The organism is Kiritimatiellia bacterium, assembly GCA_026417735.1.
GTDB lineage: Bacteria > Verrucomicrobiota > Kiritimatiellia > PWTM01 > PWTM01 > CAACVY01.
This window is the reverse complement of the sequence record JAOACR010000023.1, coordinates 1-57,671: the sequence shown is the minus strand read 5'-3', so window position 1 is coordinate 57,671 and position 57,671 is coordinate 1. Positions and strand designations below refer to the sequence as shown.

46 protein-coding genes (1 of these 46 running past the window's edge) are annotated in these 57,671 nt (G+C 63.7%); 35 read left to right on the top strand and 11 right to left on the bottom strand.

Annotation, left to right across the window (positions count from 1 at the left end):
- On the top strand, positions 1-158 hold the end of the coding sequence (locus tag N2652_11850; protein MCX7819879.1) for a YbhB/YbcL family Raf kinase inhibitor-like protein. 454 nt of this gene lie to the left of the window's left edge; only the last 158 of its 612 coding nucleotides appear in the window; its start codon lies off the left edge, out of view; it ends in the stop codon at positions 156-158.
- Between the two features lie 102 nt (positions 159-260).
- Here the strand turns inward: N2652_11850 and N2652_11845 are convergent, their stop codons facing one another.
- Complete coding sequence (locus N2652_11845; GenBank protein MCX7819878.1) at positions 261-1,136, bottom strand: hypothetical protein; 876 nt, start codon at positions 1,134-1,136, stop codon at positions 261-263.
- Between the two features lie 135 nt (positions 1,137-1,271).
- On the opposite strand from N2652_11845, the gene N2652_11840 reads away from it, so the two are divergent.
- The 27 genes from N2652_11840 (at position 1,272) to N2652_11710 (ending at position 36,477) form a co-directional block, all read left to right on the top strand.
- Entirely contained in the window at positions 1,272-2,396 is a 1,125-nt protein-coding gene (locus N2652_11840) for a LamG domain-containing protein (GenBank protein ID MCX7819877.1), read from the top strand.
- Positions 2,397-2,499: 103 nt separating this feature from the next.
- Positions 2,500-3,858, top strand: a complete 1,359-nt coding sequence (locus tag N2652_11835) for a Gfo/Idh/MocA family oxidoreductase (protein ID MCX7819876.1) — start codon at positions 2,500-2,502, stop codon at positions 3,856-3,858.
- Positions 3,836-5,293, top strand: a complete 1,458-nt coding sequence (locus N2652_11830) for a sulfatase-like hydrolase/transferase (protein ID MCX7819875.1) — start codon at positions 3,836-3,838, stop codon at positions 5,291-5,293. The genes N2652_11835 and N2652_11830 overlap by 23 nt, the downstream gene beginning before the upstream one ends.
- Positions 5,284-5,904: an NUDIX domain-containing protein gene (locus N2652_11825; GenBank protein MCX7819874.1), complete on the top strand. Its 621-nt coding sequence runs from the start codon at positions 5,284-5,286 to the stop codon at positions 5,902-5,904. The genes N2652_11830 and N2652_11825 overlap by 10 nt, the downstream gene beginning before the upstream one ends.
- Before the next feature lie 193 nt (positions 5,905-6,097).
- Positions 6,098-9,838 (top strand): glycosyl hydrolase, encoded by a 3,741-nt coding sequence (locus tag N2652_11820; GenBank protein ID MCX7819873.1) that lies wholly within the window; start codon positions 6,098-6,100, stop codon positions 9,836-9,838.
- Positions 9,839-9,888: 50 nt separating this feature from the next.
- A complete protein-coding gene (locus tag N2652_11815) occupies positions 9,889-11,199 on the top strand; it encodes a TIGR02710 family CRISPR-associated CARF protein (protein MCX7819872.1) in 1,311 nt (436 codons plus the stop codon).
- A gap of 169 nt (positions 11,200-11,368) precedes the next feature.
- Entirely contained in the window at positions 11,369-14,341 is a 2,973-nt protein-coding gene (cas10, locus tag N2652_11810; GenBank protein ID MCX7819871.1) for a type III-B CRISPR-associated protein Cas10/Cmr2, read from the top strand.
- Complete coding sequence (locus tag N2652_11805; GenBank protein ID MCX7819870.1) at positions 14,338-15,747, top strand: type III-B CRISPR module-associated protein Cmr3; 1,410 nt, start codon at positions 14,338-14,340, stop codon at positions 15,745-15,747. The genes cas10 and N2652_11805 overlap by 4 nt, the downstream gene beginning before the upstream one ends.
- 77 nt (positions 15,748-15,824) lie before the next feature.
- On the top strand, positions 15,825-16,718 hold the full coding sequence (gene cmr4 / locus N2652_11800) for a type III-B CRISPR module RAMP protein Cmr4 (GenBank protein ID MCX7819869.1): 894 nt from the start codon (positions 15,825-15,827) through the stop codon (positions 16,716-16,718).
- A 13-nt stretch (positions 16,719-16,731) separates the two neighbouring features.
- The gene (locus tag N2652_11795) at positions 16,732-17,142 is read left to right on the top strand and encodes a type III-B CRISPR module-associated protein Cmr5 (GenBank protein ID MCX7819868.1); all 411 of its coding nucleotides are present in this window, start codon (positions 16,732-16,734) and stop codon (positions 17,140-17,142) included.
- Complete coding sequence (cmr6, locus tag N2652_11790) at positions 17,135-18,421, top strand: type III-B CRISPR module RAMP protein Cmr6 (protein MCX7819867.1); 1,287 nt, start codon at positions 17,135-17,137, stop codon at positions 18,419-18,421. The genes N2652_11795 and cmr6 overlap by 8 nt, the downstream gene beginning before the upstream one ends.
- 239 nt (positions 18,422-18,660) lie before the next feature.
- Positions 18,661-19,278 carry a hypothetical protein gene (locus N2652_11785; GenBank protein MCX7819866.1) on the top strand — a complete coding sequence of 206 codons (618 nt, stop codon included), beginning with the start codon at positions 18,661-18,663 and terminating at the stop codon, positions 19,276-19,278.
- Positions 19,279-20,264: 986 nt separating this feature from the next.
- Positions 20,265-20,477: a hypothetical protein gene (locus N2652_11780; GenBank protein MCX7819865.1), complete on the top strand. Its 213-nt coding sequence runs from the start codon at positions 20,265-20,267 to the stop codon at positions 20,475-20,477.
- 11 nt (positions 20,478-20,488) lie between these two features.
- Positions 20,489-20,923: a DUF1887 family CARF protein gene (locus N2652_11775; GenBank protein MCX7819864.1), complete on the top strand. Its 435-nt coding sequence runs from the start codon at positions 20,489-20,491 to the stop codon at positions 20,921-20,923.
- Between the two features lie 119 nt (positions 20,924-21,042).
- On the top strand, positions 21,043-21,672 hold the full coding sequence (locus N2652_11770; GenBank protein ID MCX7819863.1) for a DUF1887 family protein: 630 nt from the start codon (positions 21,043-21,045) through the stop codon (positions 21,670-21,672).
- A gap of 379 nt (positions 21,673-22,051) precedes the next feature.
- Entirely contained in the window at positions 22,052-22,723 is a 672-nt protein-coding gene (locus N2652_11765) for a hypothetical protein (GenBank protein MCX7819862.1), read from the top strand.
- 288 nt (positions 22,724-23,011) lie between these two features.
- Complete coding sequence (locus N2652_11760; protein ID MCX7819861.1) at positions 23,012-23,392, top strand: hypothetical protein; 381 nt, start codon at positions 23,012-23,014, stop codon at positions 23,390-23,392.
- Between the two features lie 117 nt (positions 23,393-23,509).
- On the top strand, positions 23,510-23,746 hold the full coding sequence (locus tag N2652_11755) for a hypothetical protein (GenBank protein MCX7819860.1): 237 nt from the start codon (positions 23,510-23,512) through the stop codon (positions 23,744-23,746).
- A gap of 877 nt (positions 23,747-24,623) precedes the next feature.
- A complete protein-coding gene (locus tag N2652_11750) occupies positions 24,624-26,015 on the top strand; it encodes a DUF1887 family CARF protein (protein ID MCX7819859.1) in 1,392 nt (463 codons plus the stop codon).
- A 21-nt stretch (positions 26,016-26,036) separates the two neighbouring features.
- Complete coding sequence (locus N2652_11745; protein ID MCX7819858.1) at positions 26,037-27,194, top strand: hypothetical protein; 1,158 nt, start codon at positions 26,037-26,039, stop codon at positions 27,192-27,194.
- Between the two features lie 130 nt (positions 27,195-27,324).
- Positions 27,325-28,362, top strand: coding sequence for a CRISPR-associated ring nuclease Csm6 (csm6, locus tag N2652_11740; GenBank protein ID MCX7819857.1), 1,038 nt, complete (start codon positions 27,325-27,327; stop codon positions 28,360-28,362).
- A gap of 103 nt (positions 28,363-28,465) precedes the next feature.
- Positions 28,466-29,191, top strand: coding sequence for a hypothetical protein (locus N2652_11735; GenBank protein ID MCX7819856.1), 726 nt, complete (start codon positions 28,466-28,468; stop codon positions 29,189-29,191).
- Between the two features lie 259 nt (positions 29,192-29,450).
- Positions 29,451-29,900 carry a hypothetical protein gene (locus tag N2652_11730; protein MCX7819855.1) on the top strand — a complete coding sequence of 150 codons (450 nt, stop codon included), beginning with the start codon at positions 29,451-29,453 and terminating at the stop codon, positions 29,898-29,900.
- Positions 29,897-30,304, top strand: a complete 408-nt coding sequence (locus N2652_11725) for a hypothetical protein (GenBank protein MCX7819854.1) — start codon at positions 29,897-29,899, stop codon at positions 30,302-30,304. The genes N2652_11730 and N2652_11725 overlap by 4 nt, the downstream gene beginning before the upstream one ends.
- A complete protein-coding gene (locus N2652_11720; protein ID MCX7819853.1) occupies positions 30,301-33,963 on the top strand; it encodes a RecQ family ATP-dependent DNA helicase in 3,663 nt (1,220 codons plus the stop codon). Before N2652_11725 ends, N2652_11720 begins: the two co-directional genes overlap by 4 nt.
- A 14-nt stretch (positions 33,964-33,977) precedes the next feature.
- Positions 33,978-34,496, top strand: coding sequence for a hypothetical protein (locus N2652_11715; GenBank protein ID MCX7819852.1), 519 nt, complete (start codon positions 33,978-33,980; stop codon positions 34,494-34,496).
- Positions 34,497-35,007: 511 nt separating this feature from the next.
- Positions 35,008-36,477 (top strand): serine protease, encoded by a 1,470-nt coding sequence (locus N2652_11710; protein ID MCX7819851.1) that lies wholly within the window; start codon positions 35,008-35,010, stop codon positions 36,475-36,477.
- Between the two features lie 413 nt (positions 36,478-36,890).
- Here N2652_11710 and N2652_11705 read toward each other — a convergent pair whose 3' ends face one another.
- The 4 genes from N2652_11705 to N2652_11690 all read right to left on the bottom strand — a co-directional run bounded on the left by N2652_11705 (position 36,891) and on the right by N2652_11690 (position 43,192).
- Positions 36,891-38,927, bottom strand: coding sequence for a hypothetical protein (locus tag N2652_11705; protein ID MCX7819850.1), 2,037 nt, complete (start codon positions 38,925-38,927; stop codon positions 36,891-36,893).
- A 4-nt stretch (positions 38,928-38,931) separates the two neighbouring features.
- Positions 38,932-41,157: a beta-galactosidase trimerization domain-containing protein gene (locus N2652_11700; GenBank protein ID MCX7819849.1), complete on the bottom strand. Its 2,226-nt coding sequence runs from the start codon at positions 41,155-41,157 to the stop codon at positions 38,932-38,934.
- A 648-nt stretch (positions 41,158-41,805) separates the two neighbouring features.
- Positions 41,806-42,849, bottom strand: a complete 1,044-nt coding sequence (locus N2652_11695) for a hypothetical protein (GenBank protein MCX7819848.1) — start codon at positions 42,847-42,849, stop codon at positions 41,806-41,808.
- A gap of 4 nt (positions 42,850-42,853) precedes the next feature.
- Complete coding sequence (locus tag N2652_11690) at positions 42,854-43,192, bottom strand: L-rhamnose mutarotase (GenBank protein MCX7819847.1); 339 nt, start codon at positions 43,190-43,192, stop codon at positions 42,854-42,856.
- Between the two features lie 359 nt (positions 43,193-43,551).
- Between N2652_11690 and N2652_11685 the strand changes: the two genes are divergently transcribed.
- The 7 genes from N2652_11685 (at position 43,552) to N2652_11655 (ending at position 52,186) form a co-directional block, all read left to right on the top strand.
- Positions 43,552-45,483: an alpha-L-fucosidase gene (locus N2652_11685; protein ID MCX7819846.1), complete on the top strand. Its 1,932-nt coding sequence runs from the start codon at positions 43,552-43,554 to the stop codon at positions 45,481-45,483.
- 266 nt (positions 45,484-45,749) lie between these two features.
- Complete coding sequence (locus N2652_11680) at positions 45,750-46,964, top strand: PQQ-like beta-propeller repeat protein (GenBank protein ID MCX7819845.1); 1,215 nt, start codon at positions 45,750-45,752, stop codon at positions 46,962-46,964.
- Between the two features lie 16 nt (positions 46,965-46,980).
- Positions 46,981-47,763, top strand: a complete 783-nt coding sequence (locus N2652_11675; GenBank protein ID MCX7819844.1) for a ferredoxin family protein — start codon at positions 46,981-46,983, stop codon at positions 47,761-47,763.
- On the top strand, positions 47,760-48,956 hold the full coding sequence (locus N2652_11670; protein ID MCX7819843.1) for a radical SAM protein: 1,197 nt from the start codon (positions 47,760-47,762) through the stop codon (positions 48,954-48,956). Before N2652_11675 ends, N2652_11670 begins: the two co-directional genes overlap by 4 nt.
- Positions 48,949-50,577 carry a polyprenyl synthetase family protein gene (locus N2652_11665; GenBank protein ID MCX7819842.1) on the top strand — a complete coding sequence of 543 codons (1,629 nt, stop codon included), beginning with the start codon at positions 48,949-48,951 and terminating at the stop codon, positions 50,575-50,577. Before N2652_11670 ends, N2652_11665 begins: the two co-directional genes overlap by 8 nt.
- A complete protein-coding gene (locus N2652_11660) occupies positions 50,574-51,434 on the top strand; it encodes a hypothetical protein (GenBank protein MCX7819841.1) in 861 nt (286 codons plus the stop codon). Before N2652_11665 ends, N2652_11660 begins: the two co-directional genes overlap by 4 nt.
- Positions 51,431-52,186: a hypothetical protein gene (locus N2652_11655; GenBank protein ID MCX7819840.1), complete on the top strand. Its 756-nt coding sequence runs from the start codon at positions 51,431-51,433 to the stop codon at positions 52,184-52,186. The genes N2652_11660 and N2652_11655 overlap by 4 nt, the downstream gene beginning before the upstream one ends.
- Positions 52,187-52,199: 13 nt before the next feature.
- Here the strand turns inward: N2652_11655 and N2652_11650 are convergent, their stop codons facing one another.
- The 6 genes from N2652_11650 to N2652_11625 form a co-directional block, all read right to left on the bottom strand.
- The gene (locus N2652_11650) at positions 52,200-53,684 is read right to left on the bottom strand and encodes a cellulase family glycosylhydrolase (GenBank protein ID MCX7819839.1); all 1,485 of its coding nucleotides are present in this window, start codon (positions 53,682-53,684) and stop codon (positions 52,200-52,202) included.
- Positions 53,685-53,767: 83 nt separating this feature from the next.
- A complete protein-coding gene (locus N2652_11645; protein MCX7819838.1) occupies positions 53,768-54,241 on the bottom strand; it encodes a hypothetical protein in 474 nt (157 codons plus the stop codon).
- Positions 54,238-55,059: an ABC transporter ATP-binding protein gene (locus tag N2652_11640; protein MCX7819837.1), complete on the bottom strand. Its 822-nt coding sequence runs from the start codon at positions 55,057-55,059 to the stop codon at positions 54,238-54,240. Before N2652_11640 ends, N2652_11645 begins: the two co-directional genes overlap by 4 nt.
- A gap of 4 nt (positions 55,060-55,063) precedes the next feature.
- Positions 55,064-56,074 carry an iron ABC transporter permease gene (locus N2652_11635; protein ID MCX7819836.1) on the bottom strand — a complete coding sequence of 337 codons (1,011 nt, stop codon included), beginning with the start codon at positions 56,072-56,074 and terminating at the stop codon, positions 55,064-55,066.
- Positions 56,071-56,970 carry an ABC transporter substrate-binding protein gene (locus N2652_11630; GenBank protein MCX7819835.1) on the bottom strand — a complete coding sequence of 300 codons (900 nt, stop codon included), beginning with the start codon at positions 56,968-56,970 and terminating at the stop codon, positions 56,071-56,073. Before N2652_11630 ends, N2652_11635 begins: the two co-directional genes overlap by 4 nt.
- A 55-nt stretch (positions 56,971-57,025) precedes the next feature.
- Positions 57,026-57,671, bottom strand: a 646-nt coding sequence (locus N2652_11625) for a TonB-dependent receptor (protein ID MCX7819834.1), incomplete at its 5' end; no start/stop codon positions are given.

Below are 57,671 nucleotides of genomic sequence, written 5' to 3'. Positions count from 1 at the left end.
CTCGCGGCAGCGGGGTGCATCACTACCACTTTCGCCTGTATGCGCTGGACACGATGCTGGAGTTGCCGCCGCGCGCAAACCGCCAGCAGCTGGAGGCGGCAATGAAAGGGCACGTCCTGGCCACCGCGGAGCTGGTGGGCACGTACCTTCGCCAGTAGGCCGACCAGCTGTTGCTGCGTGCGCGTTGCCCCGATGGCCGATCCGCGCGGGAGGGGCATCACCGCGAATTGTCAATCACGTCCCGTTGAGTCCGCGCTCGGTCAGCGGCGTCGGAGCGCCGGCAATCCCCCCGGTTCAGCACCGGGCGGACGAGGAGTGCGCGCAGAACGGACGCGAAAACTGGTCAGAGCGAGCGAGCAGGCCTCGGTCGGTGCCCAGCTTTCGTCTGCGCCGCCGTGGAAGGTTTCAAACAGAATGCTGTCCACGCCGATGGCGGGGTCCTTTGTGAACAGTAGGTCACCGCGATCCACGAGCAGACGCAGCTGGCCGGCGGTGTCCGTCGCCCACACTCTCACGCGGCCGTTGGTCTGGCCCGGTGAGTTCATCTCCACCGATAGCCGGACGTCCACCGGCAGGCCACAGGGGAATCGAAAGTCGTCCGGAAACGGCAATGAATCCCCGTACTCGCCGGCCTTTGCGGCGTGATAGACGTAGGCTTCTCCTCGGCCCTCTCGCCGCCACATCAGCCGGACCGACCAGCCCTCGTAGCCCGTGCATTCACGGCCGCCGGTCACGTTGCGAGGTCCGCCGCACAGGCCGGGGAGTTTTCCGCCCTTCACGAACTGGAAGCGCGGTTCGAAGAACAGGCGATACTCCAGTTCTGCAGCCGGCCACGCGTGGGTGGTGAACGGCCAGCGCCAGCCGGCTCCCCCGTCCGCGGGGCCGATCCGGCCGGGCGCGAACGTCACCTTCCACCATCGCACCCCGGCCATTGACACCACGGAGACCCGTCCCGCTGCAACGCCATCCTCGTATTCGCAGCCCGGCCAGTCGCGGCGCCAGTCCTCCACCGTGTAGCGGGGGCCCTCCGTGCGGGGGAACAACGGTCCGAACTCTTCCGCAGCGACGGTGACCAATGTCGCCAACCACAATGTGACGATGCTCTTCGTCCGGGGATCCAAGCGTGTCCTGATCATCGGATGATGTCTCTCCTGCGGACCGCACCGGTGCGGCGGCGCCGCGACCCTGGAATCCTGCCGGGATCACCGCGGTACGTCGAGCCGGCGCGGTTGCCGGGGTTGAAAACCGGCGGGTCCGGGCAATGTTTGTGCATGGGCTCGGCGATCATGGTGCGGCGCCTCAAGCACCTTGTGGTGGCCATCGTCGTGGGGGCCGCGCTCTCTGCCGACGCGCAGGGCTCTCGTTTTGCGATCCGTTTTCACGGCCTCGGCACCGGGCAGGCCGACCGGGTGAAGATCTCTCTTGCGGCGGTTCCCGCGGTGAACGTCGGCGGCGATTTCACGATTGAGTTCTGGATGCGGGCGGCCTGGTCCAACAACGCCGGGACGGTGCAGAGCGGCGCGAACGGAGACGGTTGGATCACCGGCAACATCATCGTGGACCGGGACGTGTACGGCGGAGGGGATTACGGCGATTTTGGCGCGGCGATCGGGCGGGTGGGCGCCACCTGTGTGCTCGCGTTCGGCGCGCACAACGGCAGCTGGGGGCATACGATCGTCGGCACGCGGAACGTCGGCGATGGCGCGTGGCATCACGTCGCCCTGGTCCGGCAGTCGAACGGCGCGATGCGCATTCACGTAGATGGCGCGCTGGACGCGTCGGGTGCCGGCCCGCCAGGGAATCTGGCCTACCGGGTCGGTCGTTCCACCGCCTGGCCGGACTCGGACCCTTTTCTGGTGTTGGGTGCGGAGAAACATGATGCCGGGCCGGCGTATCCGTCCTTTCGCGGAGACCTCGACGAGTTTCGCATCTGGTCGCGCGCGCTGACCGGCGGGGAGATCAGCAACGTGATGGTGCGGGTGCTACCGCCGGCAGAAAGGGGAGGCCTGGCGGCCTGGTTCCGGTTCGAGGAGGGGACCGGCAGTGCGGTGACCGATTCGGTCGCCGGCGCGGTGGGACAGCTGCGCTGGGGTGTGCCGGGGAACGGCGCGTGGCTGTCGTGGGCATCGGGTTCAAACGCGGCGCCAGTGCGGGCGCCGGTACCGGTGTTGGTGCTCGCGCCCACCTCCGGCCCCGCGTGGCGGCTGTCGTGGTTTGTGCCGCGAAATGTGCGCGCAACTCTCGAGTCGGCCGGACTGGTCGGGCCCGGCGCGGTCTGGACGCCGTGGGGGAGTGCAACGAACCTGCTGGCCGCGGACACGAACGTCACCATCGTCGTCCCCGCCGGCGCCTGGACCACGCGCTTCTTCCGCGTGCGCGCGGAAACGTACCGCTGAGCCGGCGCGAGCGGCCGGCCGCCATCGTTGCTCCGGTCGAAGTGTGGAGGTATAAGGCCGAGCGGGTCTGTCCTCGTGCGGGTGGCCAGAGGAAGCGCCAGCGATGAGCATGATCACACGTCGGCAGTTCTTGGAGGAAGCTGCGATGGGGGCGGGCGCGATCGCCGGTTCGGTGCGTCTCGTGAAGGCGCAGAGTGTGCCACCCCCTAGCGAACGACCTAACGTTGCTCTGATCGGCTGCGGTGGGCGGGGGCGGTTCATCGTCCGCGTGATGGTCGCCGAGTGCGGTGCGCACTGTGGAGTGCTCTGCGATTTGAGCGACGAGCGGCTCGCCGAGGCGGCGCGGTTTCTCGCGGAGGCCAACGCGCAGCCCGACGTGCCGCGGCTCGAGAAGGACTTCCGGCGCGTTCTCGACGACCCGAGCATTGACGCCGTCATCGTCGCCACGCCCGATCGCTGGCACGCGCCGATGACGATCCTGGCATGTCAAGCCGGGAAGGACGTGTACGTTGAAAAACCCCACTCGCACAACATCTGGGAAAGCGGGCGCATGGTCGAGGCGGCGCAAAAATACCGCCGGATCGTGCAGGTGGGCACCCAGAACCGCTCGAAGGACTACAACCTGCGAGCGCGCGAGTTCGTCCGCAGCGGCCAGCTCGGGCGCATCGGACTGGTCAAGGTGTACAATCTGAAGTCGGGCGGACCGTTTCGGCTCGGGGAGGCCGGCACGCCGCCCCCCGGCTTCGATTGGGACAAGTGGCTTGGGCCCGCGCCGTTTCGTCCCTACCACCAGAAGATCCCGTTTGGTGGCGGCTGGCACGCGTTCTGGGATTTCTGTGGTGGTGATGTCTGCGACGATGGCATCCACCAAATTGATCTGGCGCTGATGCTGCTGGGCGATCCCGGTCTGCCGAAGAGCGTGCGGACGCTGGGTGGACGGATCGTACACCGTGGCGACGACGCCGAGGTGCCGGACGTGCTGGTCACGAACTGGGAGTTCGACGACTTCGTGATGACGTTTGAGCTGACCGGCTATCCGAAATATATGGAGAAGAGCACGGACGCGCTCCGGCGCAAGGGGATCGTTTCCGACTGGAAGCAGAACGCGACGAGGATCGAGATTTACGGCAGTGAGCTGCTGATGATCGTCGGCCGGCATGGAGGGGGGTTCGTCGTAGAAAAGGCGCATTCACAGGTCGTCGAAAAGGTGCTCGGCGAGGCTGGGGATTTCGAGCACTACCGGAACTTTCTCGAGTGCCTCAAACGTCGCGAGCGGCCCACCGCGGACATCGCGATCGCGCACGCGAGCAACGTGATGGCGCACATGGCAAACATCGCTCATCGCATCGGCAATGTCGCGCTCCGCTATGACCGTGAGACCGGCCGGTTCGACGACGAGCGTGCGAACGCGCTGATCCGCCCGCCGTACCGTCGAGGCTATGAGATTCCTGATCCGATATAGCGCTGGTGCACAGCGACGCGGTCGGACCCTCCGGCTGTGGCTGTGCGCGCTATGGACGAGCGCGGCGGTTGCGGTCGAAGCGCCGAGGCCGGCCCGCCCGAACATTGCGTTTTTGATCGCGGATGATCTCGGATGGGGAGACCTCGGCGTCTATGGAGCGCGGGACATTGCGACGCCGAACCTGGACCGGCTGGCGGCGGAAGGCATCCGGTTTGAGGCGGCATACGTGACCGCGCCGTACTGTGCGCCCTCCCGCGCCGCTCTGCTCACTGGCCGGTACCCGACCCGCTATGGATTCGAGTTCAATCCGACCGGCACGCAGAATTGCGATCCGGCGATCGGTCTGCCGCGATCTGAGCCCACACTGGCAGAGGCGCTGCGCGCTGTTGGCTATGCGACCGCTGCGATCGGTAAATGGCACCTGGGAGGCACACCCCCGTATCACCCGCTGCGCCGCGGTTTCGACGAGTTTTTCGGGTTTCTGCACGAGGGGCATTTTTACGTACCGGCTCCATGGGCCGGACACGTCAGCTGGCTGCGGCGACGCGCGCTGCCGGACGGCAGCCAAGGCCGATGGATCTCGGCAGACGAGACCCTGATCTGGACCACCCACATGGCGCAGGACGAGCCACCCTACGATGCGGACAATCCGATTCTTCGCGGCGGTCAGCCGGTGGAGGAGAGGGAAAATCTGACCGACGCGTTTGCGCGGGAAGCGATCAGCTTTATCCGCCGCCGTCGGGAGGCACCGTGGTTTCTGTACCTTGCGTTCAATGCGGTTCACAGCCCGATGCAAGCGCCGTGCGAGTGGGTGGGGCGCTTCGCGCACATCGGCGATCCACACCGTCGGCTCTACGCGGCGATGGTGGCTCATCTGGACGCGGCGATCGGAAGGGTGTTGGACGAGATCGCCGCTTGCGGAGTGGCCTCCAACACGCTGGTGGTGTTTCTGAGCGACAACGGCGGAGCGACACGCGAGCTGGCGGCGAACAACGGACCATGGCGGGGGGAGAAAGGACAGCTGTACGAGGGTGGCATCCGGGTGCCAATGATCTGGCGATGGCCCGCCCGGTGGGCCGGCGGCCGGGTCGAGCGCCGGATGATCAGTGCGATGGATGCGACCGCGACGGCGCTGGCAGTCGCTGGCGCGCGATTCACGGGTCCGCTCGATGGCCTCGACGTGTGCGCTGGGTTGGACGGGAACCCGGCGCCGTTCCGGACGAATCTGTACTGGCGCATGGGTGAGCTCGCTGGCTGGCGCGAGGGTGACTGGAAGGCGCTCCGTGAACGGGATGGCCGCTGGCGGCTGTATCATCTCCGTGACGATCCGACCGAATCCAGGGATCTGTGCGCGGAGCATCCTGAGGTGTTGGAGCGACTGGTGGCCGCATGGAGCCGGTGCGACCGCGGGATGGTGGCGCCTGCATGGAAATGAAGTCCGCCACTGGAGCCCAGGCCGGCGGCATCGCGCCGGAGGAGTGGTTCGACGTCGTGGACGAGGCGGGCCGGCCGGTCGGCCGCGCTCCCCGGCGTGAATGTCACGGAAATCCCGCGCTGATTCACCCGGCGGTACACGTGTTCGTATTTGATTCCCGAGGGCGGTTGTTTCTGCAGCGGCGCTCGCTAACGAAAGACATCCAGCCCGGACGTTGGGACACATCGGTGGGTGGCCACCTACGTCCGGGTGAGGCGCCCGAGGCGGGCGCGAAGCGGGAGATGATGGAGGAGCTGGGCGTCGAGGCACCGCTGAGATTTTCCCATGCGTATGTGTGGCGTTCGCCGGTGGAGACGGAGTACGTGCGTAGCTATGTGGCCCAGCATGAGGGGCCCTTTCGTCTGGATCCCGCGGAGCTTGCGGAGGGGCGGTTCTGGACTGCAGACGAGATCGCTCGTGCGCGCGGCCGCGGTGTGTTTACGCCCAACTTCGAGCACGAACTCGAGTGGCTGGCGCGGGACCCGGCGGGCGCGCTAGCGGCGCTGGGCGTGGCATCTGGTTTCGCGCGGGCCAGGGGCTCTCGCGCGGGGGGCGATCCGCCGCTGGTCTAATGGCCCGGCGCGCGTTCGGTACTGCGGGCGACAACGGCCGTGTCCAACCTTTGGAGCAAAGCCCCCAGTTCCTTTCCCATCCTTGGACGAACTGGCTGCACAAAAGGTGGCGGGTGCTCCGCAGTGCAATGATTGTCGGCGGCACGACGACTGTTTAGGATCGGCTTCGCAAACGTGGCAAGGAGGTATCGCGATGCGAGTGCCTTGGGTGGGCTTGGCGGTCGGGTGGGCGGCGGGAGTGCTGACGGGGGGAACGATCCGCGCAGATAACGATTTGCAAGCGGGTTTTGCGCAGCCGCCAGCGTCGGCGCGGCCTCACACGTGGTGGCACTGGATGAATGGCCACATCAGCCGGGAGGGCATCACCGCGGACCTCCAGGCGATGGCAGCAGTGGGCGTCGGCGGCGCTCAGATCTTCAATGTGGACTGCGGGATTCCGCCGGGGCCGGTGAAGTTTATGTCGCCCGAATGGCTGGGACTCTTTCGCCACGCGCTTGAGGAGGCGGAGCGGCTCGGCCTCGAGATTTGTGTGCACAACTGCGCCGGCTGGTCGAGCAGCGGCGGGCCGTGGGTGAAACCCGAACACGCCATGCAGGTGCTGACCTGGTCGGAAACGCGCGTGCGAGGTGGGGACACATTCCGAGGTCGGCTGCCCCGTCCGCGCGCGACGTGGGACACCTATCGTGACATCGCGGTCCTCGCGTTTCCCCTTCCTGCCGCAGAACGCGACCGATTTGAAGAGGCCGGTGCAACGGTGGTCGCTGTGGCGCCCAACGTTCAGGGGGCAAGGGTGCTGGACGGCGATCCCGACACGGCGGTGCAACTTCCGCGGCCGGCAAAGGAGGGTGCCACCGAGTTGACGATCGCACTGCAACGCCCGTTCGTCGTGCGGACGGTGGAACTGGCGATGAACACCGGTCGTCGCGCGGAACGGGTGGAGCTGCTCGCCGGGGATGCCACGAACGCGTTGCGGCGCGTGAGTGAGTTCACTGTGCCGCCCCAACTGCGGCGACCGACACCGCATGCAGTGGGGATCCCCACGGTCACCGCGCGAGTGTTCCGGCTGTTGTTCCGGACGCCGCCGGCCGAGCGGACACCGGCGACGATCGATCTAGGTGAGGTGCGCCTGTCCGGCGGCAGGATGATTGAAAACTGGGTTCAGAAGGCGGGATTCCTACGAGGAGGCGCGGCGGTGCCCGCCGAAGGGCCGAAGGAAGAGGGCGTCACGATTTCTCGTGCTCGAATCGTGGACCTCAGTGACCGGATGAAGCCGGACGGATTTCTCGAATGGACCGCCCCCGCGGACGATCCAGAGTGGATTCTCGCGCGCTACGGGTTTACGCCAACCGGCAAGAACAACCACCCCGCGCCGGCGGAGGGGACTGGACCTGAGGTGGACAAGATGAGCCGTCAGGCCGCTGACGCATTCTGGGAGGGAGGCCTACGCCCCCTTGTGGAAGCGGCCGGTGGTCTGGTGGGCCGGTCGTGGAGGCATCTGTTGATCGACAGCTATGAGGTCGGGTCACAGAACTGGACCCCGCGGTTTCGCGAGGAATTTCGCGCTCGGCGCGGTTACGACCTGCTGCCGTTTCTGCCTGCGATGACCGGCCGCATCGTGGACGACTTGGCCACCTCGGAGCGGTTTCTCTGGGATCTGCGGCGCACGATTGCCGATCTGTTTCATGAGAACTATTTCGGATACTTCGCCGAACTTTGCCGGCGGCACAACCTGCAGCTGTCGATCGAGCCGTATGGCAACGGGATCTTCGATGAAGTGGCCGCCGGCTCGCACGCAGAGATTCCGATGGGCGAGTTCTGGGTGCACGGTGGCGCGTCCTCTTCCGCGAAACTGGCGGCATCGATCGCGCACGTGTACGGCCGGCGCTACGTCGGCGCGGAATCGTTCACCGCGCGCTGGGAAGATGGCCGGTGGCTCAACCATCCGGCCCAGCTGAAGGCACTGGGCGATCTGATCTGGTGCCAGGGTGTCAACCGGTTCATTTTCCACCGCTACGCACACCAACCGTGGCTGGACGTGGCGCCGGGAATGACGATGGGACCCTGGGGGTTTCACTTCGAGCGGACGGTGACGTGGTGGGAACCAGGGGCGGAGTGGCTTCGGTATTTGGCACGCGGCCAGTGGATGTTGCAGGAGGGTCTGCATGTGGCGGACGTGCTGGCGTGGAGCGGCGAGTCGGCGCCGGCCGCGGCCTCGGCCCCTGCCGATCTGCCTCCGGGATATGACTGGGATGCGGCAGACACGGCGACGGTTATACAGAGGCTTCAAGTCGAGGGGGGAGACTTGGTGGCGCCGCATGGTAGCCGTTGGCGCGTACTCGTGCTACCGCGCCAGCCGGTGATGACGCTGGCGACCGCCCGGCGCTTGACGGAGCTTGTGGCGGCGGGTGCGCGAATCTGCGGGCCGGCGCCAGAGCGTTCGCCTTCGCTCGCGGAGGGGGCGGAGGCCGACGCCGAGCTTCGCAAGCTGGTGCGGGCGCACTGGAGTGGCGAGCCGCCGGATCAATCGCAGCGAAAAATCTGGGCTCGGCCGCTCTCCGAGGTGCTCGCGGCCTATCAGATTGAGCCGGACGTCCTGTTTCCCTCCGAGGTCCCCGGCGCACGGCCGCGTGTCGCCTGGATTCACCGGCGCAACCGCAGTGGGGAGTGGTACCTGGTCTCCAACCAGTCCGGCCGGCATATGATTCTGCCCGTTTCGTTTCGGGTGAGTGGACGGCAGCCCGAGCTGTGGGACGCGGAACGTGGCCGTATCGCGCTGGCGCCGCTGTGGCGGATGGAGAATGGCCGGACGGTGGTCACGTTGGACCTCGGCGTCGACGATTCGGTGTTTGTCGTGTTTCGCTCGCCCGCGACGTCGCCGCCCTTGCGCGAGGTGCGAATCAACGGGCGAGGGTGGGTGGAAGCCGCCGAACGTGAGGTGGGACCGCTGCGGGTGCTGAGAGCGTTGTACACCGATCCGGACGACCACCGTCGTAGTCGCGATCTCGCGGGGCGGCTCAACGAACGGATCCAGCGGAACCGCCTCGTGGTGCGCGTGGACAACACCCTCGGCGGTGACCCCGCTCCGTTCACTCCAAAGGTGCTGATCGTCGACTTTGTGAGCGGCGATCGGACCGGGTCGGTCACGGTCGCCGAGAACTCCTGGCTGGAACTGCCGCCGCCCCAACAGACGGTGGTGCCGGCCTCGCTACCCCCACCGGTTCTGGAAGCGACCGCGCAGGGCGTGCAGCTGAGCAGTTGGGAAACAGCACGAGTGGAATGGGTGGCGGGGAACGGGCGCTCAGGAAGTGCGAGGCTCGTGCCTCCGCCCCCCGTACCTGTCGACGGCCCGTGGACGGTCAAATTCCCGCCTCATCGCGGGGCGCCGGCGCAAATCGAGCTGAAGGAGCTGATTTCGTGGACGGATCATCCCGAGCCCGGCGTCCGGTTCTTTTCTGGATCCGCGATGTATGCGACGGTGTTTCATTGGAGGGACGAAATTCCGCGCGGCGGGCGGCGGGCCCTCCTAGACTTGGGCGATGTGCGGGTGATTGCGGAGCCGGTTCTGAATGGGCGGCCACTCGGCGTTCTCTGGCGCGCGCCGTTCCGCGCGGATATCACCGAGGCGCTCCGTAAGGGTGAAAACCAGCTCGAGGTGCGTGTGACCAACCTCTGGCCAAACCGCCTGATTGGCGACGAGCATCTGCCGGAGGATTGCGACTGGCCCGTGCACGGACCGCTGAAGCAACTGCCGGAATGGTTCGTGAAGAGACTTCCGCGGCCGAGCGGCCGAATCGCATTCACGACGTGGAGACACTGGACCCGGAACGATCCGCTGATACCGTCCGGTCTTCTGGGGCCGGTTCGGATTTGGCGTGGTCTTGTGTGCGAGCTGGCACCGCCGGCGGACACCGCTGCGCACGGATCCGCAGATTGACGAACGATGAAGAGTCCGTAGAATCCCCTCCCGGATGCCGGAGGTGACGGGTGACGGAGAGCGGGGCGCAGACGACGGCGGAACAGATGTCGCTGGTCGTTGTCACCGTCGGGGGATCCCCGGATCCGATTCTCCACGTGCTTCGCGCGTACCGGCCCGAGCACGTGCTGTTTGTGTGCTCTGAGGAGAGCCGTTCCGAAGCCGACAAGATCCTTTCGATTCTCCGTTCCGAGGGTATTCGCCCGCACCCCTCGTACCTCACGCTGGATCGGCCGGAAGATCTTGGCCCCTGCTACGCGGCGATCCGACGTCATCTGGACGAGCGTGTACGGCTCTTGAACGTCTCACCGGACAAGGTGCTGGTGGATTACACGGGCGGCACAAAGACGATGAGCGCCGCGCTGGTGCTCGCCGCGGTCGAGCGCTTTCATCATTTCAACTACGTGGGCGGTTCTCGGCGCAACCGCGATGGGCTAGGGGTGGTGATCAGTGGGAAGGAACGGGACGTTCGGCAACCGAATCCGTGGGAACAACTGGCCGTACGAGACGTCGAACGGGCCCGGGATCTTTGGGATCACCTTGCGTTTGAGGAGGCGGCGAGGGTGCTGCGGGAGGCTGCGGCCCGATTGAGAGGGCCGCGACGCCGATTTGAGGCGTTGGCAGATCTCGCCTCCGCGATGGGAGCGCGGCATCGTCTTGATTTTCGTGCCGCGAAAAACCATCTCGATCGGCTGCAAAGAGACCTGCCGAATTTGTGTGATGGCGAAGAGTCACGCCCTGAGATCGATGTGCTGCTCCGGTTTGTGAAGTCAGCCCATTGTTACATCGAAAAGTTACGGCAGGCGTCGGGTGAGGAATTGCTGCGTGAGATTCTGGATAATGCGATTCGAACCGCGCGCGAGCGCCGCTGGGAGGATGCCGCGGCGCGGTTGTACCGCGCAATGGAGATGCGCGCACACCTGTGGTTGGAGCAGAGCAGTGGGGGTGTGATTCGACGGGGACAAGTGGAAGAGAAGCATCTGCCGGAACAACTTCGGGGACGGCCCTATGTGAGAGTTGAAGGGGGCAAGGCCCGCTTTTCGCTGGAGAGTGCGATCCGGGCAGCGGCGGATCTAGGGTGTAAGGCGGCGCAACGTTTGGCGGAGGACATCGCAAAGGGAGCGGACAGCTGCTTGCGCCGGGCGACCGAGAAACGAAACTCCAGTATTCTTGCCCATGGGGTGACGGCGATCGGTGAGGAGGGATTCGAGCAGATGAAGAAGCTGGCGAAAGAGCTGTTCGAATTTGATCTGGACGTGGAGGCACATCCAATTCCGCCCTTTGACGTTCGTTGGCTGATGCCAGGAGAAGCGGCGCGATGAGGGGCAGCAAACCGAGCGACGTCTCTGCGACGTCTCTGATCTTGTGAGGTAAGCCCGAGAGGTCTACTCTGGACGCGATGCGTTTGGGAGGACAAGGTTTGGGCATCAGCTTTGGGCGCAGCGTAACGCCGCCGCATGCGTGGCGCTGGGATTTCACGAGGAGGTGCGGATGAGCGATCTATGGCGTCGTAAACTGGCCGCGTACCTGCATGATCCGCCGGAGAAGGCCTACGATTATGGGCCGGGGCATGTGGAGCGCGCACGGATCTATGCGGAGAGCCTAGATGTCGCGCAAGTTTGGAGGCGTCTGATCCACAGCCCGGACTGGAATGCCGCGGCAGCGGACCGGTTTGTCTTTCCCGACGGCACAAAGCTCGGCAAGAACCTGGGCGCCGAATCTGTGGAGTACAGACATCCGGCTGGCGGAGCAAAACTTCCCACTGCCGAACTGAGGTTTCCGGACGCCGCCGAGGCCCAACGTGCGATCTCCGACATCCGTCCCGAGTGGAAAGCCGACGATCCGTGGACGACGTTCTTGCGCGTGTGGCGTCAGTGGCTGCCATATGCGGCAGAGCATGCGGCTGGGCAGTTGTGGGGCGCTTGTCTCTTGCCGTATCTGCCCGCGGACACCCGGATTCCGGATTCCACGATTTGGCATCACAATGCGATCGTCAGTGCGCTGGAAGCCACGCGCGAAGGCGATGAGCCGGATGCGCTCCTCAGGCCGGCGTTTTTCCTCTTTCAAGTGAGTCCTGTTCAGGAATTTATTGCGCAGGCGCGGTCCACGCGCGATCTGTGGAGCGGCTCCTATCTGCTCTCGTGGCTGATGATGCAAGCGATCAAAGCGGTCGCCGACCAGTTTGGCCCCGACTCGGTCATCTTCCCGAGCTTGGCCCGCCAGCCGCTGTACGATTTTCTGGAGCCGCGCACGGGCTGGAAGCCGCACGAAAACGATGTTCTGGTGCCCGGCGTTCCCAATCGCTTTCTCGCGCTCGTGCGAGCCGATTTCGACGGCAATAAGGTCGAGAAAGCGTTCCAAGATGAATGGGAGCGAATTGCCGACGCATGCTTGAAGTGGCTGCGAGACCGCGGAGCGCCCTTCGATGAGGAGCACAAGCAGCGATACGACGACCAGGTACGGCGGCATTGGCACATCGCCTGGCAGCTCTGGCCGTGGCAGAGCGTGCCGGCTGCGCTGACCCAGCTGAAAGAAATTCCGCGGGGCAACTGCAGCCCTCTGCACTTGGCGGAGAGAGTTGCAAAGGCGATTCCCGCGCAACATCGCGATGAGCGCTGTTACCGCGACCCCAACGGCGAGCTCTCACCCGGCTGGGCATGGAGCGCGCACTACCAGCTTTGCCAGCACGCGCTCGATGGCCGCCGGAACGTGCGCGAGTTTGATGGGCTGCCGACGGAACCCCAGCGCAAGCGCGCGTTGTGCGACGCCTATGGCGGCCGTGAGGAAGCAGTCCTCGAAGAAGACGCGATCAAAGAGTTTCGGAACGCGGAGCTTCAGCCCCTGTTTCGGCATGCAGAGCCTCTGGGGGCGGCCAACCTCATCAAGCGCGTGTGGCACGCCGCCTATCTGGCGAGGCTTGCTGAGGTGGACGGTTCGCGCCGCAACCTGAGCCGCGCGAAGGAATCCTTTGACTCCGTGCCCGCCATCGCAGCGGCGGATTTCGTTGCGCAGCTGTTTTCTCAAGTTGCTTCCGAAGGGCCTCTGCGGGAAAAGTGGCTCGAGTTTCTTCGTGCGGCGTCAGAGGCGAGGGGTGATTATCCGGACGCCATCGCCAAGTTTGAAAATGTGACTGAGGAAGCATGGCTTGCACGGACCGATTACAGCATTTTCCACCTCGAGCAGTGGGATGAGGCGATTGCGAAGGTTGGGTCCGAGAAGCCCGAGGCGGTGAAGCGGTTGCGCGCTGCACAGAAGTGCCTGAGGGAGCTGCAGAAGGCAGCGAGCGCGAGCCCGTTCAAGTACTACGCGGTGCTCGCGCTGGATGGGGACGAAATGGGCAAATGGCTCAGCGGTGACAAGACACTGCCAGTGCGAGAGCTCCTCGCCGAACGCGCCCGCCAGTACTTTGAGGAGAATTTGGTTGATCAGGAGTTGGTCGCAAAGTGGCTGAAGTCGCCCCGCCCGGTGAGTCCCTCGTGGCATCTTCAGTTCAGCGAATCGCTGGCGAATTTTGGTCTTTATGCGGTACGCCGGATCGTAGAAGAGGTGCACTACGGGCAGCTCATCTACAGTGGCGGCGATGACGTGCTGGCGATGTTGCCGGCCGGTGAAGCGCTCTCGTGCGCATGCGATTTGCGTGCGGCCTGGCAGGGGCGCTGGGAGGACATGTCGGAGAGGTGCAGAGAGCTGTTCCGCAAAGCGCCGGAAGGATTCATCTGGCTCATGAAACCCAAAGGCGGCAGGGAATGTTCGAACGAGCCGGGATGGCCTCTTCTGGTGCCAGGACCGCGGGCGACGGTGTCGGTGGGTATCGCGATCGGGCACTACAGTGAGCCGCTCCAAGAGATGGTTCGTGCCGCGCAGGCGGCGGGGCATCGTGCGAAGGGGCCACCCGAGAAGGGGGGGTGGGGCCGGGACGCAGTCTCCGTAACGCTGTTCAAGCGCAGCGGGGAGACCCTTTATTGGGGAACCAAATTCAGCGCAAGTTACACGGCTGGTGAGGCGCAACGGGATGGGGGGAGAAGCGCGGCATGGCCGTTGCTGGAGTATCTCTGGCGGCACTACCGCACGCCGTGGGGCGAGCCGAAGCGGCGGATGCCGATCGGCAACCGGTTCCCCTATCGTCTGGCCGAGCTGCTGAGCCGGTATGGCGATGTCAATCTTGACGCCGACAAAATGCTGGAGATCGCGAAGAAAGAAGTGGCGCATGTGATCGAACGGCAGACGCTCTCTGACGAAACGGCGTCGCAGAACAAGTTCTGCCGCCGTGAACTCCAGCAGCTCTGCGAGAGCTATCTCAAAGAGCTGGCGAACTTCGCCAGCGTGAGGACCGGGGCGGACGAGGAAGCGCAGCAGGGCGTCGCCAACAGCGGGGGTGGGCGCCGGTCCAGACCGCTAAAAGAATTCGTGGGGCTGTTCCTCGTCGAGGCGTTTATTGGCCGACAGGCAGAGGAGCGAACATGAACGTGCTGCTATTTCAGCCGACGGATGTGCTGTTTTTCAGGGATGGCCGCCCCTTTGAGACCAGCGGCGGACATGGCGCTCGGTGGCCCCAGCCATCGGTTGTGTTCGATGCGATCCACGCGGCGCTGTGGCGCGCGTTCCCGACAGTTCAGTCCTGGGAACACCGTCACGACTATGGGCGGAGCAGCAACCGCCCCCGCGCAGGGGACACGCAACGGTTTGGTTCCCTTGTGACCGCGGGGCCCTTCCCCGTTCGATTGTGGGATGGTGCCGAGCAGTGGTTGTTCCCGGCGCCGGCGGATGTGCTTGCTCACGGGAACAAGTTGTACGCGCTGCAGGTGCGCACAAACACCGGCCTGCCCGAGGGTGTGAAGTCGAACCTACCGAAACCGCTGAGGTACCCCGTTGTCAGTCCGGTGCCCCCGCTGAAGCATGCCGAGACGCCAGCCTGGTGGAGCGCAAAGGCATGGAGCAGTTATCTGGAAGGCAGGCTAAGTGGCGGGGGGACGTTGAAGGAGTGTGAGACGGCGACTCCGGACGATTTGTACGCTTCGGAATCGATGACCGGAATCGGCATCTCTGCGGTGACCGGAGCCCAGGACCGAGAGCACATCTACGCGGCAGAGTATTTGCGATTGAGACCTGGTGTGAGCATGGGAGCGCTGGCCTCGATGCCAATGAAGCAAAACGGCAATCCGCAGGACCGGCGTGAATGTCTCGGCCATCTTTTTGAAAAGACAAAAGAACTGATTCTGGGGGGCCAGCAACGCGTGGTGTGCGTGTCCAGTAAAGAGAGTCGAGAACTACCGCTCCCCCGGATGCAGACCAACGAGTTTAATCAGCATGGGGGCAAATTCCTTGTGAAATGGGTATTGCTGTCGCCCTCGATCTGGCCACGGCTGAAGACTCCGGAGGGGGAGCATCGTGGGGGATGGCTGCCCAACTGGGTGGACGAGAAGAGTGGAGCCGTTCTCCTCAAGTACCGAACCGGAAAGCGGCGCCGGGAGTGGGATCCGCAAAAGAGGCGGTTCGTTCGGCGGGCGGAGAACGAGAGTGACATCAACGCATACCTGGTGGCGGCGGTTGTCCCGAAGGCCATCGCAATATCGGGCTGGACGGAGCGGATCCACCTGGTGCCACATGAGTCCGACTGGACCAAGGACGGGAAAGCGGCACATGGAGCTCGTCCGCTGTCGTTGGCGGTGCCGGCCGGCGCGGTTTACTACTTCGAGGCGGACTCAGCCGACGACGCGAAAAAGTTGGCCGCAGTTTTAAACTGGCATGGAACAGGAAACGGAGATCAGGTGGTCAACCGTCGCAGCACGCTGTTGGGCGAGAAGGGATTCGGTTTAGGCGTCTGCGGGACATGGCGACCAGTGACGTCTGAGGACGTCTCCGCATGTTGAAGTGGGGTGGAACCCGGCTAGAGTGGGGGCGTCAAGGCAGTTGAGGGTAGCCAGCAATCAGGAAGGAGAAGCGAGCGATGGAAAAGAGGATTCTCTACATTTTCACGCGCACGCCGCTGCATGTGGGTGCAGGCAGCTCGGTCGGCGCAATTGACCTGCCGATTATCCGCGAGCGCCCGACGCGCTTCCCGATCATTCCGGCGACGAGCCTGAAGGGGACGTTTGCAGACGAGTGGAACTGCTCCAACAACGGCAAACTCGAACGATCGGAGGACGGAAAATGGCTGTTCGGTGAGACGGACGCGAACAACGCCTGTGCGGGAGCGATCCTGTTCGGTGAGGCACGTTTACTGGCGTTTCCGGTGCGCTCGGCGAAAGGCAGTTTCGCGTGGATCACCTGCCCGCTCATTCTGCAACGAGCCAAGCGTGATGGTGCACTGCCAGCGGACCTTCAAATTCCGTCCTTCCGGCCGGGCCCGCAGGGTCAGACGGAAGATGCGGACTCCAAAGCCTTCTTCCCCGCAAAGGGGGCACTCGCGATCAATAATCAGCTCGTGCTGGAGGAGTACGTTTTCCAACATGCGGGCGAGCTGCCTGTCGGCATGGGCGAGGCTTTTCAGAAAATCCTGGACAACGATGCGGTGTGGTCCGAGGTCGCCAAGCGACTCGTCGTGGTTTCGGACGGGATAATGAGCTACTTCGCGGAGCATGCCTGCGAGATTGCACAGCACGTCCGGATTGACGATGAGACCGGCACGGCCTCACAGGGCGGGCTGTTCAATCAGGAAAATGTGCCGAGCGAAACGATGTTCTACGCGGTGCTTCACTTCGTGGATGGACGTGGCAGGTACAGCGGCAGCAAAACAGCCAGTGACGCCGTAACTGAGTTTGGCAAAAAGATCGGCAAGGCGTTCCAGTTCGGAGCCGACGCGTCCACCGGCCTCGGCTGGTGCACAGTGAAACTTGTCTAAGGAGGTCATGACGATGAACAATCGCGAACAGATAAGAGCGCAGCACGCGATCGAATTTTGGGACCGCTTTGGAAAACAGCCGTCCTCCGCACGAGGTGTAAACTCCGGTGATGTGGTGAGCAAGCTGCCGTCGTTGATTCAGTCGAACGGGCTTCTTGCCACCGCGGCATTCGCGCATTCCAAAGGCGGTGGACACGAAGAGCTTCTCCTCGCGGTCTTTCGGCATCTCTCTGCGAAAGACGTCGGAATTCTGCCTCCGCCTACTCCGGCGCAGGGCGATAAACCGGGCCTGGATGATTACATTCGCCTTGTGAGCAGCAAGGGAAGTTCTGAGCGATTGCGCGTCGCAACGGACGAGGCGCTCCTTTACCTCGGCTACTTGAAGCGATTTGCCCCAAAATCGGGGGCTCACTCCGATGAATAGACCCGGACCAGAAGAAAGAAAAATGCCTTTTCTCTCGACAGATGAGATCAAGAAGCTTTTGGCCGATGGTCAAGAGTGCGAAAGCCGGTCGCTTATGTTCGACCGGTTCTGTGATCCGCGAGCAAAGGAAGACGATCGCAAAGCGGCCCTCCTATTTGCGATGGGCAAAAAACCGTGTAAGCAGAAAGCAAAGAGTTGGGCTGAGTTTCTCAGTCAGGCCAATGCCTTCAAGCTCGAAGTCAAATTGCAGTCGAGGATGATGGTCAACATGGCAGGCGGCGTGATGGAAAATGCCGGCCTGTGTATTGACCGGTTTGGTGTTCCGTACATCCCTGGCAGCGCGGTAAAGGGCTGCGCGAGGCGAGCTGCGCTGGCGGCATTGCGCGAGTGGTGCGAGACCGGTCAGAAGCCGGCCGGGGACCACCCACTTGCCCGATGCTGCGAGGATTTCGAAACGCAGCAGCGCATGCTGGAGAATGTCGCTCTCGTGTTCGGATGGACGGAGCTGGAGTGGAGCGAGGAGAAAAAGGATGGCGAGTACAAATCCGATTACGTGTGGGCGACCGACGTCGGCGGCCGACGGGATGAGATTCTGAACGCGGTAGTTTTCGCTTTACTTCGCCGGCAGGGAGAGACAAACGACAGCGGCTCATGGCAGCAAGCTCGCACGAGATTGCGCAACTACGCGGGCAGCGTGAGTTTTCTGCCGGCCTATCCAATTCGTTCTCCTACAACGGACCTCGAGCTAGACGTCGTGACCTGCCACCATCGCAACTATTACAAGCGGGAAAAGGATGTCGCCACCGATGACGAGGAGCCCAATCCGGTGGTCTTCCCCGCGGTGGCACCCGGCCACGAGTTTGTATTTGCGCTGGTTACCTCGCGCGGCAGCGATGCATTTTTGCTCGATTGTGCCCGGCGGTGGCTCCAAAGCGGGCTTGAAACGTTCGGCATCGGCGCAAAGACGGCCGCAGGCTACGGCTGGTTCCAAGTGCAGACGGCTGACCACCAGCAGACCACAGAGAGAAGCGGCGATGCAACCAGTGACTACAACGAGCAGACATTCGGCAACCGTGTTTTGCGCCGCCTCCAAAAGTTGGGTGAGCTGGCACAACTTCAGGGGGAGATCGAGACTTTAAGAAAACCTGAGAATCAGAAGTGGCTGGACCAATTGCAGCGCTATCTATGCTCTGCGGATGGGCGCAACGCTCGTCAGTGGCTTCGCAACAAGCAGTGGTTTCCTCAGGAGTGGCTGCCGCCGCAGCCTCCGGCCCGATGAACCGACAAACCTTGCAGGTTCAGTTTTTATCACCGTGTTTTTGTGCCGGTGCAGACTCGTCCCGCGCTGAGCTTCGAGCCTCCGCCATCCGCGGCCAGCTTCGCTGGTGGTATCGCGCCCTTGGGGGAGGCAAAAAGCGCGAAGAAGAAGTATTCGGCAGGGTTCATGGGAGTTCGCCCTTGGCCAGCCGGGTAATCGTGCGAATTGCGGCGCCACCGAGAGATGGTGAGTCGGATTGGATGAAGCGGCTGCGTCAAGGCGCCGCGCCCGCGGTTTATCTGTTGGGATTTTTCTGTGATCGCACGAACCGACTTACGCGGAATGGTGCGATCGCGCCGGGAGCCGAGGCGGTCGTCGAACTCATCTATCGTAAGCCTGTCGACGACCTGACCAAGCTAGCGGTTCGGGCGTTCTTTTCGATTGGCGCGCTTGGATTCCGCGCCACCCGCACTGCTGGGGCGATCACAAGCCGGCAGTATTCCTTGGATGAGCAACGCTGGGAGGACTTGAAAAGAAAGCTTGAGACGGCGGGCTTTAAGGTCGAGCTCTTGCGAGATCGTTTTGGGACATGGTATGAGCTGGTGGAGCGTGCCGACAAGCTGCTGAAAGAAAAGTTGCGGGGGCGCGATGGTCTGCGGATCAATGCGGGGAGGGGGGGATCGCGTGCGAACGTATTGGGCTCAGCGAGTCCCCGACAAGCCAGCGCAGTGCACCTGCGACCGGTTCGAATTGGTGGAGATCTTCGCCTAGCTCTGCTTGAAGCGCCGCATCAGCGGATTCTTGGTAGGGAGACCCTTCGAGCAGAGAGCAGTCGAGGTTCCGTTGTGGAGCAGGCCCGCCGCGCAAATCTCCTATGAAGACCGAGACGTATCAGCTGGAGTTGATCACGCCGTGTTTCTGCGGGGGCGCGGATCCCAAGAAGCGAGCTGAGCTTCGTGTGCCATCGATCCGGGGCCAGCTTCGTTGGTGGCTCCGCACATTGGGTGGGTTTCAGGCTCTCCATCAAAAGGGCATGAGCGTTCGAGAACAAGAGGAATACGTCTTTGGGAACGCCGCCGGCGACCGTGGTCGCGCGTCCCGACTGAGTCTTCGGCTGAATTGGATAGTGGACAGCACCCGGCAGGTAAATGCTGAAGACCTGAATGCGGGCGTGGGGAGTCCCCTCGGATACGCATTGTTTCCGTTGAGACCGACACAGGACGATGACGCGAGGCGCGGCATGATCGAGGCCAACCGAGCATTTTCCCTGCAGTTGATTTGGCGGGGGGGAAGCGAGAATTGGCCAGCAATCCGCGCGTTGGCCGCTGTTTGGGCCAATCTCGGGGGACTGGGGTTCCGTCAGCGGCGGGGTTGGGGTGCGGTTCGGCTTCTCCAACCGCAGGTTGTCCTTTCGGAGGAGCTTGCTCATTTTGCGAATCCGGGGAGCATCGTCATACGAGAGATAGCTGGTCAGTACGCGGACTGGCAGCAGGCGGCTGAAAAGCTCCTGAACTGGTATCGGAGCTGGCGTCATCACGGGCAAATGAACCGGCGATGGAACAGGCAAGCTCAGAGATGGGTGCCTGTGCCAGACGAGCAAAAGCAGGAAAACCGTGGAAAATGCGGATTCAGATGGGCGCGGCGTGACCATAATGAGGGGCTCGATGTCCAAGGGACGGGGGCACCCAATCCCGACCGAGAAGCGCCCTATGGGCAGCGGGGAGAAACGTTCAGGCCTGCACTCGGGTTGCCGATCGTACAATACTTCTCGAGTCTGGGAGGAGAGGATGGACCTTTACGGGGAAAGGCCGCAACTGTTTTTTGGGGGCCGGAGCCCGGAGGGCAGGGGCGCTTTGCGTCGCCAGTGCTGCTTCGGCCCTACCAAGATACGGGGGGGCGCTGGCACGCTCTGGTCATCTTTGTAGAAGCGCACAAGTGGCCGGTGGAGCGGCCGGTGTATCTGAGCCACCAGAGGCGAGTGAACAACCAGGTGCAGCTGCACAGCGAAACGCGGCGCGTGCGGCTCGACCTGTATGAAAAGATGAAACAGGATCCAAAACTTAGCGACTTTCGGTAAACAAGTTCTGTATGGCAACCAGGACACAAATTTGCCTGATGAGTGGTGAGGTGATGCCGAACGTGATCGGCATTTTGTTGGACAAACCCGACCGTGCGGTGTCGATTGTTACCGACCAGTCGCGTGCGCAGGTTGAACCGTTGCGGCGGGCGCTCTCAGCGGCAACTTGCCGTTCAGTCATTGAGCCGGCGCGGGAAGTGGAACCCTTCGATGGGCGGCACTGTGCCTCGCTGATCCGAAGCATTACAGCCGAGGCCGGCGGCGAAGTGTGCGTGAACTGGACCGGTGGCACGAAAATGATGAGCTGCGCGGCCCGGCGGGTTGCAGAGGAGCAAGGATGGCGAAGCTTGTACGTGAACACTCAAGGGCTGGAAGTCATCGTGGAGGGAGCGGGCGAACCGTTGACGGGCCGACATCCGATTTTCCCCGCGGGCCCTTGGCGTTGATGCACTGACTCATTTGCTGGCTGCCGGCCACTTGGTGGAAGGAGTGGAGCGCTCGAGTGAGTTTGTTCAGCGTCACACCCCCGCTCCGGAGCTGGTCCGCGCTGCCGAAGCAATCATGAATGGGGGGGCGTGAGCTTGACGATCTTTCGCGGCTGGCCACCGCAACATCGATTCCGTATCGTCTCGACAATGTGTCCGAGTCGACGCTACAGATTCTTCAGGATGCTCGCCTGATTCGCCCCGTCGGCAGTGCGGGTTATGTGGTCGAGCCCTCAGAATGGTTTACGCGCCTCTTTTACCTGCGCTCGCCTCAGGAGTCGAACGCCGAGTTTTTCCGGTCCGGCTATATCGAGGTGTTTGTTTGGTCGCAGCTGAGGCGCGGCGGCTTCGACCAGGTAGCGTGGCACGTGCAGCTGAATCCGGGTCAGCGGGGAGAGCTGATGGAGCTCGATGTGGTGGTGGAGCGCGATGCCCGGCTGATGGTGGTCGAGTGCAAGAGTGGAATCAGGAACGACGAGCGCGTCGCCGACTTGGCGGAAGAGCAGTCTGCCGTCGTGCGCAAGGTAGGCCGGGCCGTTGGCGGGTGGGTTCTTTACATCCATCAGTGGCGTCATACCGCTGGGGAGAACATCAGCAGCCAGGAAGCACGTGCCCGTTCGCTTGGGGGAGCGCTTGTGTGGCGAGAGGATCTGTATCGGCTGCACGAGATGGTTACCCAACAAATTCGGGCGGTACGGCCGCTGATCTAGCCCCAAAAACATGCACAGGACCGCTCCCCCTCGCGATCTGAGGCCGGCGGGGGGAGGGACCGATGTCGCAAGATGCGGACCTTCGAATTAACTGCGGCATGTCCGCGGCCGTCGTGCCCGAGGCCTTTTGGCTGCCCGGTGTCGCTTTTCGCTCGATCCATGTGCTCACAAGCGGGAGGGGACGGGTGGACCTGATCTGGGATTTTTTCGGCGAGAAGCGCCTCATGTCCACCTCACGATCAGTAGAACCAAAGATTTTTCCGAGCTGAAGACGGGAGAGGACCATTTCATCTTCGAAGAGGTGCTGTATCGATGGGTACTTCGTACTGGTTTGCCTGCCGATCAGCGTTATGTCTGCCTCACTGGCCGGTATAAGACAATGTCCGCGGCGATGCATAAGGCGGCGGCCGTGCTCGGAGCGGCCGAGGTTTTTCATGTGTTGGTGGAGCCCTCGAAAAACGGCGTAAAAGGTTCTCCCGACGAGCCGAAGACGATCGAGGAGATTTACCGGGCGCGAGAGGAAGGTCGGTTGCAATCGATTCGGCTTGGTCGGGAGAGCGGCTGGCCCCAATTTCGACGCACCAGCTCAGCGGAGTTTCCGTTGTTCGATGAGACTTCTGAGGAGGGTGTGGTGGTGTTGACGGCGCCCGATGATTCGTTTCGCTGCCGTTCGCGAGCGATTGTCAAGCGCAGTCACAACGTGGCCGGGGCTTGGTCACGACTCAGCGATCTTCCGTTTCACGTACTGGTGACGTGGCCGGAGGCGCAGCTGGACTGGCTGAACAAGACTGTCGACCCTTCGAGGAAGGAGAGTTGGATTCGCCAGCTTCCAAAGGTGGAGCTGCACAGTCACCTGAGAGGATTTGCAACGGAGGGGGCGCTGCTGGAGACAGTTCGCCGGGCGGCGCAGCACCCCGGCCGCCTTCCTCCGGTGAAACCCATAATGAAACCCAAGGGATGCCGGTGCCGAGAGAGAGCGTCTCATTGGACCAGTACCTTTCGCTCGGAGAACACACAGGCACATCACTCCTTTATGATCTCGGCTGCCTGAAGGCTCACTGCAGACTGTTGTATCGCCACTTGATGGGAGGAGAGAGCAGTGTATGTGGAGATATGCTGTTCTCGTGCCAATTACGCTGGGGAGGGGCGGTCGGCATGGGCGGTACTTGTGGACATCCGCGATACGTTCCAAGAGGAGATGGAGCGCGCTTGTCAGGCCGACCCTCTGCGGTTCTGCCATGCGAATCTGCTGATTATCGCGACCCGCCGCAAGGAGGTGACTTCCGTGCGGCGATGGCGCGCCATATGGCCCTGGCCGTAACAGCGGCCGAACAGTGGGGTGCCGCTGACGCCTGTCGTGTGGTTGGCGTTGACCTTGCAGGTTATGAAAAATCCAAGCGCTCGGGCTCATTACTTTCGGGAAGAGTTTGTAGCAACACATCGTTGTGGTGTGGCGGTCACCACGCATGCGGGAGAAAAAGACGAATCGGAGGCGATTTGGCGTGCAGTGTTTGAGTTGAACGCGCGTCTGCTGGGGCACGCCCTACATCTCCATGAGTTTCCTGCTCTCATGCGCTCGGTTGCAGATCGTGAGATCGGCGTTGAGATGTGTCCCTACGGAAACCTGCAAATCCGTCAATATGCGGTGCCCGGTTTTCGCGAAGGGACTGTTCGCTATCCGCTAAAGGAGTATCTCGAAAACGGGATTGCGGAGCTGTGAACACCGACAACATTGGCATTTCCGGCGCGGGTTTAAGCGACAACCTTCTCATCGCAGCACGGCTGTTGCTCTCTCCGGCGGATTGACCTTTTGTGGCTGGCGAGAAACGCTCTTCAGATGGCGTTTGTTTCGTTCGACGAACGTAGTTCCTTGTTGCAGCGATGTGAGCAGATTCTGGGATCCAATGACAGGGAGCAGGTTCTCGCGTGTCGGGCTGCTGAGCTCGCTGCGGCTTGGCGCGAGCTCGAAGTGCTGGCGGTGCTCAACGAGGCAGGCTTTGCGCGCCAGATGACCGCCGTCACGCCGTTCTGGCTACTGCGAGAGCGGGCGGAAACGGATGAAGAATACCTTTAATGGATTCCACATGTGATAATCTAGAAAGACTCTGGGGAATTAGCGATCTATTGCCGCTCGGGTTCAGAAGCGCGCCTGAGAAATCTCTATTCCATGGGTGTTGGTGGCCACATCAACCCTGGCGACATGGTCTGCGGGGGCGATCGGCGTCTGGATTGGGTACGCACGCTGCGTCGGGCATTGACTCGAGAACTGCGCGAGGAGCTTTCTCTCGATGGCCACACGGCCCCTCAATTTCTGGGCGTAATTCACGAGCGACGGTCTGAGGTGGGGCGAGTCCACGTCGGCCCGGCCTGTTGTTGTCGTGTGCGGGGCCGCCCGCGCCTGACCGAGGCGGAACTTTGCGACCTCCGCTGAATCTCCGCGGGGTCCTCGGTGAGTAATGTGGGCGAGAAGCTTGAGCTGTGGTCGAGGCTTGCGCTACAAGTGGCCTGCCCGATACAATTTGAAGGCGACACAGGGCGGGTGCAGAAACATGGATACACCGACCGCATCAGCGGCTCTGCCCCACATTAGCAGTTTCCCTAATCGAGAAGCGAAGGTACTGGTGGCCGAGGTCGACCAACATCCGCAAACTGTAGTTCAGGCTGCGTTGGCCGAATCTCCGAGGTATGTGGTGCTGTTGGGCCGGCCTTCGGCTGAGCTACTTCTTCGAGCGGTCCGTGAGGTCTTAAAGGGGTTAGGGTGTGAAGACGTTGCAATTCATGTATATACCCACTTGGACAAATGCGGCGAGTGGACCTGCCGACGTATTGCGGATTGGCAGGTGATCCAAGAGGTGGTTTTGCTCTGCGAAGGTCCGGCCGCGCATGAATGTCTGTATCACTTGGTCGCAGCGACTGCACCTCCGTGGGGGTACTACGCCCGAGCGGCTTGGATGAGTCGTTCGGGTGGCACGCTGACCACATGCGAGTTTGACCGCGGTGCGCCGGCCCACATTTACGTTCGTGAGGTTGAGCGAGCACTACCGCTTCACATCTGGCTACGGCTGCGCGGCGGAGTTTTGCGGGAGGGGTATCTCTCGGAGGACAATCCAGCAGGGCAGCAGGTGCTGGCGCGGCTAGACCTGGCAAAAGAGTTGGCCGCATACAGCGCCAACGGCCACAACGTCGCTGCCTGTGGTGCTGGCTTTTGGAAAAAGGTGGCACGGACGCTTGGCCTGGAGAGAAAAAGTGGTAATCCTGATGCGGCAGAGGCGATCAAAAGCTACCTTAATGGCATGTGGTTCGAAGAATACTGTTGGAGCGTAATGACAAACAGCAGTTTGTTTGATGAGGTATTCGCGCAGGTGGAGGTGAAATTCCAGCTCAACGGATCCGGAGATTCCTCACTGTCGTATCAGCGTGAATACGATATTTTAGCTCGACGGGGCAATCAAATGTTCGTGGTTGAGTGTAAGTCGGGAAAGCCGGAATTTCCGCGAGCGATGATTGCCCTCCGGTGCTACACGCAGTTTTTGTTTGGGCCATTGGGTCAGCCGATTTTGGTCACTGCAGCAATGCAGTCGCCGGCCGCGCAGGCGATGGCCTCTCACTTAGGGGTGCGGATGGTCAGTGGTCCGGAGATTCTGATGCTTGAGGAACGTTTGCGGGAATGGGTGAGCGAAGAGCCACACATTATGGGCCGCGCGCTGCCCGCTGACGTGCCGCTACGCGACGGCCGCATGGAACGGCTTGTGCGCAAGGTTGGGCCCGTTCCGAAACGAGACAGCGGCACTCAGAATTCTGAGATCGAAGCTTTTGCGCGGTGGTGTCGCGAGAAGGGGCTTGCGGCCCCCACGTATGAAGTGAATAAGACAGGACCCGAGCATGAGCCGCAATTCATTGCTCGGGTTACTGTCTCAGGACGGCAGTGGGGCGAGGGAAGAGGAAAGCGAAAGGCGGACGCGAAAAGAGCGGCGGCGGAAGACGCTCTGAGGCGAACGAGGAGTTGCAGTAGATCGGCGACACCAAGCTCGGGCCCCTCACTTGATGGCCAAGGAAAGACGAAACACGGAGCAGAGTGTTTTTCCTCTTTCTCGGAGGGCGCTCTACAGCAAAGGGATGCCATCGGCAGACTCGATGCCGCATGTAAAGCACTCCAACTGGGTGAGCCGTCTTACATGGTGGAGCAGGAGGGGCCGGCGCATGAGCCGCTGTTTACCGCAAAGGTGACCATTGGTGGAAAAGTGAGGGGTGAAGGGAAGGGAAAGAGAAAGCAGCCTGCGAAACGGGCAGCCGCGGAGGATGCTTTGCAGCGGCTTGATGAGGGTGTTTCCAAGACGGTTTAGTGCTTCGACAGGGTGGCAAATATGGGACTACGAACGCAGGAGCAAACCCTAGTCACTCTGGCCAGCCGGCAGGTATGGCCGCAGATCCTGGCCGTATTGAATCGGCGGCCGTCGCGGCTGCTAATCCTCCACAGCGATCACGTGGTGGAGTCCCAACGGCCGGCGGAACAGCTGGCCGCATTTTTCCAGGCTGTCGGAGCTCTTCAATCGGATCAGATCGAGCGGGCTTGCGTGCCTCACAATGACGTCGCCGCATTGCAGGAACGGCTCGAACAGATCATCGGTGACTGCGGCGAGGTCGAGGTTCACATTACCGGTGGCAATAAGCTGATGGCGGTTGCACTCTTAGACTGGGCGACGCGGCGTGGGGTGCCGGCGCTGTACATCGAGCAGAACCACGAGCTGTACCGTATCGAGCTGCGGGGCGGCCGGATGGTGTCCCGCGCCGAGCGGTTGGACCCCACACTGGCTGACGGCTACGACCCACTGGAGCTGGTTCGTTGTCAGCTCGTCGAAAGCGAGCTGGCCGCCGAAGGTGAACTGCTGGAGCTCTCCAAACGATGCCGATCGCTGCCGCTCGGGGAACGAAGGAAGTTATATTCGCAGGCGATCGGAACCGGATCCACTGCCAGGGGTGAGGAGGATCTGAGCCAGTGGCTCTCGATCCGAGGACGACGGCCTGGTCACCGACAACAGGGTGAACATTTGGAGTACGCCGTTGCCTTTGTAGTCCTGAGTCTCGGGGTGTTGAAGGCCAGGAAGGGCATTCAGATTCGACCGGTGGGCAAGATTGGCGAGCGTGATCCCTCGAGCGTGGCGGAGTTTGACACCGTGTTTGTTCATCGAGGGCGGCTGTGGCTGGTGGATTGCAAGGATCGCGAGCCATCGAATGTTTTGCTTGAGAATCTCCGTCGTCATGGGGGGCCCCGAGAAGGGTACGAGGAGGCGTGGCGAAGAGACCTTGGCCGCCTTGCAGGGGAGCTGGAGAGCAGTCAGCAAAAGGTGCTGAAGGAGGACCTTCTACATGCCGCGGAGATCGGAGGGAAGATGGGGCGGGTGGTGTGTGTGCGGCGGGCGCAGCCAACGGAGGATCTTGGGCAGTTTGCCCAGAGCCATGGCGTGACTCTCGTCCGCAAAGCAGAACTGTGGGAGCAGCTTGAAAAGTTGTTGAAGTTGTAAAGGCGCGAGGCCACGCCCGCGCGACGTCCCGCAACGTCTTGTTTCATTGCTGCATCGGCGATGTACGCTTAGACTGCGCGCATTGGCGGGTGAAACTATCTTCGCGGAGAAAGATATGATGAGGCGATCCATGGCAACGACACGGGCGGACGAGCGGGAGACCGTGCTGGTGGCGGTCACGGGCATGTCGCCGGCGATTCTCACCGAGACGGTGTGGGCGCTGGCGCACGAGCGGCCTGCGACGCGAGTACGCCGGGTGATCGCGTTCTGCACCACGCAGAGCGCGGCGTCCATCCGGCGCGAACTGCTCGAATCTGGCGTGTGGGAGCGGCTGCGGCGAACACTGAAGGCCGGCGACGACGAGTTCGTGTTCGGTGACACGGGCGATCACCTGCGAGTGTTCACCCGTCGGGGACACGAACTGGAGGATCTACGAACGCCCGAGGACAACACCGCTGCGGCGGACTTCATTCTCGAGCATCTCCGCGCGTTCGTGGAGAACCCGGACGTGCATGTCGTCGCTTCGATCGCAGGCGGCCGCAAGACGATGGGTGCGCTGATTTACGCGGCGATGACGCTGATTGGACGTGAGACGGACCGCGTCACTCATGTATTGGTGTCGGAGAATTTGGAACGCCGGAGAGAACCGCGATTCTACTTCCCCGCATCGTCACAAGAGGCACGCCAAATCGTGCTGGCCGATATTCCGTTTGTGCCGTTGCGAAACCGCTTTCAGGATCTCGGCAGCATGCCCGGCAGTTTCTCGATGCTTGTGCGCCGGTACGCGCAAACGCTGGTGCAAGATCGCCGTGAGCCGGTCAAGCTTCTGATGGACGACATGGGGCGCCGTTTCCGGGTGGACGTCTCCCCGTGGATCACCCTGCGGCCCCGTGCCTATGCGGTTCTCCGCTTTTGCGTGGATCTCGCCGAGAGGGGGGTTCGGCCTCGGGCGATCAATGTCCCTGAGGAAGAATTTCGAAGCTTCCTAGACCGCCACGGCTGGAGCGCAGCGTTTCCCAACCTGGACATGAGTCAAGACATCCGACGCGAGCTCCATCATATCCGGCGCGTCCTCGCTCAGCACTCGATCAACTGGGGGCCGGGACAGCGTACCGAGGCGCTGGTGTTGCCGCCGTTCAAGCTGGTCATCGCGCGGGGGAACCACTGACATGCTCCAAGCGGTTACGCTCTCCGATCGCTGTGTGACGCTGGCTGGGCGAATCTCTGCGAGTGCTCTTCGTTCATGTGGGAGCTCGAGTGCAGGGGAGGCGATGGCTATCGATTTTCCTGCCTTTACCGGAGAGCCTCTCCAGTTGAAACTTTTCAGCGATTCGGACTCGGCCCTCCTTGCCGCGTCGCTGGGATTCGTTCCAGGGTCAGACAACTTCTTTGTGCTCGAACTTAGTGCTTCGTTCAACCGTCTATATTTTGACCGTTGGTACGTGAATGCGATGGCGAGCGCGTTCCTCCAAAATATGCAAGCTGTGCTGCTCGGCGGGGAATCCGAAAGCGGACCATGCAACGGCAGTGAAATGAGAGCAGGAGAGGAGTGCGATGTGAATGACTCGCTCGCTGCTGGGGCTGCCAATATAGCGAAGCGGCTCCCAGCTCTAGATGTGATTGCGCTCTCTGGCGAGAGTTTGGTCGTCGCCGGCTATGCTCGCGTCGGGAAAGTGCAACCGACTGGCTATACGTGTCCAAGGTGGGCAGCGCCACTGGAGTTTCCAGTGCTCGTCGGCGACCAAGTGCGGCTCTTCGTTGAATGCAACCCGGAGCCGGTGGATGAGGCGATCCGATTCTGCGCCGCCAAGGGGGTTGTGTTAGGTGGCAAGAATTTGATCGCGCTGGAGATGTGTGCTCAGTCCAACCGCCTCCGATGCTCACGGTGGTTTGCGGGAGAAATGGCAAAAGCTTTTGTGGACAACTTGAAGGCTGTTCTCGACAATCGCAACAAGGAGGAGGCTGAGTCGGGAAAGGCAAGCAGAGGCGAATGGTGAGGAGGTTGACAAGGGAGGAAAACAGGCGGCGACTGCCCAGCCCGATCGAAGGGGGGACCATGAGAGCGGACTCCGCACACATCACGGCCATCCTGGATCGTACGGGTTCAATTTGGGGCATCGGGGAGGAAACGATCCAAGGGTTCAATGCGTTTCTGAATCGTCAGAAGGCCGAGACTGGCACCGGGAAACTTACCCTGTTCCGGTTCGATAGCCAAGACCCTATGAGGTGATTCGCTGTTTCTGGCCCATCACCGAGATGCCGGAGCTGACAAATGCCACCGACGTTCCACGCGTGAACACACCGCTGCTGGATGCGATTGGCCGAGACATTCAAGATTTTCGGCAGAATCTGCTCGGTCTACCGGAGTCGGATCGGCCAGCCAAGGTGATCTTTGTTGTCGTGACTCACGGAAAAGAAAACGCCAGCCGCGAGTTTCGCGAGGAACAGATCCTCGCAATGATTCAGGCGCGGTCGGCGAAAGACGGCTGGCAGCTGGTGTTTCTGAGCGCGGACCTTGAGGCGATCGAGGACGCCGGGGCCGTTGGATTCCAAGCGGGCAAGCTCTTCTTGTTTAAGAAAGACGCACAGGGGAGCATGAAGACGTGGAACTGGTTTTCGGAAAATACATCCGCCTACCGGTCTGGGCGCAAGACAAAGTTCGATGTTAATGCCCTGCCTTCTTTCGGAGGAGCAGCTGGCCAATGAGCCTGGGCCCGTATCCCTGTGTTCTTCTGTTCGCGGGCTCCGGCCGACTGATCCTGGCCGGGCGTTTCAGAGTTAGCGAGGTGTTTTTGCCCCTCAGTGTTCCGGCCGGGCGATATCGGCCTTGGGTTCTGGAGGTCTCCGGGCCGCTTGCAGTGGGAGATTACCCGTTGGAGCTCGTAGTGAGCTGGTCCGCCACCTCGGCGAATGAGGCCGCACGCGAGGCGGAGCAGAGAGGGCTGAAGCCAGGCGACCTCAACAGTCTGATGCTCGTCATCGAGCCTGTGGTGGCACGGCGGGGTGGTCAGATGCTTCCTCGTCTTCGGTGCAAAGAGTGGCTCACGGGGCTGGTGGTCGAGCGGCTGTTGAGGCACGAACTTCCGGCGGGGACAGAAGCTGGTAAATGAAGAGCGTGCTCCGATACACCGCATCGGCGCGCCTGTCCGCGTGGTCGGCAGTCTTGGAGCATGACACCGAGTTCGCGGAGCTGTTGGACGCGTTTCTGCGAGAGCACGGTCACGCGACGTTGGAGGCGGATGCGCCGTCAGGGAGTCGGCAAGATGCTGATGTGACTGCATTGGCGGCGGTGTTGGACAAGGTAGTGATCCGTGGGCATCCGACGCTGGTGGACTTTGAGTTTGAGAGCGGGCTACTTGTCAGTCTCGCAAAGAGTAAGCTTTTAACGGTCGCGGACCCTGAAACTCCCCTGACAATTGAGCGGCGGATCACTGGCAAGGCCTTCGCCGCACACTGGGGCCATCTTATTCATGCTGCCGCAGAGCTTAGCCAGCTGCCTCTCGCGGCTCCGGAGGCTGGACCGCATGCGGTGGTGTTGGAGGGAGGGGACGGGGACGGTGCTTGCGAAGAGACACTGTCCCATTTGGTTAAACTTCTGCGGCATCACGTTGGGGCGGGCCCCGAGCACCTCTGGACCAATGTTCAAGTTGGCGATCTGGTGGGTGAGCGGCGTCAGAGCCCGCAGACTGCGGTCGCGCGGCAACAACAGGTACAGCTTGCAGTGCATCGTGGCAAGGTGAAGTGGGCGATCCGTTTGGGGCGCGCATCACCGGAGGACGGTGCGGCTGACGCCGTGCTGAAGGGGGAGGGATGGAACGTGTTCCAGCTCCCCCGGGAGTCGATCCGCGCAGGTTTGGCAGAGTGGTTGGCGGAACGACGGCGCGAATGGACTGCGCAACCGCAGCTGCAATGGCCGACCATCAGCGAAGCCGCTGCTGGTTCGGGGATGCATGTGGCCGCCTATCTTTCGGTTGTGATTCCCCAGGCGGTGCATCGTTGTTTGCGGGGCTGGATCGCCATGTTGCTGGAGGGGCTGATCGTTCCCGGCCGGCCGCAGCGGGTGCTGCTCATTGAGGAGGATGTTCCTGCTGCGGTTGAGGCGTTGCGACAGTTGTGGGTGATGTGGTCGCATCTGCACGAACTGGCACCGTCTACGCCGCCACCGCCGAGCCTGGAGGTGGATCTGATCGGTTCGATGTTCAGTCTGAGTTTGCCCGATGCGATCAAGCTGCGCCAAGTTCCCGCGCCGACGGGAACCTATGACCTCGTGCTTTCACACAGTTTCCGGCTGGCGACCGGTTGGGCAAGCGAGACCGAGCGTGCTGCGCAACTGTCCCCAACCGGCCAGAGAGCGCGTCTGCGGCGGGCAGTCGGGTCCCGCGAGGCGCGTGCCTTGCGGGTTGCCGATCCCTTGCGATATGAGCTCGAGGATGTTGAGTCGGCAGCGACGTCCGACAATCCCTCGCTCGATGAGGTAACCACGAAGAAAACCTCGGCACTCCGGTATTTCCTGCGTCAGCTATTTCGAAAACGAGATTTTTGGGACGGCCAGCTGCGTGTGATATCCCGCCTGTTGCAGCGGAAACACACGGTTGTACTGCTCCCCACCGGCGGTGGAAAATCGTTGACCTATCAGTTCAGTGGACTGCTGCTCCCTGGAATGACGCTGGTGGTGGACCCGTTGGTCGCGTTGATCAACGACCAGCTGGAGAATCTGCAAAGCTTTGCAATCGACATGATTGGTTCGATCTCGAGTCAAACCGATCAAGTCGAGCGGGAGCGGAGCCTGAGCGATCTCGCAGAGGGACGTCTGATGTTTCTCTTTGTTGCGCCGGAGCGGCTGCAGATGCGGGACTTCCGAGCTCAGCTCCAGAGGGCGGTAACGAGGTGTCCGGTCTCGCTGGTGACTATTGACGAGGCGCATTGCGTTTCGGAGTGGGGCCACGACTTCCGGCCTTCCTATCTGCACATGCCGCTCAACGTGCAGCGGTTTTGCGCCGGACCAGACAATCGGCCGCCGACGCTCGTGGGGCTGACCGGCACGGCGTCCTTTGCGGTCTTGACCGACGTGCAGGCGGAACTGGGGATCACCGACGAGCGGGCGGTGGTGGTGCCCCGGTCGTTCGATCGGAAAGAGCTGGTGTTCGAGGTGAAGAAGGTTCGCCGGCGGGACAAATTGCAGGCACTTCTCCAGGTCCGGAGGGCTTTGCCCCAGACACTCGGAGAAAGCCCAGAGACCTTTTTTGAGCTTCGTGGGAGGCAGACCAACAGCGGCATCGTGTTTTGTCCGCACGTCAACGGCCCTTTGGGCGTCAAGGAGGTGGCTCAACGGCTCGGGCATACAGCGATTTTTGCGGGCGAGATGCCCCGCGGCTTTGTCGGGGACATCGCAACCTGGAACCGGCACAAACTCGCGGTGCAGCACGCGTTCAAGCACAACCGGATTCAGGAGCTGGTGGCGACGAAGTCGTTCGGTATGGGTATTGACAAGCCAAACATCCGCTACACGATCCACTATGCAATGCCGCAGTCGGTGGAGGGGTTCTATCAGGAAGCAGGCCGCGCCGGGCGCAACGGACAACATGGATATGCGCGGTGCATCGTTCTGTACAGCGACGACAACTGGGAAACCGGTGTGCAGATTCTAAGCGAGCGCGATCACACGAAGGCCAATTTTCGGCTGGAAACAGTCGATTGGGACTACCGCGGCGACCTCATGGTCCAGCTCTGGCTGCTCCTTAATTCCTACAAAGGACGTGAACAAGAAACAGCGAATGCCGTTCAGATGTGGAGATTCCTTCATGCTTCCGTCGCGGGCCTACCCGTGGGGGCGATCAACTTGGCTCGCGTTCCGTTTGGGGCGATGGGAAGCCGGGACGCGACCGAGAAGGCGATTTTCCGATTGGTGCTGCTTGGCGCGGTGGAGGATTACACGGTGGACTGGCCGCAGCAGATCTTCGAAGTCAGTGTCCGACATGCTGGCGTGGAAACTGTGCGCCAGCATCTGGCGCAGTACATTGGCAAATACAAGTTTCCGCAGCACGTGGAGACGTTGCTGGCGAACGTTCCAAGTGGGCCGCTATCCGCGGCGATTGAAACCGCCGCGCGGGTGCTGGTGGATTTCATTTATGATGAGATTGTCGAGAGACGGAAGCAGGCCCTGCGCACGATGGGCGAGCTGTGCCGCAATTTTCGTAGTGACGCCGAATTCCGAGAGGCGATCCTCGCATACTTGCAAGAGTCGGAGTTCACCGAGCCGCTCAAGAAATGGTTGCGACGCCCCTTCGCGGAGATTGGTTTGCGGGAGGTGACGGAGATGTTGCAGAGCGCGCAGACTCTTGATCAGATCAAGCGGATGCTTGGAACGGTGCGGCGGTTGCTAGACGAGGAGCCGGACAATCTTGCATTGCGATTGATCTCGGTTTGTGCGCGCGCCATCTGCCCAACGGAGACTGACGAGGGGATCCTCGAAGAAGCAATGCTGCTATTCGGCCACATGCAGCAGGAGGGACAGATCTCCCGGAGAGCTGCGGCGAAGGCGTGGATGTTTGTGTTCAATCATCTTGTTGAGCACCGGCCACAGGCCGCAACTGCGACGGCGGAGCGGCTGCTCCGAACAACCGGCGATCGCTGGCTTGCCGGCCTCTTGCTCGCAACACCCGTCGGTGCACAGGGGCCGGTCCGTAAGTTTGCGCTTGGTCTGCTCGCCGCGGCGATTTTGAAGCCAGTACTGGCATGCGGATTCTGGCGAACGGCGGGGACAAATTAGACGGAGAACACAATATGACCGACTACTTTGAACAAGCCGAACAAACCATCGCGCAGGTGATTGAAGAGCTGAACCGCCTGAAGTCCGCCGCGGCGCTGCTAGAGGGCAGCCGACAGACGGCGGAGAAGGTCGTAGATACGGGCGCAAAAATCGTCGCGGGGACCCACCAACTGCTCCAGCACCTTCATGCGGCCGTCCAAGGATTGAACGAGTTAGCTTCGAAGATTGCTGAAGAGCGAGCGGTTCTGACCAGTAATATTCAGAAGACGTTGAAGACCCATGCGGCGGCGATGAGCGAGACGCGGAATGTCATCGAGCCGTTGGCGGTGTTGACGAATCTTCCCGGTGAGGTTCAGGCACTTCAACAGCAGATCGACAGCGGTATTCAAGGTCTGAGCAGCAGCATCGAAAATCTGCGACAACATGGCACGGCGCTTGCTCATAAGCTTGGACAGCGCGTCAAGATTGCGATCATTGTGAGCGGAGCGGCCACGCTGCTAGCTTTGCTCAGTTGGATCGCTGCGTTGAAGTGACGGGGGCGGGCGAGCCGATGTCCGGAAGGAAGGGGGAACAGGAATCAGTAAAAAAGCAGGATGACGAAGCGAACAAAGCCGTGACGGAGGCCAACGCTCGAGAGCCGGGAAACCGCATCGGAGCTCGCGGGGGAACATGGCTCGCCGCGCCAGCCGGCGCGGTGACTGCGCGGCTGCATTCAAAGCGGTGAATGCCCGCGAAGCGGGGCTGGTGGCGCAAAGAGACGAGCTTGAAACGCACCTTGCGGAAGCCCCGCGATGGAAGCCGAGTTTGAGGCGTATCTGGCTGAGAAGGCGGCGGAGAAGGCAGAGATAAAAGCTCAGGATGAGGCGTACATCGCGGAGGGAGCGGCGGCGGAAGCCTAAGTCGAGGCTGCGATTCAGAGGGTAGGAAAAGACGGCACCGCATTCCGACGAGAGACTCCGGGGCGCGACGCGTGACACCGGTGTTGCCCGTGAACACAAAGGAGGAAGTGCAAACATCTTGAAGACTCTTCCGTAGGCGCAACGAGTGAATGTGGCCGCCGATCGTTCAACTCTTTGTGCAGCCGGTAAGTTGGCCGCCGTGCCATTCAGCTCGGAGGGAAAAAGAATGAAGGATGAATACCTGTTCTCGCGAGTGTTCGCGGTACCTCTTGTTTGTTCTTGGCTGATCGGGCGCGCGCACTCGGCCGACGAAGCTGTACGAGTGGATTCGTGTGTGCAGGATCAAGCAGCGTTGGCGGACGACGCTTGTGCGATCGTCGCGGTCCGTGATGCCGAAGGGCGTGAGATCAAACAGGGCAGTGGGTTCTTTGTGAACTCTAACGGCTGGTTTGTGACCGCGTACCACGTCATCGAAGGGGGATACAACGGGTGGATTCGGACCCGTGACGGACGCCAGCACGCGGTGTTGAATGTGATCAACGTGTGGCCGCGCGGCGACCTTGCGGTGCTGGCGACCGGCTGTTCGAACACCAAGTGGCTTGCGGTTGCCGATCCGCGCGAGACGGCCGTTGGCATGGATCTGACTCTTCTCGGGGCTCCAGACGGGGCGGGATGGAGTCGAACGAGCGTGAAGGTGCAGGCGATCGTCGAAGAATTTGGAGTCCGCCTTTTGCAGTATGCGGTGTCGCCGGCGCGTCAGATTCCAGCTTCGGTCGCGCCGATGATGTTCCATCCAGTGGTAACCGTCGAGGCTCCCGCGTCTTCGCTGAGCGGGACCGGGCCGGGCAGCTCAGGTGCACCGGTTTTTGACGCGGCCGGCCGGGTTCATGCGGTGCATTCCAAATGGCAGCCGCAGCAACTTCTTGGGCGCAACGGCCAATGGCAGCTTTCGTGGAGTCCGCCCAAGATTCGGGGTGTTCACAGCAGCGAGGTGATTCGTCTGCTTTCCGCGCCGCTGCGCCCCACGCCGATGAGCCGGCTCGGCTCGATGGCGAATGATGCGTTCCTGGCCAACGTGCTGCTTGCGACCTGCGCAATCACCGACCCCATTTTGCGGGATATTCGGAGCGCTATGGGCCGGGCGCAAACCATCACGCGCTCCAAGGATGTTCGGCGGGAGGTCATCGGCGTGGGTGGCCAGCGTTACACGACCGTCAGCGAGAGCGTGTTGGTCGCCCCGCCGGATGTCAGCATCAAGATGAGGGAGTTCGAGTGGCTTCAATGGCTTCTGGAGAGTGTTCTGGCGGCGAGGAGGGCGACCGACCCGCAGCTGCAGAAAGCGCTCGAGCACTGGCGGCATACGCACGGCTATCTTCAAAGGGCGATCGAGAGCGTTGGGGCAGGGCGTCGCGGTTCTCCGTCGGAAATTGATGCGGCCCTCGATCATGTCCGCACCGACTTTAAGAACGCGAACGACTCGATGTTTTTTGCGCTCGAAGCTGCATGGGTCGTATGGCAGCGGTACTCGGGTTGGTCAACACAGCCGGCGCTGTTTGAGGAGGGAGTCGTGCGGGCGGCGCAGCAATATTACCGTGAATGCAGGTTGGAATTATAAGGGACGCGCTATTAGCGCGAGCTGAATCTGGTCGGGAGCGCGAGCGTCGGGATTTCCTTCAGGCCTGCGTTCGTGTGGGTTTTTCCTCGCGCGGTGCGGCCTTCAGGATCCACCTTTGGCGACATCAAAAGTTCCTCGGGTATTTGAGTGTGTGGTCAAAAAGTGCGGGGGGACATGTCCGTGGTGGGCGAAGTGTACCCTGGGGTAGGCGAGCGCGGCAACGGCGCATCGAACCTGCGCTCGCGGGATTGGGCCAGTTGGTGCAACAACCGGCGACGTCAACCATCCTCGCCACGGATCACAGTCGACGTATCCGGCACGCATGGCTCGTCTCGCGGAGTTCCGGCCCCCCTGTGCCGATCGTGAGGTGTCTTTGTTCCCACGATCGTCCGGGACTGTTGTGGTGGGGTTACTTACTCGGCAAGGAACGAGCGCGTCTCGGTGAACCTGAGCTGGCCGTTCTTGATGACCCGACGTACAACCGTGAAAGGGCCGGGTGTTTCCGGCACGTCGAACGGGACAACCCATTCGTAGCGGTGCCCCGGGGCGACAGTGAGTCGGCCGGCCTTGCGCGCCAGCGTTTTGCCCTCTCGCCGGACTTCCAGCTCCCAGTCGAGCAGGTCGCCGTTCCACTCTTCGTTGAACAGTACGAGCCGACGCTGAACCGTTGAGCCGGCGGCCAACACGGGCAATGGACCGCCCGGGCGCAAGGGTGCGATGCCGAGTTCGTCATAGTCGCGGTCGAACAGCGCGACGGGGAGATTCGAGTTTTTCACGATTTCGACGCGCCAGGAGCCGGGCGGCTCGGTGCGGGTCCAAAACAATGTTTTCGGGCGGAAGTCAGCGACACCCAGGTATCGAAGTCCACGATTCCAAAGGCCGAACCAATCTTTGGTGTTTTCCGCGCGCGCCTGCCGGGCCGCCGGAGTGTCGCCCATGCCGGGAGCGGTGACCGAGGTCTGGAAGTACTCGCCCACCGCCACCGGTTTGCCCGGCACCAACAGCCGCCGCCACGCGTACAAACTGGCTCGAGGGTTGTCCGGAGCAAGGCCGGGGTAGTGGTAGGAAATGATGTCCTCGTCCCGCACTTCGCTGTTCCCGTGATAGACGATCGGTCGAGTGGGGTCGTGCGCGCGGGCGACGGCGCCGATGGCCTTGAGCTCGTCGACGGACAGTCCTTGATGGTTTTTGTATTTCGGCCCCATCTCGTTCACAACGCTCCATTGGACGATGCTGGGATGATGACGCCGGGCTCGGATCCACCGCGAGATCCACTGGTGGACGTTTGCAAGATATTCGGCTTTGGCGCGTTCTGGCATCGGAGCGCGAGGGTCGGGGCGGCCATAGACAGCGCTCTCACAGACGATGAAGAGGCCGACTTCATCCGCCAGTTCATAACAGTAGCCGGGTGCCGGATGCATGTGCCACCGGAGTGCGTTCATGCCAAGGTCCTGCTTGAGAATGCGATAGGTTTCCGGCAGCCCCGCAGGAGTCTGCATCTCGGGGGGGATGTATCCGCCGTACCCGATGTAATCACCGCGGAGTGTGGTGGGGATACCGTTGAGCGCAAACCGGTCACCGGCCACCACAAACTCCCGGAAGCCAAACCTTCGGTGTTCCCAGTCGAGAGTGCGGCCATTTTGCACAACCCGGCTAGCCAGCACGTAAAGGTGCGGAGTGTCAGGTGTCCACAACTGCGGATCGCTCCACGGGAGGTCGGCGATGAAACTTCTCGTTTCACCAGGGGCCAGGCGGGCCGTGAGGGGCGGCCAGCTTTTTTCCGCGGGGCCAAGCTCCTGGCTGTGGAGGGCCGACCAGCGGTGAGCAGCCGGATGAACTTCGACGGTCTGAGGCTCTGCGGTCGCGTTGTGGAGCGTGTACTCAACCCTCAGACGCCGCTCCCGCACACTCGGCTGCGGGAACGCGTCGCGAATGCTGACGGGCCCATATGCGCGCAGCCAGACGTCGTCTGCGATGCCGGTCCAGCGGTCGTCGAGTTTCTGGCTGCCCACAGGCCACCGTTCCCAACCATCCGCTCCGAGGGTCCGGGGGCCTCGCATGCCCTCGATTTCAACGCGCAGTTGAAATGCGGAGCCTGGCTCCACAAGCCGAGTGACATCCACCGCGAATGGGATCCACGCGCCCACGTGTGAGGCGACATGCCGGTCGTTGATGAAGACGTCGCAGGCAAAGTTGACCGCGGCGAATTCGATGAGGAGTTGTTTTCCTCGGAACTGGTCGGGCACGACGACCGTCCGGGCGCAAGTGATTTTGGGTATCGGGTTGCGGTGGCCGCCATAGACGGGCACATGACCGCCAGTTGGCCATTCGCCTGCAAGGGAAATCTGCTCACGCAGCGGCGGCGGCGCCGCCTTTAGTTCGCCCGCTCCGCGGAGCAGAAGAACGGCGAGCGGCAGTGTTATGGTCAGGATACGGCAGGAGCTGATCATCGGTTCAAAGATCCACCGCGACGACTTCGTGGGCGTCAATTTTCGGGACGGTGACGGTCAGCACTCCGTTGTCCTCCTGCACCGGTAGCGTTTGGCCGGCAACGAGCAACTTTACCCGTTTGGCGGTTGTACCCCGGGGCAAACGCAGATGCACCGTTTGCGGCGGCAGTGGGATGAACTCTCGCAGGTACCCGCGCATGGTCATGGCGGTGCCGAGGTTGACCATATGCACGGTGATGGAGTTCGCTTGTCGCCAGAGCGTCACGTCCATCAATCCCGGCCCGGTGACGGTGACCACAGGCGGTTCGTTGAGCGCCCAGTGAAACGCGTTGCGCAAAAGGCGGGCATGATCTTCGATGAGCAATTCCCAGAATGTGCGGTCAATATCGCCCGGAAAGTACACCACTCGGCCGTTACCGAACTGGCGCAGGAACACCAGCGGCGTATCCGTGCGTTCAACGCGCGGATAGAGTTCCTCCATGGGGAGGCTCGGGAAGGGGGGGATAAAGGTGAGGGGAACCGAGTCCAATGGTGCGGTCGGCACGACGACCACGCGATGGACCGTGTTCACGATGCGCTCCGTACCCTCGAAGCCCTGCAAGAGGGGATGAAGGGGAGTGCCTGCTGGGCCTCGGACCAGGCGCATGAACGAATTGTTCATCGGACCGGACGAACGCGCGGACATCTTCACACCGAATAGGTCAGCGAGGCCGAAGTCTTTGCGCGGGCGCCCATCTTCGTCAAACAGCGAGGTCTGGTAGGTCGCCAGCAGACTGCCGCCACGTCGGACAAACTCGCGCAACTGGGCGCATTGCCGGTCCGAAAGACAGGTGATGTTCGGCAGCACCAGCAGCTTGAACGGCTGCAGGCGTTCGGGTTCGAGCAGGCCGTCGTGGACAAACTCGAAGGGGATACGCGCTTCCAGCAGGGCCTGATACATCCCCAGCTGAGAATCGGTGTACCACTGCCCGTCCAGCACATGGGATTTCTGGGAGAACACCATACCCACGCGCGCCAGCGGAGTCTCGTTGCGCAGATATGGCTCATTGGCGTGGTGCCACCCAAAGAGCTTTTCCACCGTGGGGACCCAGCGTGTGTCCGCTACCGTCGCTCCTGTCTTGCCGATGGATGGCCGAATGCCGTTGGCCACCGCATCGACGAACCAGGCCGTGATCTCGGCGGGTCCGTGCGTCGAATCAATCCAGCGGTACTGTGATTGCGGACCAAAGGCGAAGCCCGCGCCGAGCGGTTTGCGACCGAGCACGGCGCGGAATTCTTTCGCCGCGATACCAATGACCCATACCGGCTCGTTGGTGCGCCGCCCCTGGCGATCGGCGGTCAAATAGACGGCTCGGTTGGCAAAACGCACCATGTCCAGTACGCGGCGCATGTCGGGTCCCATGTTGGGAATGAAGCGCGCGTGTGGGTTGTGCCGGCGAACAACGCTGTCCCACAGGTCCCAAAGCGCAAACAGCCGTTCCTCACGCCACTTGGCGTAGTCCCGCCAGACCGGATCACGTGGGTTGATCTCCCAGTCCATTGGCGGGCGCGGCCCCGCTTCCTTTGGCATGCGCGGCAGTGCGGCGTGACCCGTCGCCTCGCGGAAGAGCCGTTCGCAATGTTCGCAGTAGCACATGCCGGAGCCGGGCCACCGGTTCGCAAACACCCCATCCACGCGGTACGTGGCGACAATTTCCTCGATGATCTTCGGCATGTATTCGAAGTTCATCGGCCCCAACGCGCACGTCAGCCAGTAGTCTGGTGAGTGAAAGTGGCGTCGCTTGTTGCCATTGGCATCCACCGCGAGATAGTCCGGGTGGGCGTCGGCGAAGTCCTGGTGCACTGCATGGGGGTCCACTCGGGCGACCACGACCATTCCGAGCTTGCGGCATCCATCCACCGCCTCGCCGAACAAATCCCGCTCGCCCAGCCAACGGCTCCGGTGATGCAGCGGCACCTTCGTGGGGTAGTAGGCGACCGCGCCGCCCGCGCTGAGCACCACCGCGTCAAAGTGCGCCCGCCGGTAAAGGTCGAACCACCACTGGAGATCCACCTTGGGCGGATCCGTTTCCACAAACGTCAGATTGGCCCACCGCATCGGGCGCTCGGCCCATCCCTCGACCGTGAAGGGGCGCGTGTTCGTCACCCGGCTGTCCGCAGAGAACGAACGTGGCGCCGCCACGGAGATACCCGCGAGGGACAACAATTCGAGAAATCCACGGCGGTTCATCGTGAAGCGGCTGGTCATCGTTCCCTCGACCCTTTGCTCGTCGTCAATGCTCTGGCGGAGGCTGCGTTGTGTGACCCCGCACCGCGAAAGCTAGTCATGGACGTTTCGCCCGGCTCCGTCAAGCAAGGAAACGACGTCCCCGCCTCTCCGGTGGTCCCAATCATCGCTACCGCCCGAATCCCGGCCTCCAGAATCTCGGAGTGCAGGCCGCTGTGAGCGCGACGAAGGCCAAGAAGCTGTGCCTTACCGGCGAAGTCGCCGAACCGGCCAATCCCCAGCAGGACAATGGAGAAGACCGAGGGCCGGTTTGAGGCCAGGTTTCTTCCGTGCGCAGGAACGTCGCGTTACGGTCGCAAGCTCACCAGAACTGTGTCGTTCCCCACCGATCCAGACGTCGTTCTTAACAGCCTCCGCGAGGAGTGCCCCATCCGATCACGACGTCATGCGGCTTGCTGGGCGCGGTGGTCAGTGGAGGTTGCCATGCTTCGACCGTGGCTGCGCGATACGTGGTGCGGTTTTTGGTCGTGTTCGAGCCCTTGAATTTATCGCACCTTCGGGTACGGTCCCGGCGAGAGAGCGCCGCCGTCCGTTGGCTGCTGAGTGCTGGGGGGCCCTCGGGTTTTTCCGCGGCTGCCTACGCAGCTGGCCTCACGGGTACCGCCATTCGGCAACGGTATCGAACATCGCGACGATGTTCTCGACCGGCGTTTCCTCGAGGATGTAGTCGTGGCTGGCGCCGGCGACGTAGCCGCCGCCGGGGGCCATGATGTCGAGCACTTCGCGCGTACGCTGGCGGACGAAGTCCGGTGTGCCGTTGATGAGCACGTGATGCGAATCAATTGCGCCGTTGAAGAGAATCTTCGAGCCGTAGCGCGACTTCAGTGTGCGCAGATCCATGCCCACGCAACTTGGTTGGACGGCGTGTAGACCGTCGAGGCCGGCTGCAATCATCGCTGGGATCAGCGGTTCGAACCCGCCACAGCAGTGGAGCTGGACCTTCAGATTGTACGCGTGGCCGAGGTCAATGAGGCGCTTCAGATGCGGCAAAATAAACCGCTCAAATTCCGCGGGGCCGAGCAAGGGGCCGGTCTGACTTCCAAAATCGTTGCCGATGAAAAACACATCGATCACGTCAGCGGCGGCATCAAAGATGCGCCGGCTCACGCCGGCGTAGTAGTCCACCACATGCTGAAGGACCGCATCCACGATCTCCGGCTCGTCGAACATTTTGAAGTACAGGTTCTCCATGCCGAGCAGGTCGATGAGGTCGTGCCAAAAGGGCGACCAGTCTCCTCCGAGGATGGCATACTGGCGCTTCCATTTGAGCGCGTCCGCGCGAATGTGCGAGACATCCTGCCAGTTTGGATCCGGCCATGGATATTCGTGCACCTCGCGGAGCGTCGCGTGGGCGAGTGGATGGTTGAGGGGCTGTCCGTATCCGTAGCCGGCTCGTTCCACACCGAAGATGGTGCGTGAGACTGCGCCGGGCGACAGCGGAAACTCGGGGCCCGCGTAGCGGGCAAACACGCGGCGAAAGTCGTCGCCAATCCGCACGAAAAAACTTTCGTCATCGGGAAGGTTCAGCTCTCGGCGGGCTTTGGCGAGAAACTCCGGCGAAGCGCCGCACCAGCGTGGCACAACATCCGGTTCGACGTGCGCGAAAGCGGCCAGCACTCGTTCGCGTGAGGTCATCGCGCTAGTCCAGGTGGAAAACTTCTTCCATTTCCGCCCACCATTCGTTGGGTTTGCGATCGGGCAGCGGCTGCTGGCAGGGATTGCAAACGGCCCACCAGCGCTGCGTTTCGGGATCGGCCGCCATCTTCGCCATGTCGGCGGCGAAGTCATTGCCGGTGTATTCAAGGTAGCTGAAGAGGTAGTAGTTTCCGTCCGGCAAGCGGCGCAGAAAGATCGAGTAGTTCCGGATGTTGCACGCCTTGATCATGTTCAACACGCCGGGCCAGACTGCCGCGTGCAGGCGTTTGTACTCCTCCATTTTTTCCGCGCGTAGGCCAATCACCCACCCGTAGCGTTTCATGGCGGTACTCCCAGGTTGCAGTTACAGGATGGTCAGGTCGTGGAACCAGCGTCAAGAGTGGCGAGGGGTTCCGCCAGCCACGCCCCGGGTGCGCGCCGTCGGCCGCCGGTGTGTGGCCAGGGCCGGTGTGGAGCGGGCCAGCCGCTTCTCCGGCCGACGGCGGGCAGCAGTCGCAGCGCGCAAGGGTGCGGGCGGGATGGAGGGTGAGGGTTGTTGCTCTCAGGTCGGCTTTGCGGGGCATGCGGGGGGGGAAGCGCCGAATCAACGGCGCCGCCGGGCGCGATGCGCGCTCAACATGGGGGCTCCCGTTTTGCCGTCAGCCTTGTTACAGTATCGGCGCAAGCCCAAGGAGAGCCACGATGAAACGGTGGTGGTGTGTCGCAGTGGGAATCGCTTGCGCGGCGTGGGGCTCGACGTCGGAATTTCCTTATGCGGAGGGGCCATTTCGCCCGGACCTCGCCTCGCTGGCCGCGTACCGATGTCCGGACTGGTTTCGCGATGCGAAATTTGGCATCTGGTCCCACTGGGGACCGCAAGCGGTTCCGGAACGGGGTGACTGGTACGCGCGCAAAATGTATCAGGAGGGGACGCCGGTCTACCGGGATCACCTGGAGCGGTGGGGGCATCCATCGAAGCATGGCTACAAGGATCTGCTGCCGCTGTGGCGGGCTGAACGGTGGGACCCCGATCGGCTGATGGCGCTCTATCGGCGGGCGGGCGCGCGGTACTTCGTGAGCATGGCGTCGCATCACGACAACTTTTTTCTTTGGGACTCTGCGTTGCACCGGTGGACGTCGGTCCGGGTGGGGCCACAGCGCGACGTGGTTGGGGAGTGGCAGGCGGCGGCACGCCGGCACGGCATGAAGTTTGGGGTCTCGGAGCATCTGGGCGCCAGTTTCACCTGGTTCCAGGTTGCTCACGGCATGGACACCTCCGGCCCGTTGGCCGGCGTGCGATACGATGGTGCCCATCCGGAGTTTCAGGACCTGTACCACTGGCCGGCGGACCCGGACGACACCGGCTGGTACAGCCGTGATCCGCGGTGGCACCGGCGCTGGTATGCGGTGATTCGCGAGTTGGTGGACCGCTACCAGCCGGATCTGTTGTACACCGACGGCGGAGTGCCGTTCGGGCCCGGTCGCGATGCGGCCGGCCTCAGCATGATTGCCCATTTCTACAACAGCAGCGCTGCGCGGCACGGGGGTGTTCCGCAGGTGGTCTACACCTGCAAACAGCGCGGTGCGGAGGGGCGATGGGTGGAAGATATCGAACGCGGCGTCATGCCAACGATTCTTCCCCACCCATGGCAGACGGACACCTCGATCGGCGACTGGTACTACAACCGCGATTGGAAATACCGACCGGTGAGGTGGGTGATTCATCTGCTGGTGGATATCGTCAGCAAGAATGGCAATCTCCTCCTGAACGTTGTGCAGCGACCGGATGGATCGCTGGACCCCGAGGTGGAGCAGCAACTCGAGGATCTTGCGCAGTGGTTTGATGTGCACGGCGAGGCGATTTACGGGACGCGCCCCTGGGCGGTGTATGGAGAGGGGCCGACGCGTGTACGGGGCGGCGGGTTCAAGGAGGACTTTGCGTTTGGTCCGGCGGACGTCCGGTTCACGACGAAGGGGCAGACGCTGTACGCCATTGCACTGGGCTGGCCGACGAACGGTTTGATGGTCGTTCGTTCGCTCGCGCGCGCGGCGGGAGAGATTCACCAGGTGGAGTTGTTGGGTGGGGCTGCGCCGCCCGCTTGGCGCCAGACCGAGAGTGCGCTGGAAGTCGACGTGCCCACAACGCCGCTGAACCCGTGGACCTGTGCGTTACGCATTCGCGGTGTGAACCTCCGGCCGGCTCCCGTGCCGGTGGAGCCGACGATCGTTGCACCGGATCGGAATGGAGCATTTCGGCTGGATCCCGATGACGCCGACCTGCACGGCGAGCGTCTGCGCGTGGAGTCCTACGGTTCACATGCGAACATTGGATACTGGGATCGCGCCGATGAGTTTGCGGTGTGGCGGATCCGGGTGCCGACCGCGGGCGTCTGGCGAGTGGTTGTCGAGGCGGCGACGGTACATGAGGGCAGCGGCTGGGCGATCGAGGCGGCCGGCCAGACGCTGCGAGCAAACATACCGCCGACACGCGCCTGGGATGTGTTTCGTACCTTTGAGGCGGGCCGGCTTCGTGTCGAGACTGCCGGCGTGTATGAGGTGAGAGTGCGCCCGCTGGATGCGGCAACATGGCGGGCGATCAATTTGCGGAGCGTGCGTCTGACGCCCGTGAAATAGTTCCGCGACCGCGGGTTCGCTAAGCGGCATGGCGGCGATGCGGTTCATTGGCCCGGCGGTGCGATGAACCTCGGCGGAGGGCATCGCGGCGGGGTGGGAAGCTGTCTGCCTCATGTCCGTTCGCATCGGACAGACGACGCGGCTCTTACCGCGCCTAGTTTCTTCCGGCTTCTTGCCAGAGCTCAGTGGTCCGGCTACGCTGCCTCGCGCAAGCGCCGAATTGACGGGATTCCAAATCGCTCGCCATCACGGAAAGGAGAGACGCGATGAAACCGGCCTGGGCCCGCTGTCCGATGATCGTGGTTGCGCTCGGATTGCCCATATTGTTCCAGAGCGGCACCCGTGCTGAGTGGCCGCGATTCCGCGGCCCTAACGGGAACGGCATCGTCGAGGACAAGACGTTTGACCCGAAGGGGGTTGAAACGGGCCAGATCGAATGGACTGTGACGGTCGGCAAGGGATACTCGGCGCTGTCGGTGGTTGGCGGCACCGGCGTCACGCTCGGCAACGACGGGGAGAGAGACCACGTCGTCGCGCTGGATATTGCGACAGGACGTGAGATTTGGCGGCACAGTTACCCCGCGAAACCGGGCAGTTATCCCGGACCGCGCGCGTCGCCGTGGATTGAGTCGGATCGCGTCTACACGTTGGGGTACTGGGGGGACGCCGCCTGTCTCGATCTGAAGACCGGCAGGCTGGTGTGGTCGCGCAACGTAGCGAAGGAGATCGGCGCGGATGTCGGCCGTTGGGGGCTGGCCGGCTCGCCGGTGATCGTCGGCGAAGTCGTTTATCTCAACGTTGGCCGTTCGGGCTGTGCGCTGGACAAGGCCACTGGGCGAATGCTCTGGAACGGCGGTGGCGGCACCACCGGCTATTCAACGCCCGTGCCGTTTCAGCGGCGGGGGCGGCTGCATTTGGCGCTGTTTGGTGCCAAAGCGTTCTTGATTGTGGATGCGTCGAACGGGAAGGTTGTCATGGAACATCCGTGGGAGACCTCGTGGGATGTGAACGCGGCGGATCCCGAGCCTGTGGCGGAGAACCGGTGGTTCATTTCGTCCGGCTACGACAAGGGCTGCGCACTGCTGGACGTGTCCGGCCCGAGGCCGCGGGAGGTATGGCGGAACAAGACGATCGCGAGCCACTTCAGCAGCGTGGTGCTGCTGGAGGGCCACATCTACGGCTGCGATGGGAACACGGGGCGGGGTGATCTGGTCTGCGTGCGTGCGGCCGACGGCCAGGAGGTTTGGCGGCAGAAAATGGGTTTCGGTTCGGTCATCCTGATCAACCGTTGCCTCGTGCATTTCAACGAGAAGGGCGATATCACTGTTGTGGAGGCTTCGCCGGCCGGCTACCGCCCGCTTGCGCGCCGGGAGCGTGTGGTCACGGATGGCAAAATCTGGACCGCGCCAGTGTGGAGCGGCGGGCGGCTGTTCATGCGAAGCGATCGCGGCACCATCACGAGCCTGCGGGTGTCGCGCTGAGTGGATGGCCGGTCCGATGGATCCGAGGGGCGAAGCGGCGCCGGCGACACGCGCGGTGGTGTGCCGTTGTGTGTGGAGCCGGCGCGTGGAGCCGTCGGCGGCGGACGCGGTCGCAGCCGCGCTGGCGGCTGCGGGGTGGACGGTCCGTACGGTGGACGATCTCTGCGAGGCCGCCGCGGTCGCTGCGAGTTGGTGGCTCGAATGGTTGCGGGAGCCGTCGCCGGGTGTCATTTGCGCTTGCCGGCCGCGTGCGGTCCGCGCGCTGATGGCGCACACGCTTGGCGGTGCATTGCCGGCGGTCCGGTGTGTGGACCTCGTGGCTGCGGACGCGACGGAGGCGGTGCGTCGTGTCGGTACGGCGTCGGCGGTGTGTGCCGCGCCGTCACGCGAGCTGCGATCCGCAGCAGAAGGATGGTTGCCCTGGTTCCCGGTGATTGATCCGGCCCGCTGCACCGCCTGCGGCCTGTGCGTCGAGTTCTGCCTTTTTGGTGTGTACGAGCTGAAGGAGGGCCGTGTCCGTGTGGCGAGGCCGGCGAACTGTCGGCCGCGGTGTCCCGCCTGCTCACGGATCTGTCCGGAGATCGCGATCGTGTTTCCGAAGTATGACGAGCCGCCGATGGATGGGTCCGAGGTCACTGACGAGGCGTCGGAGAGAGCGCGCGCGGTGCGCGAGCGGCTGGAGATGCTCGGTGGCGGTGAGTTGCGCGACGCGCTGGAGGCGCGCCGGCGCCGTGCCCTGGCGGCCCGCGCGACCGCAGAACGGGCGAGCGGCGGGCGCGGCTCGGGGCCATCGGCATGATCGCCGCGCGGCTGCTGTGGCGATGGGCAACGGGCAGCTCGCCGATGCTGCTGGCGAGGTTTGCCCGAGCGGCGTTCCGGTCGGGACGGGCGGTGCGCAGGTGGCGGCATGCGCTCAGCTCGGGGCGGCCAGCCGCGCCACCGTTTCTGTTCATTTCAATAACGGACGAGTGCAACCTCGCTTGTCTTGGGTGCTGGGTGACGCCGTCACGCCCGCCGCGCGCGATTGAACCGGCCACGCTGGATCGTCTGATCGCCGGATGGATCGCCGACGGTGGTGCGCCACTGATCGGGCTGCTCGGCGGCGAGCCGCTGTTGTATCCGGCGCTGTTGGAGGTGATCGGCCGGCACCCCGATGCGTACTTTCAGGTGTTTACCAACGGATGGCGGTTGGACGAGGCGGTCGCGCGCCGGTTTCGACAACTGCGCAACGTGTCGCCGTTGATCAGCATTGAGGGAACTGGCGGGGCGGCGGACGAGCGGCGTGGCGCACGGGGCGCGGCGGATCGGGCATGGGCGGCGGTTGCGGCGTGTCGTCGTCACGGCCTGATCACTGGTGTCGCCACGAGTCTGTGCCGAAGTAACTTGGCGGACATGACGAGCGAGGTGTTTCTGCGCGAGTGCGTCCAGCGGGGGGTGCACTACGTCTGGTACTACCTCTACCGGCCCGTGGGTCCCCGGCCCGCGCCGGAGCTGGCGCTGGACGAACAGCAGATTCGAGAGGTGCGGGAGTTTCTGGTTGCAGCGAGGGGCCGGTGGCCGTTGCTGCTGGTGGATTCCTACTGGGACGAAGAGGGGCGCGCGATCTGTCCGGCGGCAATCGGACTGAGCCATCATGTCGGCCCCGGCGGCGACATCGAGCCTTGCCCGGTGATCCAGTTCGCCGCGGAGTCGGTGGGGGATGGCCGTCGCGTCCGCGAACGGATCGCCGCCTCGCCGTTCTTGGCGACAGTCCGCGCGCGGCTGGCGGAGGCGGGCGGAGGGTGTATGGTGCTGAGCGATCCGGCGGGTCTTGCCGAGTGCCTTGACCGGGTCGGCGCGCGCGACACCAGCGGGCGCGGTACCGCGCGCGCGGAACTGGCGCGGATGCGGCCGCGGTCGGATCATCGGCTTGCGCCGCCGGTTGCGGAAAGGGTGGCGATGTACCGCCGCTTGAAACGAACTCTGTTTTTCGGGATGAGCGCATATGGTTGAGACGAACCCGTTCTCGGCGCCACCGGCGGCGGACCGTGACAACGCCGTGCCCGCGGACCGGGCGGATCGCGAGCGACTTCGCGCCGCGGCGGATCGGTATGCGCGGCAGCACGAGTTGACGCCGCCGCTGACCGCGGACGATCTGCGGATGCATGCGCGGCGCCTGCTCGTGCGCGAGGGCGGGGCGCCGGAGTGGTTGGAGTTCGTCGCGGTGTTGCTGAACAACGCGCTCTGGCGCGACATCGTCGCGGCGACACCCTTCGATCGACGACTGCTGTTGCTGCCGCAGTGTCTGCGCCCCGCGCGGGACTGTCCGGCGAAGACCGACGCGCTCGGCGTGCTATGCCAGGCGTGCGGCCGCTGCCCGATCGGTGAGATCCAAGAGCTTGCGGAGCGGCTGGGGTATCTGACGTTGGTCGCGGAGGGGGCGACGGTCGTCAGCCGGCTCATCGAGAGCGGGCAGGTGGACGCGGTGATTGGCGTGAGTTGTCTGTCGGTGCTGGAGCGCGCGTTTCCGCGGTTATCGGCGGAGGCGATTCCCGGCATTGCAATTCCGCTATTGCGCGAGGGCTGTCGGGACACTTTGATGGATCTGGACTGGGCGCGGGAGGCGATCGAGCTGCGGTCGTCGGCGGAGTGGTTTGGCCGCAGCGACCTGGAGCGGCTGCACGAGGAGGTGATGGGCTGGTTTCGAGAGGAGGAACTGCGGCGGTGGTTTGGCGCACCCGCGGGCTCCGCGGAGCGGATCGCGCGCGAATGGCTTGCGCGCGGCGGCAAACGGTGGCGGCCGTTTCTGGTGGCCGCGGCCTGGCGGGCGCTGCAGGAGAACGGTCAGCAGGTTCCGCCGCCCGTGCGATCGCTCGCGCTTGCGGTGGAGTGCTTCCACAAGGCCTCTCTGATTCACGACGACATCGAGGACGGGGATCCGATTCGCTACGGCCGGCCTGCCGTTCACGTCGAGCATGGCGTGCCGATTGCGATCAACGTGGGGGATGCGCTGGTCGGCGAGGGGTACCGGCGCATCGCCGAGTGCGGCGCGCCGGCGGAGCGGATCGCCTCGTTGTTGGCGGCCGCGACGGAAGGGCACCGTGCGTTGTGCGAGGGGCAGGGCGAGGAGCTCGCCTGGCTGCGCGAGCCCCGGCCGCTCGAACCGCGGCAGGTGTTGGACATCTTCCGGCTCAAGACCGCGCCGGCGTTCGAGGTTGCGCTGCGGCTCGGGACGCTTGCGGCGGGGGACCGCTCCGCCGCAGTGGAGGCCGCCGTTCGCGAGTACAGCGCCGCGATCGGCGTCGCGTATCAGATCCGGGACGACCTGGACGATCTGGATGAACCGCCGGCCGACGGGGATTTGGTACCGCGGCTATCGATCCTGTCGGCGCTCGCATGGGAAACCGCCGCCGGACCGCAGAAGCAACGCGTGGCCAATGACTGGTGCCGCCCCAGCGCCGGTGCGGCCGCACGGTTGGCAGCGTTCATTCGCCAGGCGGGAGTGGTGGAACGGGCCCGCTTGCTGTTGGAACATCACCGGAACGCCGCGATTCGCTCGCTCGAGCAGCTGCACAACGTTCATCTAAAAAGCCTGCTGCGACGGATCGTTGGCCGGATGCTGCCGAGGCCATGAGGTCGGAGCGCTGCGGCGTCGGCACGCTTTCACTCTTGGACCGTTGCCGGATGCGGCTCAAAGACGGCGCGGCGCAGCTGAGCCACGAGCATCGCGCGAAGTTGTACCGCCGCCTCATCGAGCTGCGCGCGCCGGAGGGGGGATTCCAGGGACTTGACGGCCGCGGGGACCTGTACTTCTCGGCGTTTGGATTTGAACTGGCCGAGGTGTTCCTCCTGTCCCCGCGGCCGGTGGACATTGCCTATATCGAGACGAGTTCGGCGGTGGGTGCCGACGGCATTGCCGCGATCTCGTTGTTGCGGTGCCGGCGCGCCCTGGGGTGCCAGCCGGTCGCGACGCCGGCGATCGCGGAGAGGCTGGCGGCAGGGATACCAGCCCCGTACGAGCAGTTTCTGACGCTGTTCGCGGCGGACCTGATCGGGTCGGACGCTCTCTCCGGACTTGCGTCGCAGCGAGCGCGATCGGATTTGGTGGCCTCCACAGTACGGCCCATGCTCGCGACAACGCTGGCGGCCGCCATCGCGGTCGCCGTCCGAACGGGCAATGTAGAGGTGGTGGACGAGCTCGCGGCGCGACTGCTTGAATTGCGACATTCGGCAGGTGGCTGGAGGGTGGCGGCAGCCCTGCCGGACGCTGATCTGCTGGCGACCGCAGCCGCAGTGTTCGCGCTGGACTATGCGGGCCACCGCCCGCCGGAGCGCCGTCAGCGCGATCGCCAGTTTGTGCTCGCGCACCGCTGCGCGGATGGCGGCTTCGCACAGCGGCCCGGCGGTGGCATTTCGGATGTGGAGTCGACCTGGTATGCGTTGCTTGCGCTTGGCGCGGCGACGAACCGGATCGGAGACTCGGACGCTTGAGAGGCGGCGGGATCATTGCGTTGGGGTTGGTGTGTGCCGCGGCGGTGGGTGCGCTGTATCTGTTCGGGCGCACCCAGCCGATCGTGACCGTAGAGCGCTCGCAGCCGGTGGTGACCACCTCGCCGTGCGAGATGTGTCAGGGTAGGGGTCAGGTGGTCTGTTCCGCCTGTGGCGGGTCAGGCTCGACGACCGGCGTGGAAACCTCTTGCCCCACCTGCAAGGGAAAGGGACGGGTCGTCACCGGTTCGCTGTTGCGGCGAGCGCGACCGGACCGTGCGCTCGGCTCTGCGGAGTCGCCCTGTCCGGCCTGTCGCGGTACGGGAAAGACCACCGCCGCGCGGACCACCTGTCCGGTCTGTGAGGGGCGTGGTCGCTTGCCGTGCGGCACGTGCTTCGGGAGCGGCAGTCGGGAGACTGGCAGCCAGCGCGTGTGGCGCGCCGCGCGCGCAGAGCTTTCGTGGTGGGAGCGGTTGCTGTCGTGGTTGGGCATTGCGCCGGACGAGAACCCGCCGCCGCAAGTTCGGCCGGACGGTTCCGTGCCGCTGGTTGAGCATCACCTGCGGCTGTTTGAAACGCCGGCGCGGCGGATTGAGCCGATCGCCTGGCGGGGCGTGCGCCGCAGTGGTGCCGCATGGGAGGTCGGCGTACGGATCCGGATTCGCGAGGACCGGAGCGAGCGCGAAGAAGAGCGAATCGTGCGCGTGCAAAACCGCGAGGTCACCCACGTGCTGCGGGCGGCGGCGACACCATGATGCCCAGTGGTGGTCAGCGGACGCGCGGCCGGTAGTTCCGCAACAGATCGAGCATCGCGCGGTCAAGCTTGTGACCGTGCCACTCCTCGTACTGCACGTCCGCCCGGCCGCTGTCGAGCGGACCGAAGGAACCGCGGAAGTTCCACATTGCCCAGCCGATGCGGGCCTCTTGCCAGAGCCGCAGCCAATCTTCGAGCCACGCGAGCGCGACAGCATGGGGCGTCTTGTTGAAGCAACCGAACTCGCCCACGAAGACCTCCTCGCCTTGGGCTCTGATCGCAAGCCATGGCGCCAGGTACTCCCGCAGCGGCTGGTCGCGCATCACGCCCGGCGGGGGCAGCAGAGCGCCGGTCGCCGCGACCGCCCAGGTCTGTTGCGTTTCTCCCCAGCGCGGAACCGCCCCGACTGCCACCGAAGGCCGGCCGGGCATTTGAATGCGCAGCTCCCGGAAGAGAAGCCAGTCGCCCTTGTCGGCGCGAACCTCGAGGCGGGAGCACGGCGCCGCCAGCTCTATGCGGAGTACCTCCGCGGTTCGAGCGCGGAAGATGGGCCAGCGAGGCTCGTCGGGATCGCGTTCCCAGCGCGGACTGGCGGCCGGCGCGATGGTTGAGCGTGTCGCTAGCACTCCGTTCGTGCAGACGGCGACCTCCAGGGAACCGCTGATCTGCACAAGATCCAGCTCCACCGTGGTACCGGCCGGGACCGCGCCGGTGAGCACCAACGAGGAGCGGTAGTCCGGCTTCACGGGGCCATAGAGGTAACCGTTAAGTTTGAGTTCCGGCCATGTTGGCACGGGCCATCGATCGGACCCCCGCACCCAGCTGGCGCGGTAGTGCGAGATCGTGGCCGGATGATAGCCGCGGGTGGCCTGGATCACGTTCGAGTACACCAGAAACTCCTCGCACGGCGTGCGGCCCACCTCGTAGCCATCCACGATCACTGGCCGCTCCGGGTCAATCGCGTGAATCGCTTCAATCGCACGGGCATGTACTGCGACATGCCGTTCGCGCGTGGTGCGGGCGGGTTCGTTCAGCAGGTTGAAGCTCAGCTCGCCGGCGGGCACGCCGCGGTAGCGGCGCGCGAACATTTCCCAGTGGCGCACGAACGATTGCTGCGTCGCCTCGTCGGTCCACAGGTCCGCCGGTTCCGGTGGCGGATTGATGCAGAAGCCGGGTGCGCGATGAAGGTTGATGCAGACGTGAATGCGATATCGCCGCCCGAATTCGACCGCCTGGTCAATCTCGCGCAGCACCGACTCGTTGAAGTTGGTCGAGAGGTGGTCCGGTGCGTAGCAGCGGTAGTCCATGGGCAGCCGAACGAAGTTGAACCCCAGTTCCGCAATCCAGCGGAAGTCGTCTTCGACAAATGGCCGCTGGTTACGGGCAGTGAATTTTTCCAGCAGGTTGAACCCGCACCAGCCCGCAGGATCCGGCGGTGCGGAGAAGGATGTCCATGCGGCCGCCGCACAAACGGCGAGGAGTGCAGATCGCTGTCGCATCGGCTGGTCCTCCTTGGAACGACGCGGCACTCTATGGTTCACGGGCGCGCTGCGCAACCCCGACGGCTCAGGGCCGCCGACGATCACCGGGGGGGGTGAACGGGCTGATCCAATTTCGCGAGCCGCTCGCGCAGCGCCATGGGCAGACGGGCGAGACAGGGCGTCTCTTTCGGGCGCCGGCAGAGCGAGGCGAGGTGGCGCAGTCCATGCCGCAGCACGTCGGCGGGCCGGCAGCGCGCGGTGCAGGGATTCCTCGGGTCTTGCTGCCCCTGCGAATGAAGGTCCGCGGTGGAAATCTCGATGGCCGTGCCAATGTCCGCAGGGGCCCGGGCGAGCAGTGCGAGATAGGTCAGCACGATACCGGTGGGCGTGCAGCGCCAGCTGGTCGAGTGCACCCAGAGCGGGCGGCGCCGGCCCAGCGCACGGCGGGCGACCAGGTCGGGAGGACCGTCCAGCGGCACGAGAAGCCGACGGGCGCGGAGATTTCCATCCCAACACGGTGGCAGCACAAACAGCTCCAACCGGATCCGGAGCGACTGTGGCGCGCGGGTGGTCATATCGACGGCTCGGCCGGCACCGAAGGGCGGCCCCACGGCGCGACGGCAACCGAGGGCAGAACAGCACCCCGTTCGCCGACCCGCACCACGTCGAGCGGCGCGGGAAAGAGTTCACGGAGCCGTGCGGCGGTCCAGAGCGGCGGGTCGGAGCAGACGAGGAGGGTGCCGTCGCGCAGCGCGACGAGATCGTCGGCCCATGCGAACGCGAGGTTCGGATCGTGCAGCACCGCCACGACCGTGTGGCCGGCGTCCCGCCAGGCGCGCATCCGGCGCATCAGTTCGGTCTGCCGGTGCAGGTCGAGGTGCGCGGTCGGTTCGTCCAGCAACAGCACCGGCGGCCGCTGCGCGAGCAGTCTGGCGATCATCACGCGCTGCTGTTCGCCTCCAGAGAGCGCGGTGTACGGGCGGGCGGACAGCTCGGTGAGGCCGAGCTCCGCGATCGCCTCGTCGGCGGCGTGTTCATCGGCGGGCGACGGCCGCCATCCGCCCAGTCCGACGCGCCCGCTGAGCACAACGTCACGAACGGTCAGTGGAAACACCGCGCGGTGCTGCTGCGGCAGGTAGCCGACCAGGCGCGCGCGTTCACGCGTCGGCAACTCGCGCAGGTCGCGACCACCGAGCCGTACAACACCGCTGGCGGGTGGATGAAGACCGGCGAGCACACGCAGCAGCGTGGTTTTTCCGCCCCCGTTGGGCCCCAGCACCGCGGTGAGCCGACCGGCGCGAATTTCGAGCGTCAGGTCGCGCAGCACGTCGTGTGTGCGGTAGGCCGCGCGGAGCTGGCGGACTTCGATCGACACGGTCGGCACGCGGTTCACGCCTTCAGGCCTCCCACGGGATGCGTGAGCGCCGCAGCAACCAGAGAAACGTCGGCGCGCCGAGCGCGGTGGTGAATACGCCCACCGGCAGCTCGAAGCTGAACACCGTGCGCGACAGCGTGTCCACCGCGACGAGCGCCGCGCCGCCGCCCAGCATTGCCGCGGGCAGCAGGTGGCGGTGGGCCGCGCCGGTGAGCAGCCGTGCGGCGTGCGGCAGCACCAGACCGTAGAACCCGATCACGCCGCCGGCGGCGACCGCCGCGGACGCGGCCAGCACCGCCGGCGCCAGCGCCCAAAGCCGCGCCCGGACTGGATCGAGGCCGGCGGCGCGAGCCTCGTCGTCGCCGAGCGCCAGCGCGTCCAGCCGCCATGCTTGCGCGAGCAGCAGCGCCAGGGACGGCACGATCCACGGGGCGGCCAGCCGCACCGCGGGCCAGCCAGCATGGTGGAGCCGGCCCATCGTCCAGTGCACGATCGTCTGCAGTCGGAAGGGATCGGTCCAGAACTGGACGAGTGTGAGCCCCGCGGTGAAGAGCCCCCCGATCACGATTCCGGCCAGCACCAGCGAGAGGACCGCCGTGCGGGGGCCGCCCCGCGCCGCCACATGCGTGAGGCCTACCGCGCCCAGCCCGCCCGCGAAGGCGGCCGGTGCAACCCACCGCACCCCGGCGGCCAGCGCCAGCGCGGCCGCGAACGCAGCACCCGAGGAGATGCCCAGCACGTACGGATCCACCAGTGGATTTCGAAACGCCGACTGCATCGCCGCACCGGCGCCGGAGAGCGCCGCGCCGACCAGAAATGCCAGCAGGATCCGCGGCAACCGCACCTCCAGCAGGATCTGCCGCACCAGCTCCATCCGTTCTGGATCGGGCGCCGGTGCGCCGATCGAGGCGGCGAGGGGCCACCGCAGCCAGTCGTGAATCGTCAGTGCGGAGGTTGGCCCGATCACGAGCGAAGCCGCGATCACGGCCGCCGCAGCACCGACCATCATCCACCATCGGGCGCGATCGCTCACCGGAACCACGCCTCCGCGCGCGGACCGTAGAGGAAGACCATGATCGGACGTAGCTCCGTTGCTTCCGGCGCCGGCCGCATGGGGTCGGGGCGGCACCACGCGGCGACGACCTTCGCCGCATAGATGTACTTCAACGTCCAGAGGTCGCACCAGAAGGGGGAGGGCAGCACATGGACACGGCCCTGCCGAACGGCGGGTACCGCGCGCCAACCGGGGAGCTCTCCCAGCGCGGCGGGCGACAGCGCGGAGGGCCACATCACGATCAGCTCCGGCCGCCAGCCGAGTACGTCCTCGATGCGGACCACGACGTGTTCAGTCGCGGCGCTGCAGACGTTCACCGCGCCGGCCAGTTCGAGCAGTTCGTGTGCGGCGCTCGCACGGCCTGCGGTGTCGAGCGGGCTCTGTGGCCACATGAAGTAGGCGCGCGGCGCTGGACCCGGTGCGGCGGCGGCGCGCATCGCGGCGGTCTGGCACTGTGCCCAAGTGACCAGCTCGCGCGCGCGTGCCTCGCGGCCCGTCCGCCGGCCCAGCTCGATCACCTCGCGGTGCACGTCCGCAAAACTGCGCACATCCACCCCGTGCACGCGCAGACCGTGGCGTTCGAGCGCGTCGATCGCTTCGCGCTGTGCGGCCCAGAGCACCACCAGATCCGGGCGCAGCGCAAGCACGCGTTCGATGCTGACGAAGTCCCAGTTGCCCGGCGTGGCGAGCTCTCCGCGCGCGAGCCGCGGATCCAACGCCGCGTAACGCCGTCCCGCTTCCCCTCGCGTTGCGTCCGCGGGCACCCCGACGAGTGCGCCGTCCGCTCCCAACATGTAGAGCGTGCTCAGCGCGCTTTCGAGCAAGCAGACCACGCGGCGGGCGGGCGCCTCCGGTCGGGCCGGAGACGGCAACAAGAACACCGCCGCCGCGACCGCGAGCGTCGCGGCGGCGGTTCGTCCCGTCCGGGCCTCAGAACGACGCCTGAACGCCGACCATCGCCGAGAAGCCGGGGTCCTGGAACTGCCACGGCATCTCGAACTCATTGTTCGTAACGTTGTAGAGCTCAACGTAGAGATCCACGCTGCGAGCGCCGGACCGCCACAGCCCTTTGCGCACGTCCACGTTCACGACCTCGTAGGCGTCGAACTTGCGGCGATTCGACTTCGAGGTGCTGTCGTAGATCGAGCCCGCAAGGTGCAGATAGGCGGCGACCGTAATGTCCGCCGGCAGCGCGAGCGTGATACCGAGATTGCCCATGTGGGCGGGCACAAACGGCACGTCCGCACCGTCCTGGTCCGGGTCCTCGTCGTTTTCGATGTCGGTTTGAGTGTATGTGTAGTTTGCGAACGCGCCGAGCCATTCGGTGAGCGGGCGCCGCAGATCCAGCTCGATGCCCCAGGCGGTGGTGCGGCCGGCGTTCACCGATTGCGACTGGGACGGCGTCTCGCTGACGACGGTCTCCACGATCGCGTCGTCCACCACGTTCGCGAAGGCGCGCAGGGTGGCGAGGTAGCCTTTCGGGTAGACGAAGTGCAGGCCTGCGTCCGCGCCGAGGCCGGACTCCGGGTCGAGGTCCGGGTTCGGGAGCTGGCCATTGCGGCCGGGCACGCCGCGG

Excerpts from the sequence above, each read along its gene's own strand:
- N2652_11795 (MCX7819868.1), top strand. The coding sequence starts at position 16,732 with ATGAACAATCGCGAACAGATAAGAGCGCAGCACGCGATCGAATTTTGG.
- N2652_11840 (MCX7819877.1), top strand. The coding sequence starts at position 1,272 with ATGGGCTCGGCGATCATGGTGCGGCGCCTCAAGCACCTTGTGGTGGCC.
- N2652_11775 (MCX7819864.1), top strand. The coding sequence starts at position 20,489 with ATGGCAACCAGGACACAAATTTGCCTGATGAGTGGTGAGGTGATGCCG.
- N2652_11680 (MCX7819845.1), top strand. The coding sequence starts at position 45,750 with ATGAAACCGGCCTGGGCCCGCTGTCCGATGATCGTGGTTGCGCTCGGA.
- csm6 (MCX7819857.1), top strand. The coding sequence starts at position 27,325 with ATGGCAACGACACGGGCGGACGAGCGGGAGACCGTGCTGGTGGCGGTC.
- N2652_11695 (MCX7819848.1), bottom strand. The coding sequence starts at position 42,849 with ATGACCTCACGCGAACGAGTGCTGGCCGCTTTCGCGCACGTCGAACCG.
- N2652_11845 (MCX7819878.1), bottom strand. The coding sequence starts at position 1,136 with ATGATCAGGACACGCTTGGATCCCCGGACGAAGAGCATCGTCACATTG.
- N2652_11735 (MCX7819856.1), top strand. The coding sequence starts at position 28,466 with ATGGCTATCGATTTTCCTGCCTTTACCGGAGAGCCTCTCCAGTTGAAA.
- N2652_11660 (MCX7819841.1), top strand. The coding sequence starts at position 50,574 with ATGAGGTCGGAGCGCTGCGGCGTCGGCACGCTTTCACTCTTGGACCGT.
- N2652_11705 (MCX7819850.1), bottom strand. The coding sequence starts at position 38,927 with ATGATCAGCTCCTGCCGTATCCTGACCATAACACTGCCGCTCGCCGTT.
- N2652_11830 (MCX7819875.1), top strand. The coding sequence starts at position 3,836 with ATGAGATTCCTGATCCGATATAGCGCTGGTGCACAGCGACGCGGTCGG.
- N2652_11770 (MCX7819863.1), top strand. The coding sequence starts at position 21,043 with ATGGGGGGGCGTGAGCTTGACGATCTTTCGCGGCTGGCCACCGCAACA.
- cmr6 (MCX7819867.1), top strand. The coding sequence starts at position 17,135 with ATGAATAGACCCGGACCAGAAGAAAGAAAAATGCCTTTTCTCTCGACA.
- N2652_11665 (MCX7819842.1), top strand. The coding sequence starts at position 48,949 with ATGGTTGAGACGAACCCGTTCTCGGCGCCACCGGCGGCGGACCGTGAC.
- N2652_11720 (MCX7819853.1), top strand. The coding sequence starts at position 30,301 with ATGAAGAGCGTGCTCCGATACACCGCATCGGCGCGCCTGTCCGCGTGG.
- N2652_11835 (MCX7819876.1), top strand. The coding sequence starts at position 2,500 with ATGAGCATGATCACACGTCGGCAGTTCTTGGAGGAAGCTGCGATGGGG.
- N2652_11715 (MCX7819852.1), top strand. The coding sequence starts at position 33,978 with ATGACCGACTACTTTGAACAAGCCGAACAAACCATCGCGCAGGTGATT.
- N2652_11690 (MCX7819847.1), bottom strand. The coding sequence starts at position 43,192 with ATGAAACGCTACGGGTGGGTGATTGGCCTACGCGCGGAAAAAATGGAG.
- N2652_11755 (MCX7819860.1), top strand. The coding sequence starts at position 23,510 with ATGGCGTTTGTTTCGTTCGACGAACGTAGTTCCTTGTTGCAGCGATGT.
- cmr4 (MCX7819869.1), top strand. The coding sequence starts at position 15,825 with ATGGAAAAGAGGATTCTCTACATTTTCACGCGCACGCCGCTGCATGTG.
- N2652_11750 (MCX7819859.1), top strand. The coding sequence starts at position 24,624 with ATGAGTCGTTCGGGTGGCACGCTGACCACATGCGAGTTTGACCGCGGT.
- N2652_11730 (MCX7819855.1), top strand. The coding sequence starts at position 29,451 with ATGCCGGAGCTGACAAATGCCACCGACGTTCCACGCGTGAACACACCG.
- N2652_11670 (MCX7819843.1), top strand. The coding sequence starts at position 47,760 with ATGATCGCCGCGCGGCTGCTGTGGCGATGGGCAACGGGCAGCTCGCCG.
- N2652_11785 (MCX7819866.1), top strand. The coding sequence starts at position 18,661 with ATGAAGCGGCTGCGTCAAGGCGCCGCGCCCGCGGTTTATCTGTTGGGA.
- N2652_11820 (MCX7819873.1), top strand. The coding sequence starts at position 6,098 with ATGCGAGTGCCTTGGGTGGGCTTGGCGGTCGGGTGGGCGGCGGGAGTG.
- N2652_11675 (MCX7819844.1), top strand. The coding sequence starts at position 46,981 with ATGGATCCGAGGGGCGAAGCGGCGCCGGCGACACGCGCGGTGGTGTGC.
- N2652_11765 (MCX7819862.1), top strand. The coding sequence starts at position 22,052 with ATGTCCGCGGCGATGCATAAGGCGGCGGCCGTGCTCGGAGCGGCCGAG.
- N2652_11825 (MCX7819874.1), top strand. The coding sequence starts at position 5,284 with ATGGAAATGAAGTCCGCCACTGGAGCCCAGGCCGGCGGCATCGCGCCG.
- cas10 (MCX7819871.1), top strand. The coding sequence starts at position 11,369 with ATGAGCGATCTATGGCGTCGTAAACTGGCCGCGTACCTGCATGATCCG.
- N2652_11725 (MCX7819854.1), top strand. The coding sequence starts at position 29,897 with ATGAGCCTGGGCCCGTATCCCTGTGTTCTTCTGTTCGCGGGCTCCGGC.
- N2652_11745 (MCX7819858.1), top strand. The coding sequence starts at position 26,037 with ATGGGACTACGAACGCAGGAGCAAACCCTAGTCACTCTGGCCAGCCGG.
- N2652_11700 (MCX7819849.1), bottom strand. The coding sequence starts at position 41,157 with ATGAACCGCCGTGGATTTCTCGAATTGTTGTCCCTCGCGGGTATCTCC.
- N2652_11650 (MCX7819839.1), bottom strand. The coding sequence starts at position 53,684 with ATGCGACAGCGATCTGCACTCCTCGCCGTTTGTGCGGCGGCCGCATGG.
- N2652_11685 (MCX7819846.1), top strand. The coding sequence starts at position 43,552 with ATGAAACGGTGGTGGTGTGTCGCAGTGGGAATCGCTTGCGCGGCGTGG.
- N2652_11805 (MCX7819870.1), top strand. The coding sequence starts at position 14,338 with ATGAACGTGCTGCTATTTCAGCCGACGGATGTGCTGTTTTTCAGGGAT.
- N2652_11645 (MCX7819838.1), bottom strand. The coding sequence starts at position 54,241 with ATGACCACCCGCGCGCCACAGTCGCTCCGGATCCGGTTGGAGCTGTTT.